33 protein-coding genes and 3 tRNA genes are annotated in these 43,611 nt (G+C 63.6%); 18 read left to right on the plus strand and 18 right to left on the minus strand.

Annotation, left to right across the window (positions count from 1 at the left end; genetic code table 11):
• Positions 1 to 45: 45 nt before the first annotated feature.
• The 3 genes from ACPZMI_RS11635 to ACPZMI_RS11645 form a co-directional block, all read right to left on the minus strand.
• On the minus strand, positions 46 to 1,401 hold the full coding sequence (locus ACPZMI_RS11635; protein WP_426352264.1) for an HlyD family type I secretion periplasmic adaptor subunit: 1,356 nt from the start codon (positions 1,399 to 1,401) through the stop codon (positions 46 to 48).
• A gap of 54 nt (positions 1,402 to 1,455) precedes the next feature.
• Entirely contained in the window at positions 1,456 to 3,591 is a 2,136-nt protein-coding gene (locus ACPZMI_RS11640) for a type I secretion system permease/ATPase (protein WP_426352270.1), read from the minus strand.
• A 76-nt stretch (positions 3,592 to 3,667) separates the two neighbouring features.
• Positions 3,668 to 5,041 carry a TolC family outer membrane protein gene (locus ACPZMI_RS11645; RefSeq protein WP_186710091.1) on the minus strand — a complete coding sequence of 458 codons (1,374 nt, stop codon included), beginning with the start codon at positions 5,039 to 5,041 and terminating at the stop codon, positions 3,668 to 3,670.
• Between the two features lie 480 nt (positions 5,042 to 5,521).
• Between ACPZMI_RS11645 and ACPZMI_RS11650 the strand changes: the two genes are divergently transcribed.
• Positions 5,522 to 12,688 (plus strand): retention module-containing protein, encoded by a 7,167-nt coding sequence (locus ACPZMI_RS11650; protein WP_426352265.1) that lies wholly within the window; start codon positions 5,522 to 5,524, stop codon positions 12,686 to 12,688.
• Between the two features lie 4 nt (positions 12,689 to 12,692).
• Here the strand turns inward: ACPZMI_RS11650 and ACPZMI_RS11655 are convergent, their stop codons facing one another.
• Both ACPZMI_RS11655 and ACPZMI_RS11660 read right to left on the minus strand, forming a co-directional pair.
• A complete protein-coding gene (locus ACPZMI_RS11655; protein WP_186666849.1) occupies positions 12,693 to 13,055 on the minus strand; it encodes a YbaN family protein in 363 nt (120 codons plus the stop codon).
• A 9-nt stretch (positions 13,056 to 13,064) separates the two neighbouring features.
• Positions 13,065 to 13,652 carry a YecA/YgfB family protein gene (locus ACPZMI_RS11660; protein ID WP_186666848.1) on the minus strand — a complete coding sequence of 196 codons (588 nt, stop codon included), beginning with the start codon at positions 13,650 to 13,652 and terminating at the stop codon, positions 13,065 to 13,067.
• Between the two features lie 243 nt (positions 13,653 to 13,895).
• Between ACPZMI_RS11660 and recQ the strand changes: the two genes are divergently transcribed.
• On the plus strand, positions 13,896 to 16,043 hold the full coding sequence (gene recQ / locus ACPZMI_RS11665; protein ID WP_426352266.1) for a DNA helicase RecQ: 2,148 nt from the start codon (positions 13,896 to 13,898) through the stop codon (positions 16,041 to 16,043).
• A gap of 180 nt (positions 16,044 to 16,223) precedes the next feature.
• Entirely contained in the window at positions 16,224 to 16,661 is a 438-nt protein-coding gene (locus tag ACPZMI_RS11670) for a MarR family transcriptional regulator (RefSeq protein ID WP_186666846.1), read from the plus strand.
• An 84-nt stretch (positions 16,662 to 16,745) separates the two neighbouring features.
• Here ACPZMI_RS11670 and ACPZMI_RS11675 read toward each other — a convergent pair whose 3' ends face one another.
• The gene (locus tag ACPZMI_RS11675) at positions 16,746 to 18,932 is read right to left on the minus strand and encodes a patatin-like phospholipase family protein (protein ID WP_186666845.1); all 2,187 of its coding nucleotides are present in this window, start codon (positions 18,930 to 18,932) and stop codon (positions 16,746 to 16,748) included.
• A gap of 68 nt (positions 18,933 to 19,000) precedes the next feature.
• Here ACPZMI_RS11675 and ACPZMI_RS11680 point away from each other — a divergent pair, with 68 nt between their 5' ends.
• Entirely contained in the window at positions 19,001 to 19,282 is a 282-nt protein-coding gene (locus tag ACPZMI_RS11680; protein ID WP_186666844.1) for an Rdx family protein, read from the plus strand.
• Here the strand turns inward: ACPZMI_RS11680 and ACPZMI_RS11685 are convergent, their stop codons facing one another.
• Entirely contained in the window at positions 19,283 to 20,173 is an 891-nt protein-coding gene (locus tag ACPZMI_RS11685; protein WP_426352267.1) for a DMT family transporter, read from the minus strand. It lies immediately after the preceding gene.
• Between the two features lie 115 nt (positions 20,174 to 20,288).
• Positions 20,289 to 21,050, minus strand: a complete 762-nt coding sequence (locus ACPZMI_RS11690; protein WP_411384051.1) for a helix-turn-helix transcriptional regulator — start codon at positions 21,048 to 21,050, stop codon at positions 20,289 to 20,291.
• 155 nt (positions 21,051 to 21,205) lie between these two features.
• Between ACPZMI_RS11690 and ACPZMI_RS11695 the strand changes: the two genes are divergently transcribed.
• Positions 21,206 to 22,018: a UDP-2,3-diacylglucosamine diphosphatase gene (locus ACPZMI_RS11695; protein ID WP_186666841.1), complete on the plus strand. Its 813-nt coding sequence runs from the start codon at positions 21,206 to 21,208 to the stop codon at positions 22,016 to 22,018.
• 21 nt (positions 22,019 to 22,039) lie between these two features.
• On the opposite strand, the gene ACPZMI_RS11700 is transcribed toward ACPZMI_RS11695, so the two are convergent.
• Positions 22,040 to 22,351 (minus strand): Mpo1-like protein, encoded by a 312-nt coding sequence (locus tag ACPZMI_RS11700; RefSeq protein ID WP_054893259.1) that lies wholly within the window; start codon positions 22,349 to 22,351, stop codon positions 22,040 to 22,042.
• 153 nt (positions 22,352 to 22,504) lie between these two features.
• Here ACPZMI_RS11700 and ACPZMI_RS11705 point away from each other — a divergent pair, with 153 nt between their 5' ends.
• A complete protein-coding gene (locus ACPZMI_RS11705; RefSeq protein WP_054893258.1) occupies positions 22,505 to 23,560 on the plus strand; it encodes an AraC family transcriptional regulator in 1,056 nt (351 codons plus the stop codon).
• Here ACPZMI_RS11705 and ACPZMI_RS11710 read toward each other — a convergent pair.
• Entirely contained in the window at positions 23,517 to 24,971 is a 1,455-nt protein-coding gene (locus ACPZMI_RS11710; RefSeq protein ID WP_186666840.1) for a TrkH family potassium uptake protein, read from the minus strand. The two genes, ACPZMI_RS11705 and ACPZMI_RS11710, sit on opposite strands and share 44 nt — an antisense overlap.
• Positions 24,972 to 25,150: 179 nt before the next feature.
• Between ACPZMI_RS11710 and ACPZMI_RS11715 the strand changes: the two genes are divergently transcribed.
• Positions 25,151 to 25,708: an NAD(P)H nitroreductase gene (locus ACPZMI_RS11715; protein WP_186666839.1), complete on the plus strand. Its 558-nt coding sequence runs from the start codon at positions 25,151 to 25,153 to the stop codon at positions 25,706 to 25,708.
• 18 nt (positions 25,709 to 25,726) lie between these two features.
• On the opposite strand, the gene ACPZMI_RS11720 is transcribed toward ACPZMI_RS11715, so the two are convergent.
• The gene (locus ACPZMI_RS11720) at positions 25,727 to 27,115 is read right to left on the minus strand and encodes a sensor histidine kinase (RefSeq protein ID WP_426352268.1); all 1,389 of its coding nucleotides are present in this window, start codon (positions 27,113 to 27,115) and stop codon (positions 25,727 to 25,729) included.
• A gap of 12 nt (positions 27,116 to 27,127) precedes the next feature.
• Complete coding sequence (locus ACPZMI_RS11725; protein WP_411384054.1) at positions 27,128 to 27,544, minus strand: Spy/CpxP family protein refolding chaperone; 417 nt, start codon at positions 27,542 to 27,544, stop codon at positions 27,128 to 27,130.
• 145 nt (positions 27,545 to 27,689) lie between these two features.
• Here ACPZMI_RS11725 and ACPZMI_RS11730 point away from each other — a divergent pair, with 145 nt between their 5' ends.
• Positions 27,690 to 28,901, plus strand: coding sequence for a winged helix-turn-helix domain-containing protein (locus ACPZMI_RS11730; protein ID WP_186666836.1), 1,212 nt, complete (start codon positions 27,690 to 27,692; stop codon positions 28,899 to 28,901).
• On the opposite strand, the gene ACPZMI_RS11735 is transcribed toward ACPZMI_RS11730, so the two are convergent.
• On the minus strand, positions 28,882 to 30,228 hold the full coding sequence (locus tag ACPZMI_RS11735; RefSeq protein ID WP_054893253.1) for a class II 3-deoxy-7-phosphoheptulonate synthase: 1,347 nt from the start codon (positions 30,226 to 30,228) through the stop codon (positions 28,882 to 28,884). The genes ACPZMI_RS11730 and ACPZMI_RS11735 overlap by 20 nt on opposite strands.
• Positions 30,229 to 30,346: 118 nt before the next feature.
• On the opposite strand from ACPZMI_RS11735, the gene ACPZMI_RS11740 reads away from it, so the two are divergent.
• Both ACPZMI_RS11740 and ACPZMI_RS11745 read left to right on the plus strand, forming a co-directional pair.
• Positions 30,347 to 31,102 (plus strand): spermidine synthase, encoded by a 756-nt coding sequence (locus tag ACPZMI_RS11740; RefSeq protein WP_186721203.1) that lies wholly within the window; start codon positions 30,347 to 30,349, stop codon positions 31,100 to 31,102.
• Positions 31,103 to 31,482: 380 nt separating this feature from the next.
• Positions 31,483 to 33,162 (plus strand): DEAD/DEAH box helicase, encoded by a 1,680-nt coding sequence (locus tag ACPZMI_RS11745; protein ID WP_186666834.1) that lies wholly within the window; start codon positions 31,483 to 31,485, stop codon positions 33,160 to 33,162.
• Between the two features lie 69 nt (positions 33,163 to 33,231).
• Here the strand turns inward: ACPZMI_RS11745 and ACPZMI_RS11750 are convergent, their stop codons facing one another.
• Positions 33,232 to 33,999, minus strand: coding sequence for a DODA-type extradiol aromatic ring-opening family dioxygenase (locus ACPZMI_RS11750; protein WP_186666833.1), 768 nt, complete (start codon positions 33,997 to 33,999; stop codon positions 33,232 to 33,234).
• 102 nt (positions 34,000 to 34,101) lie between these two features.
• Here ACPZMI_RS11750 and ACPZMI_RS11755 point away from each other — a divergent pair, with 102 nt between their 5' ends.
• Entirely contained in the window at positions 34,102 to 34,749 is a 648-nt protein-coding gene (locus ACPZMI_RS11755) for a thiopurine S-methyltransferase (RefSeq protein ID WP_288374600.1), read from the plus strand.
• Positions 34,750 to 34,820: 71 nt separating this feature from the next.
• On the opposite strand, the gene htpX is transcribed toward ACPZMI_RS11755, so the two are convergent.
• Positions 34,821 to 35,708 (minus strand): protease HtpX, encoded by an 888-nt coding sequence (htpX, locus tag ACPZMI_RS11760; protein WP_063543804.1) that lies wholly within the window; start codon positions 35,706 to 35,708, stop codon positions 34,821 to 34,823.
• 227 nt (positions 35,709 to 35,935) lie between these two features.
• Positions 35,936 to 37,147, minus strand: coding sequence for a pyridoxal phosphate-dependent aminotransferase (locus tag ACPZMI_RS11765; protein WP_186666831.1), 1,212 nt, complete (start codon positions 37,145 to 37,147; stop codon positions 35,936 to 35,938).
• A 168-nt stretch (positions 37,148 to 37,315) separates the two neighbouring features.
• Here ACPZMI_RS11765 and msrB point away from each other — a divergent pair, with 168 nt between their 5' ends.
• Entirely contained in the window at positions 37,316 to 37,711 is a 396-nt protein-coding gene (gene msrB, locus ACPZMI_RS11770) for a peptide-methionine (R)-S-oxide reductase MsrB (RefSeq protein ID WP_186666830.1), read from the plus strand.
• Positions 37,712 to 37,724: 13 nt separating this feature from the next.
• On the plus strand, positions 37,725 to 38,213 hold the full coding sequence (locus tag ACPZMI_RS11775; RefSeq protein WP_186721199.1) for a glutathione peroxidase: 489 nt from the start codon (positions 37,725 to 37,727) through the stop codon (positions 38,211 to 38,213).
• Here the strand turns inward: ACPZMI_RS11775 and ACPZMI_RS11780 are convergent.
• Positions 38,203 to 40,515 (minus strand): hybrid sensor histidine kinase/response regulator, encoded by a 2,313-nt coding sequence (locus ACPZMI_RS11780; RefSeq protein ID WP_426352269.1) that lies wholly within the window; start codon positions 40,513 to 40,515, stop codon positions 38,203 to 38,205. The two genes, ACPZMI_RS11775 and ACPZMI_RS11780, sit on opposite strands and share 11 nt — an antisense overlap.
• Before the next feature lie 225 nt (positions 40,516 to 40,740).
• On the opposite strand from ACPZMI_RS11780, the gene ACPZMI_RS11785 reads away from it, so the two are divergent.
• Together ACPZMI_RS11785 and ACPZMI_RS11790 are read left to right on the plus strand one after the other, a co-directional pair.
• Positions 40,741 to 41,631: an ATP-binding protein gene (locus ACPZMI_RS11785; protein ID WP_186666827.1), complete on the plus strand. Its 891-nt coding sequence runs from the start codon at positions 40,741 to 40,743 to the stop codon at positions 41,629 to 41,631.
• Positions 41,628 to 42,110, plus strand: coding sequence for a GAF domain-containing protein (locus tag ACPZMI_RS11790; RefSeq protein WP_186666826.1), 483 nt, complete (start codon positions 41,628 to 41,630; stop codon positions 42,108 to 42,110). Before ACPZMI_RS11785 ends, ACPZMI_RS11790 begins: the two co-directional genes overlap by 4 nt.
• A gap of 52 nt (positions 42,111 to 42,162) precedes the next feature.
• Here the strand turns inward: ACPZMI_RS11790 and ACPZMI_RS11795 are convergent, their stop codons facing one another.
• On the minus strand, positions 42,163 to 42,930 hold the full coding sequence (locus ACPZMI_RS11795; protein WP_186666825.1) for a hypothetical protein: 768 nt from the start codon (positions 42,928 to 42,930) through the stop codon (positions 42,163 to 42,165).
• Positions 42,931 to 43,267: 337 nt separating this feature from the next.
• Between ACPZMI_RS11795 and ACPZMI_RS11800 the strand changes: the two genes are divergently transcribed.
• From ACPZMI_RS11800 to ACPZMI_RS11810, 3 genes are all read left to right on the plus strand, one after another.
• Positions 43,268 to 43,343: transfer RNA gene (locus ACPZMI_RS11800), tRNA-Glu, on the plus strand.
• Between the two features lie 2 nt (positions 43,344 to 43,345).
• A tRNA-Gly gene (locus ACPZMI_RS11805) sits at positions 43,346 to 43,421 on the plus strand.
• Positions 43,422 to 43,506: 85 nt separating this feature from the next.
• Positions 43,507 to 43,582: transfer RNA gene (locus ACPZMI_RS11810), tRNA-Gly, on the plus strand.
• Positions 43,583 to 43,611 lie beyond the last annotated feature (29 nt).

The raw sequence follows: 43,611 nt of genomic DNA on the forward strand, positions 1-43,611 counted from the left end.
GGAGCGGGCTTGCCCGCGAAAAGGCCACCACCAATCCCACGGCCCTCACCGCTCGCGCATCGCCTCGGTCCTGGCCTTCATCACCGGCTTGAGCAGGTAATCCAGCACGCTCTTCTGCCCGGTGATGATGTCCACCGTCGCGGTCATCCCCGGGATGATCAGCAGCGGCTTGTTGTCCCCGCCCAAATGGTTCTTCTCGGTGCGCACCTGGATCAGGTAGAACGCATTGCCCTTGTCGTCGGTGACAGTGTCGGCGCTGATCAGCTCGAGTTTGGCCTTGAGCCCGCCATAGATGGTGTAGTCGTAGGCACTGAACTTGACCATCGCCACCTGCCCCGTATGCAGGAACGCCACGTCCTGCGGGCGCACCTTGGCCTCGATCAGCAGGTTGTCCTCGATCGGCACGATCTCCACCAGGTCGCTGCCGGGCTGGACCACGCCGCCGATGGTGTTGACCTTGAGCAGCTTGACGATGCCACGCACTGGCGACACCACGGTGGTGCGGTTGACCCGGTCGTCGATGGCGATGCTGGTGGCGGTGATCTTCGACAATTCCGTGCGCTTGTCATTGAGCTCCTTGGCCGCGTCGGAACGAAAACTCGCCTCGGACTCCTGGATCTTGCTGCGAATCTCGGCAATGGCCGCTTCAGCGCGAGGAATGGCCAGGTTGGTCGCGTTCAGTTGGCCGCGGGCTTCGACGCTGCGCTGCTTGAGACGCAGGATCTCCACCGGAGAAATGGCGCCTTTGCTCACCAGTGGCGACGACATGTCCAGCTCTTGCTGCAGCAGCCCTACCGCTGAACGGTACTGATCGACCTTGGAGCGGAATTCGGCGAGTTCCTGGGTCTTCTGCCGCAGTTGTTCGTTGAGCGTCTGCTTCTCGCTGGTGAGCCGGCGCTGACGCGACTGATAGAGGGCGATTTCGTCTTCGGCCACCTGCGGTGCCTTGGCGCGGATTTCGTCCGACAGCGCGAAGGGGCGCCCTTCGGATTCGGCCGACAGGCGCTCGACCTGTGCGGTCAGGGCGTAGCGGTCGGCTTCGCTCTCGCCCTTGTTCGACTTGAAGCGGGTGTCGTCCAGGCGCAGCAGGGTGGCGCCCTTGTCGACCATCTGTCCTTCGCGCACGAAGATCTCGGTGACGATGCCGCCTTCGAGGTTCTGGATCACCTGCACCTTGCTCGAGGGGATGGCCTTGCCTTCGCCGACCGTGACCTCGTCGAGCACGGCGAACTTGGCCCAGACCAGGGCCACCAGCAACAGCGCTGCTGCCAGCCACACCGTGATGCGCGACAGGCGCGGCGAGTCCTGCAGGGTGGCGCCGGCCAGCTCCGGCATGTAGTCGCGCTCGGCATGCTTGTCGGCGCCGGCGAGATGGCTGCGAACGCTTTGGCTGAGGGGCATGTCTACCTCCGATGAAAGCCACGGAGCCTCTGGCAGCGCCGTTCTTGACGTCGTTTACAGGGCTGCGCCGATACGGCCTTTGCGCAGGGCGTCGATCACCGCGTCCTTCGGCCCGTCGGCCACCACCTTGCCGTTGTCCAGTACCACCAGCCGATCCACCAGGCTGAGCATCGAGCTGCGGTGGGTGACCAGCAGCAGGGTCTTGCCGGGCACCCAGGCCAGCAGGCGTTGGCGCAGTTGGTCTTCGCTACTGTTGTCCATGTGGCTGGTGGGTTCGTCGAGGATCAGGATCGGCGGCTCCAGCAACAGTGCGCGGGCCAGCAGGACGGCCTGGCGCTGACCGCCGGAGAGCAGTTGGCCACGCTCGCCCAGCGGGCGGTCGAAGCCCTGCGGATGTTGGCGGGCCAGTTCGCTGACGCCGGTCAGCTCGGCGACTTCGAGCATGCGCGCATCGCTGACGTGGCGTGCGCCCAAGGTCAGGTTGTCGCGCAGGCTGCCTGCCAGCAGGGGCATGTCGTGGGCGACATAGCCCAGCTGGTTGCGCAGGTCGGCAATATCCAGTTGGCGCAGGTCGAGGTTGTCCAGCAGCACCTGGCCTTCGTCAGGGTGATGAAACCCCATCAACAACCGCCCGAGCGTGCTCTTGCCCGAACCGCTGCGGCCGATGATGCCGATGCGCTCCCCGGGTTTGATCGACAGGTTGATGTCGTTCAGGGCAGCGGCAACCTGGCCGGGGTAGCGGAAGGTCACGTGGCTGATGCCCAGGCCGCCCTGCAGCGCCGTATGCTCCAGTGCCTGCTGGCCGGGTTGGCGCTCCTGCGGCAAGCTCATCAGTGCGTCGGTGCTGCGCATGGTCAATTGCGCTTGTTGGTAGCGGGTGATCAGCCCGGCGATCTGGCCCAGCGGCGCCAGCACCCGGCTGCCGAGCATGTAGCAGGCGATCAGGGCGCCCACGCTGAGGCTGCCGGCGATGATCGAGTAGACCCCCGCGACGATGGTGGCCATGCCGCAGAACTGCTGGATGAACAGCGTGCCGTTGCTGGCCAGGGCCGACAGGTTGCGGGCATGGGCGTCGAGACGGGCGATGGCGCCGTTGGTGTGTTCCCACAGATACTGGCGTTCGCTTTCGGCGCCGCAGGCCTTGAGGGTTTCCAGGCCGCCAAGGGTTTCGATCAGCAAGGCCTGGCGCACGGCGCCGAGGCTCAGGCTTTTCTGCACCGTATCGCGCAGGCGTATCTGGATGAACAACGCCACACCCACCGCCAGCGGGAAGGCCACCAGCGGGATCAGCACCAGCCAGCCGCCGAGCAGGCCGATCACCAGCAGCATCAGCACCACGAAGGGCAGGTCGATGATGCTGGTCAGGGTGACGGCGGTGAGGAATTCGCGCAGGCCCTGGAAGTCGTGGATGCTCTGGGCGAAGCCGCCGATGCTGGCCGGACGTGCTTTCATGGCCATGCCGGTGATGCGCTCGAACAGTGTGGCGGACAGGATCAGGTCGGTCTTCTTGCCGGCCTGGTCCAGCAGGTGCGCGCGGACCATGCGCAGTACCAGCTCGAAGGCAGTACCGATGAACAGGCCGATGACCAGCACCCACAGGGTCGAGAGTGCCTGGTTGGGCACCACGCGGTCGTAGGTCTGCATCACGAACAGCGGCACCATCAGCCCGAGCAGGTTGATCAGAAGGCTGGCCAGCAGGGCATCGCTGTACAGCCAGCGTGAATGCTTGAGGGTGTCGCGAAACCAGGCTTCGACCCGTGGCAGCAGTGGCGTACGCAGGTCTTCGAGGGTATGTCGCGGGCGGGCGAACAGGGCTTGCCCGCTGTAGGCCTGCTCCAGCGCCTGGCGCTCGACCCATTGCTCGCCACCTTCGGCCTCGCACGGCAGGATCAGCGCCCGTCCATCTTCGCTCCAGCGTTGCAGCACGGCGCTGCGCCCGTCACCGAGCAGCAACAGTACCGGCAGGTTCAGCGGGCTGATCGCGCCTAGCTCGCGGCGCAGTACTCGCGCCTGCAGCCCGGCGCGGGCGGCGGCCCGGGGCAGCAGTTCGAGGCTCAGGCGCTGGTCGGCCAGCGGCAGGCCGGCACACAGGCTGGCGCGGCTGGCCGGGCACCCTTGAACCTTGCACAGGATCAGCAGGCCATCGAGCAATGGATCATCCGCAGCCAGGTTGGGCTGCGTGCTTTGCATACTGGTCACGATGGCCTACTCCTGCCGCGGTGGACGGGAAGTGGCTGCAGGGGGCTGCAGCCGCCTTTCGCAGGGCCTAGCGCATATCGGGCAACTGCGCCTCATTGCGCACTTCGGTCTTGGCGATGGCTTCCGGTGGCAGCGAGATGCGCTGCTTGCTCAGCAACTCGCCCATGGTCGCCAGCACCCGGTACATGGAAAACTCTTCGGTGTAGCGCACTTCGGTGTAGCGACGGTTGGCGTTGTACAGCTCGTTCTCGCTGTCGAGCACGTCGAGCAGGGTGCGCTGGCCCAGGCCGAACTGGTCCTGGTAGGCACCACGCACGCGTTGGGTGGTCTCGGCGTATTCACGGGCGCTGGGGGTCTGCTTGCGTGCGTTGTTCATGGCGTTCCAGGCCAGGCTCAGGTTCTCGGTGAGCTCGCGCAGGGCGTTGTTGCGGATGTCCATGGCCTGGTTGATCTTGTGCGCATCGGACTGCAGGCGCGCCTTGTCGCTGCCGCCGCGGAACAGGTTGTAGCTGAGCTCGACGCCGGCCTGCCAGTCGTTGTTGCTGTGGCCGCGCTCGCCGCCCAGGTTGTTGTTGGCACCGGTGGCCAGCACTGCGTCCAGGCGTGGATAGAACGGCGACTTGGCCACTTCGTACTGTTTCTCTGCAGCGTTGACATCGGCCTGGGCGGACTTGAGGTACGGGTTGTTCTCGCGCATGCCCTGGCGGGCTTCATCGAGGGTGCCGGGCATCTGGATCTTGATCGAGGTCGGCGTTTCCAGTTCGTCCGGCTGGCGGCCGATGACGCTGTAGAAGTTGGCCTCGGCGTCGGCCAGGTCGACCTCGGCGGTGTCCAGGTTGTTTTCCGCCAGGGCGCGACGGGCGCGGGACTGGTCGAGGTCGGCGGTGCTGCCCACGCCGCGCTCGCTGCGCAGGCCGATCTGGTCGTTGACGCGCAGGTGTGCCTGCAGGTTGTTCTTGGCCAGGGTCACCAGCTCACGGCGCTTGAGCACTTCCAGGTACACCTCGATGGCGCGCAGGGCGACATCCTGGGCGATGGCCTGGGTGTAGTACGCGCGCGAGGTGGCCACCGATTCGGTGCGCCCGACTTCGTTGGCGGTGTTGAAGCCGTCGAAGATCATCTGTCGCAGGCGCAGCTCGGACTGTGTGTAGTTGAGGGTTTCCTTGTTGTGGTTGCGCGTGCCGTCGGGGTTGATGCCGCGCGTATTGAGGTTGTCCGAGCGCTGGCGGCCATAACCGGCCACCAGGTCGACGCTGGGGTAGTAGCCTCCGCGCGCGAACTTCACATCCTCATCGGCCGACAGCTTGCTGTTGCGATTGGAACTGATCTGAGGGTGGTAGTCCACGGCGCTCTGGACAGCCTCGGTGATCGACATCGCCTGAGCGTTGGCACAGGCCATGGCCAACAGGATCGCACTGGTGATGGGGGTTAACACGCGCATGGGGTACTTCTCCCTGGTCTTTAAAAAGGTCCTGCGTTTCGCCAAAAAAATGACGAAAAATTGAGTTGAAACCGTTTCAGGTTTGTAACAACAGAGCTAAGAACATTTAACGGGCAAGCTAAGAAGATTTTTTCATAAGGTCTATGCGAAAAAAAACTTATGCGGTCTAAGCAAACCGAGACATTGTTCTATTCAAGCGCTCGGGTAAATCGGCTGCAGTACCTGATTTCCGGGCTTCGGAGAAAGTTCCAGATTTTTTGCAGCTAAGGACCCTGGAGAGGACAACGACGGCGGAATTTGGCGACAAAAAATTGGCATTCGAATAATGGCCAATTCCCACTACCGCACGCGTTGAGCTGTCTTGGTGAAGGCGATTTCTCACCCTTGTGACAGACGCGAGACCCCGCAAAGGATCGCTTCCCGCATTACCTGGCCTGTCCGCCGCTGCAGAAAGCCAATCGGCAGGGGAGGCGTGCGTTCATGGCTAAATCAATTGGCGTGGTCAGCAAGGTCATAGGCCAGGTATTCGCGGTGGGCAGCGACGGTGCCAAGCGTATGCTGGTGGAGGGCGACCGCCTGTTCGCTGGCGAGCAACTGGAAACCGGAGCCGCCGGTGCTGTGGCCGTACGTTTGCACAACGGCGCCGAGCTGACGTTGGGACGAGGCAGCAGCCTGGAAATGACCCCGGACCTGTTGGCCAACCGTGCTCCCCACGTACAAGCTCCTGATCCGCTTCCCAGCCAGGCGCAGCTCAGCGATGTCGAGCGTCTGCAGCAAGCCATTGCCGCAGGTGCCGACCCGACGCAGGAGGGCGAAGCACCCGCCGCCGGGCCTGGCGCCAACGGAGCGCCCGGGGCCTTGGGGGGCGGGCACAGTTTCGTGTTGCTGACCGAGGTGGCCGGACGGGTCGATCCGACCATCGGCTTCCCCACCGCCGGCTTCAACGGTATTCCGGAACTGGCCAACCGTTACATCGGCACCCTGGACGTCGACAATAACGCAGGGCCCTTCGGGCCGCCGCTCAATCCACCGGTCAATCCCCCTGTAAACCCGCCGATCAATCCACCTGTGAATCCTCCCGTTACACCGCCGGACAATCCTGTCACCCTGCGCGGGCTCGACCTGAGCCCCGCCGAACTGACCCTCAACGAGGCAAACCTGCCGTTGGGATCGGCCAGCAACCCGGCAGCCCTGACCCAATCCGGCAGTTTCACCGTGGTCGCGCCGGATGGTGTGTTCAACCTCAGCGTCGGCGGTATCAACGTGGTGACTGCCGGTGTGGTGACCGGTGTGGGCCAGTCCATTACCACGGGCCTTGGCAACGTCCTCACCATCACCGGTTACAACCCGTCCACGGGTGTCGTCAGCTACAGCTACACCCTCACCGGCGCCGAGCACCATCCGGACGGGGCAGGCAGCAATGAACTCGGCGAGCATTTCCCGGTGCTGGTCAGCGACACGGATGGCGACGTCGCCAGTGGCTCGCTGGACGTGATCATTCGCGACGATGTGCCCACGGCGGTCAACGATACCAACGCGGTCACTGCCACCGAGCAGCACACCCAGCTCACCGGCAATGTGCTGGACAACGACGTCCAGGGCGCCGATCGGGTGGTCGGCGGCCCCGTGGTGGCCGGTACCTACGTCGGAACCTACGGCACCCTGGTGCTTGCTGCGGACGGTTCCTACACCTACACGCTTAACGTCAACGATCCGGACTTCAAGAACCTCAACGGTGGCGGACATGGCGTCGAGACCTTCACCTACACCCTGACGGATGCGGACGGTGACTCCAGCAGTGCGACCCTGACCCTGAACATCACCAACCTCGACGATCCGGTAACCCTCGGTGGCCTGGATGTGAAGGGCGGTGAGCTGACGGTCTACGAGAAAAACTTGAGCAACGGCAGTGCGCCGGACAGCACCGCCCTGACCCAGAGTGGCAGCTTTACCGTCAGTGCACCGGACGGCCTGCAGACCCTGAGTGTCGGTGGCATCAGCGTGGTCAGCGGCGGCGTGGTGGCGGGTTTCCCGCAGTCGATCACGACCGCGCTGGGCAACACCCTGACCATCACCGGCTACAACCCGGCCACCGGCGTGGTCAGCTACAGCTACACCTTGCTCGGTAACGAAGGCCATCCTACGGGCGAGGGCACCAACAGCCTGAGCGAGCATTTCAGCGTGATCGCCCAGGACACCGATGGCAGCAGCGCCACGGCCACCCTGGATGTGAACATCGTCGACGACGTACCCCAGGCGCAGCCCGACTCGGCCAGCGTGGTGGAGGGTGGCACGGTCAGCGGCAACGTGCTGCTTAACGATCAGTTGGGCGCCGACCAGGCTGGGACCAGCAATGTGGTGGTGGGTGCGCGGGCGGGGTCCGACACCTCGACCTCGGCCATCGGCAATCTCAATACCGCGATCGGGGGCCTGTATGGCACCCTGACCATCGATGCTGCCGGCAACGCCACCTACCATGCCAACCCGAATGCCGTGGCGCCGGCCGGTGCCACCGATGTGTTCGTCTACACCATCCGCGACACCGACGGTGACGAGAGCACCACGACCATCACCATCAACGTCAAGGATTGCTCGCTGATCGCCGGGCCCAACGACGGCGTGACGGTGTACGAAAAGGCGCTGGACCTGGTGAAGGATGGCAATGACCTGGCCCCGGGTACTGTCACCGGCAGCACGCCGGGTTCCACCGGCGAAACCGCCTCCGGTAGCCTGGCGGGCTCCGTGAGCGGTGGCGTCGGTGCGCTGACCTTTACGCTGGTGGGCAATGCGGTGGGCCAGTATGGCCAGATTCAGCTCAATGCCGATGGTTCCTACACCTACACGCTGACCTCGGCGCCGAAATCGCCGGATAACGTCAATGATGGGGCGAACAGTCTGACGGAGAGCTTCACCTACGAGGTGAAGGATTCGCTGGGCAATTCGACCACCAGCACCATCGTCATCACCATCGTTGACGACGTGCCCAAGGCGCACAGCGATTTTGCCAATGTCTTCGAGGGCGGCACCGTCAGTGGCAACGTGCTGGTCAATGATGTATTCGGCGCCGATGTGGTGGCTGATGGCAAATACGTGGTCGGGGTTCGCGCAGGCGGTGATACCTCCACCTCGGCCATTGGCCAACTGGGCGTCCAGGTGGTCGGCCAGTATGGTTACCTGACCCTCGATGCCCAGGGTAACGCGACCTATCACTCCAACCCCGACAGTGTCGCGCCGCCTGGTGCTACGGATGTGTTCGTCTACACCATCCGCGATGCCGACGGTGACGAGAGCACCACCACCATCACCATTGATATCCACGACTGCTCGTTGGTCGCAACGCCTGATGGCGGCGTGACGGTTTACGAGAAGGCGCTGGATCTGGTGAAGGACGGCAATGACCTGGCGCCAGGCACTGTTACCGGCAGCGATCCACACTCCCCGGGCGAGACGGCCTCGGGCTCGCTGGCCGGGGCGGTGAGTGGTGGTATCGGGGCGATGACCTTCACCCTGGTAGGCAACGCCGCAGGTCAGTACGGGCAGATCCAGCTCAATGCCGACGGCTCCTACACCTATACACTGACCTCGGCGCCGAAAACGCCGGGCAACGTCAATGACGGCGCGAACACGCTGACGGAGTCCTTCACCTACCAGGTGAAAGATTCGCTCGGCAACTCGACCACCGGCACCATCGTCATCACCATCGTCGACGATGTGCCCAAGGCGCACTGCGATGTCGCCAGCGTGACTGAAGGCGGCGTGGTCAGCGGCAATGTGCTGGACAACGACATTGTCGGTGCCGATGTGCGCGGGGACGGCCAGTACGTGGTCGGCGTGCGTGCCGGCTCCGACACCTCGACCTCGGCGATTGGCCAGGTCGGCAGCCAGATCATGGGCCAGTACGGTTACCTGACCCTCGATGCCCAGGGCAACGCGACCTACCATGCCAACTCCAACAGCGTGTCCCAGGCCGGCGCTACCGATGTGTTCGTCTACACCATCCGTGATGCCGATGGCGACGAGAGCACCACGACCATCACCATCAATGTGCACGACAGCAAGCTGGTGGCCTGCGAAGACAGTGAAGTGAAGGTGTATGAAAAAGCACTGGACCTGAACAAGGATGGCAACGACCTGGCCGCAGGCAATGTCACCGGCAGTGACCCGCACTCGACAGCGGAAACCGCTTCCGGCAGCCTCGCGGGCTCGGTGGGTGGTGGTGTTGGCGCGCTGACCTTCAGCCTGGTGGGCAATGCCACGGGGCAATATGGCCAGCTCCAGCTCAATGCCGATGGTTCCTACACCTACACCCTGACCTCAGCGCCGAAAACGCCGGGCAACGTCAATGACGGTGCGAACAGTCTGACCGAGTCCTTCACCTATCAAGTGACGGACTCCGTAGGTAACTCGACTACCAGCACCATCGTCATCACCATCGTCGACGATGTACCCAAGGCCCATTGCGATGTGGCCAGTGTGACTGAAGGCGGCGTGGTCAGCGGCAATGTGCTGGACAACGACATTGTCGGTGCCGATGTGCGGGCAGACGGTCAGTATGTGGTCGGCGTGCGCGCCGGCAGCGACACCTCGACCTCGGCGATTGGCCAGCTTGGCAGTCAGGTCATGGGCCAGTACGGCTACCTGACCCTCGATGCCCAGGGCAATGCGACTTATCACGCCAACCCTGACAGTGTGTCCAAGGTCGGCGCTAGCGACGTGTTCGTCTACACCATTCGCGATGCCGATGGTGACGAGAGCACCACGACCATCACCATCAATGTGCAGGACAGCAAGCTGGTGGCTTGTGAGGATCGTGACGTCACCGTGTACGAGAAGGCGCTGGACCTGGTCAAGGACGGCAACGACCTGGCGGTGGGCACGGTCACTGGCAGTGACCCGCATTCAACGGCGGAAACCGCCTCCGGCAGTCTGGTGGGTTCGGTCGGCGGCGGTGTCGGGGCATTGACCTATAGCCTGGTAGGCAATGCTGTCGGCCAGTTCGGGCAAATCCAGATCAACGCCGATGGTTCCTACACCTACACCCTGATCTCGGCACCGAAAACCCCGGGCGGTGCGGACGATGGCGCCAATCGGGTTGTCGAGTACTTCACCTACAAGGCCACCGATTCGCTGGGCAACAGTGTCACCAGCACCATTGCCATTTCCATCGTCGATGATGTGCCCAAGGCCGTGTGCGCCGAACGCAGCATCACGCCCGGCCAGGTGGACTCCAATATCCTGCTGGTGATCGATGTCTCCGGCAGCATGAACTTTGCCTCTGGTGTGCAGGGGCTGAGCCGTCTGGCCCTGGCAAAGCAGGCGATCAACGCCTTGCTCGACAAGTACGACGACATGGGCGATATCAAGGTGCAAATCGTCACCTTCGCCACCGGGGCCTGGGTCAAGACGCCGGTCTGGGTATCGATCGCCGAGGCCAAGAGCATCGTCGCCGGGTTGAGCGCCGACGGCTCGACCTACTACGACTCCGCCGCGACCAAGGCGCAGGAAGCCTTTGTCACCAGCGGCAAGATCGCGGGGGCGCAGAACATCAGCTACTTCTTCTCCGATGGCGTGCCCACTGACAATCATTCGATGACAGCGGTGCGCGAAGCGGCCTGGGAAAGCTTCCTCGATAACAACGGGATCAAGTCCTACGCCATTGGCTTGGGCACTGGCGTCAACCAGGCCAACCTCGACCCCTTGGCCTACGACGGCAGCAGCCATGTGGATACGGGCTCCGTGGTGGTTACCGACCTCAGCCAGCTCAGCGCCGTGCTGTCGGGCACTGTGCAGGGGGCACCGATCACCGGCAGCCTGATGAGTGGCGGGCACTTTGGTGCCGATGGCGGCTTCATCAAGGCGCTGCTGGTCGATGGCACCACCTACACCTTCGATCCCAAGGCCAATGCTGGGCAGGGAGCCTACAGCGTTGCCGGAGGGCCGGACAAGGCCAGCTTCGATACCAGCGGCAACACGCTGTCGATCAAGACTGCGCTCGGTGGCACGCTGCTGGTGGACATGGACACTGGTGAATTTACCTACACGCCGCCGAAGGATACCGGCAGCAGCCAGGTCGAGAAGTTCGGCTTCACTGTCAGCGACAACGACGGCGACACCAGCAGCGCCAGCCTGATGGTGAAGATCAATAGCAACAGCGCGCCAGTGGCGGGTGCCGACCACATCATCACCAATATCACCGGTGCCAGTGTCACCGTCCCGGCCCAGGCGCTGCTGGCCAATGACAGCGATGCGGATCACGACCACCTGAGCGCTGCGCCCATCACCTTCAACACGGGCTTTGCCGAAAAGGGCGCGGGCTTCACGGCAGGCAGCCAGGCACAGACGCTCAAGTTCGATGGCACCGCCAACAAGCTCGAGAACCAGCTCAAGGACCTGGCGCGCAGTGACTTCACGGCGATCTCGGGCTCCATGACGGCGGCCTTGGTGATTGCTGGGTACCTGGGTTCGATCAGCACCGGCAATGCCAACGATGAGGACACCCTGACCGTGACCCTGCGCAAGGGTGAGAGCCTCAGCCTCGACCATGACCGCCCGGCAGGCAACCTGATGCTGGAGTGGAAGGATGCCAACGGCAGCTATCAGCCGATCGCCGACGGTGGCAGCTTCACCGCCAGCCACGACGGTGTGTACAGCATTCACGTGATCAACAGCGAGAATGCCCTGGGCAACAGCAAGGCGGCGGAGAACTACAAGCTGAGCCTGGTGATCGACTACAGCCATGCCGAGAACGAGGTCTACCAGGGCAGCTACACGCTCAGCGACAACCATGGCGGCAGCGCCTCCGGGGCGGTGGACATCACCTATCAGGTTGGTAGCACCTTGCAGGGCACGGCAGGCGATGATGTACTGCTGGCGGGCAATGGCGACGACACCTTGAACGGTGGTGCCGGCCACGATGTGCTGGTGGGAGGGGCTGGGAACGATGCCCTGTACGGCGGGGAGGGAGATGATCTGCTGATCGGTGGCCCCGGCAACGACCTGCTGGACGGCGGGCCCGGCAATGACACCGCCAGCTACGCGTCGGCGACGGCCGGGGTCACGGTCGATCTCGGCCATGTCGGTGCGCAGAACACCGGCGGGGCGGGCCTCGACACCCTGGTCAGCATCGAGAACCTGATCGGCTCGGACTACAACGACACGCTGATCGGCAACGAGGGGGACAATGTGCTCAGTGGTGGCCTGGGGGACGACATTCTCATCGGCGGTGGCGGTAACGACATCCTCATTGGTGGGCCAGGCAACGACACCCTCACCGGCGGCAGCGGCAACGATACCTTCGTCTGGCAGAAAGGCGATACCGGGCACGACCGGGTGACCGACTTCACGCCGGGCAGCGACCGGCTCGACCTGTCGCAATTGCTGCAAGGCGAGAATGCTACGGCAGCCTCGCTGGATGACTACCTGCACTTCAAGGTCAGTGGCAGTGGGGTCAATGTGGTCTCGACCATTGAGGTCAGTAGTGTGGCGGGTGCTGCGGCGACCCAGACCATCGATCTTGCCGGCGTCGACCTGGCCCAGCATTACGGGGTGACGGCGGGAGCGGGGGGCATGATCGCGGCAGGGCACGATACCGCGACCGTCATCAGCGGCATGCTCAACGATCATTCGTTGAAGGTGGATACGGTGTAACCGGTTACGGATGGCGCAGGGTCTTCTGCTTGAGGATGTAGAGGGTGACCAGCACGGCGCTGGTGAGCATGAAGGCCCTGGCCCAGAACAGCGGCACCAGGTAGCTCGACAGCCCGATGCTCGCCCACATCAGGCCGATGGCGTAGACCTTGCCCTTGAGCGGGATACCTTCGCCGTTGAGGTAGTCGCGAATCCACGGTCCGAGCCTGGGGTGGTTCACCAGCCAGTCGTGGAAGCGCGGCGAGCTGCGGGCGAAACAGGCCGCCGCCAGCAGCAGGAAAGGGGTGGTGGGCAACACCGGCAGGAAGATCCCCAGCACCCCTAGCGCGACACTGAGCCAGCCGACGGCCAGCAGCAGGTAGCGCACCACTGCGAATCAGTGGTGGCGCGGCTTGAGCAGGGCCGGCTTTTCTTCCGGCGCGTGCAGCAGCAGGAACAGCGCGCTCAGTGCCTCGGGAATCTGCACGACCATGTCGTCCTGCAGGTTGGCGTTGCTGGCGATGTCGGCGAACTCAGGCTGTTCGTCGAACAGGCCCGAGCCAACCATGATCGGCAGCAGCATTTCGCTGACTTCCTCTTCGGCGTTCTCGAACCAGGCCTCTTCACGCAGGAACACGCCCTCCATGAAGCCGATGCACCAGCCGCGCAGGTCGGAATCGTCCGGCTCGTCGGTCAGGTCCAGCTCGCAAGGCAGGTCGAATTCCTCGTCGCTGGCCAGTTGGCGAGCGATGTGGCCCTTGAGGGCCACCAGCGTCGCTTCGATCTCGGTGCGCTGGGCTTCGCTGGCGTAGTGAGGTTCTTCGGCGAAAAGCGCGTCGATCCATTCGCGCTCGGGAACGTCCTCGGCACAGATCGACAGCGCGGTCAGGTAGCCGTGTGCGGCGACGTAGTCCAGCGCTTCTTCGTGCAGCTCATCGGCGTCGAGGAAGGCTTGCAGGCGGGTCAGTTGCTCGGCGAAGGACATTACAGGGCTACCTTGGGGAATAAACGATAGTGAATTCTAGCACCTTGCAGCCTCGGCGGGGCAAAGGGAACGTCTGTCACCGGAGCCTGCCGCAGAGCAGGGCACTCGGGTATACTCCGCAGTTTTTCAAGCCAGCTGGCGTTTCTGCGCCGCCCGGCAAAAACCGCTTACGCATTCGACGTGTGCGCGGCGGATTTATCGTCCAGCCTGTGTCCAGGATGGTACGGCGATTTGGAGTGGCAAATGCTCGAACAGGCTCAGCGCGTCCTCAAGGACATCTTCGGCTACGACAGTTTCCGAGGTCGCCAGGCGGCGATCATCGAATGCGTGGCCAACGGGGGCGATGCACTGGTCCTGATGCCCACCGGGGGTGGCAAGTCGCTGTGCTTCCAGGTGCCAGGCCTGCTGCGCCCTGGCCTTACCGTCGTGGTCTCGCCGCTGATCGCGTTGATGGACGACCAGGTCGCCACCCTCGATGAGCTGGGGGTGGCTGCGGCCGCGCTGAACTCGACGCTCAGCCCCGAGCAGCAGCGCGACCTGGCTGGGCGCCTGCGCCGCGGCGAGGTAAAGATGCTCTACCTGGCGCCTGAGCGCCTGGTGCAGCCACGCATGCTGGAGTTCCTGCGCGACCTGGATATTTCGCTGTTCGCCATCGACGAAGCGCATTGCGTGTCGCAATGGGGGCATGACTTCCGCCCCGAATACCTGCAACTGGGTCAGCTTGCCGAGCTGTTCCCGCATGTGCCGCGTATCGCCCTGACCGCCACTGCCGACATGCGCACCCGTGAGGAGATCGTCCAGCGCCTGCACCTGCAGGGCGCGGAGCGTTTCCTGTCGAGCTTCGACCGGCCCAACATTTTCTATCGCATCGTGCCCAAGGAATCGCCGCGCAAGCAGTTGATGGCGTTTCTCGGCGAGCGGCGCGGCAACGCCGGCATCGTCTACTGCCTGTCGCGCAAGAAGGTCGACGAAACCGCCGCCTACCTCTGCGAGCAGGGATTCCCGGCATTGCCCTATCACGCCGGCCTGGCTGCCGAGACCCGCGCGGCCAACCAGCACCGCTTCCTCAACGAGGAAGGGCTGATCATGGTCGCCACCATCGCGTTCGGCATGGGCATCGACAAGCCCAACGTGCGGTTCGTCGCCCACCTCGACCTGCCCAAGTCGCTTGAGGCCTATTACCAGGAAACAGGTCGGGCCGGGCGTGACGGCCTGCCGTCCGATGCCTGGATGGCCTACGGCCTGCAGGACATGGTGATGCTCAAGCAGATGCTGCAGAACTCCGAAGGCGACGAGCGTCACAAGCGTATCGAACAGCACAAGCTCGACGCGATGCTGGCGCTGTGCGAAGAGACGCGCTGCCGGCGCCAGTCTTTGCTGGCCTACTTCGACGAGGTGCTCGAGCAGCCCTGCGGCCATTGCGACAACTGCGTCGACAAGGTACAGACCTGGGATGCCACCGAGCCTGCCCGCCAGGCGCTGTCGGCCGTGTTTCGCACTGGCCAGCGCTATGGGGTTGGCCATCTGGTCGATGTGCTGATGGGCAAGGATAACGAGAAGGTACGCAATTTCGGTCACGAGAAGCTGTCGGTGTTCGGGGTCGGCAAGGCGCTGGGCGAGCACGAATGGCGGTCGTTGTTCCGTCAGCTGGTTGCCCGTGGCCTGGTGGACATCGACCTCGAGGGTTATGGCGGTCTGCGTCTTTCCGACACCTGCCGGCCACTGCTGCGAGGCGAGGTGAACCTGCAACTGCGCCGCGATCTCAAGCCGCAGACCGTGGCCAAGTCCTCGGGCAGTGGCAGCGGCAGCCCGGCCAGCCAATTGGTGCGTGCCGAAGAGCGCGAGCTGTGGGAGGCGCTGCGTACACTGCGGCGCAAGCTGGCGGAGGAGCACAGCGTGCCGCCTTATGTCATCTTCCCCGATTCGACGTTGCTCGAGATGCTGCGCAGCCAGCCCACCAGTCTCAGCGACATGGCCCAGGTCAGTGGCGTGGGTGCGCGCAAGCTGGAGCGTTATGGCCAGGCGTTCCTGGAGGTGCTCAACGGCGCCGGCGGCACCGAGGAGGCACCGAAGGTGGTGCTCGACCTGCGGCACGAACTGGTCAGCCTGGCCCGCGCCGGCATGACCCCGGCGCAGATCGCCGGGCAGTTGAACTGCAGCGAGAAGAACGTCTACAGCCTGTTGGCCGAGGCCATCGGGCGCCAGGAACTGAGCCTGGAGCAGGCGCTGGACCTGCCAGAAGAGTTGATGATGGAGGTACAGGACGCATTCCTCGACGGGGAGGGTGAACTGCCGCCGGTTTCGGCCATTGCCCCGCAGTTTGGCCAGCGCGTGCCGGAAGGTGTGCTGTATTGCGTGCGTGCGGCGCTGGCGGCGGAGTTCGAGCTCTGAGGCAATAGTGCCTGCTGCCGTGAGCGTAGAGTGCCGCCGGTAACGCCGGGTTTCCCGGTCATTCCTGACCTTTGTCATTCTTTTTGTTGATTATCGGACGTTTCCCACTCGCCGAGCCTTGCCTGATACTCCGGGGCATGATTAGCTGACTAATAATTAGTTCTATCGATCGAGTTGCTTATGCCCCTGACCGACAACCAACACCGCTTCGGCATGCAGCTGGCCCAGATGTCCCGGGGCTGGCGCGCCGAACTCGACCGCCGCCTGGCCGGGCTGAACCTGTCCCAGGCCCGCTGGCTGGTGCTGTTGCACCTGGCCCGTTTCGACGAAGCGCCGACCCAGCGCGAGCTGGCGCAGAGTGTCGGTGTCGAGGGCCCGACGCTGGCGCGCCTGCTCGACAGCCTGGAAAGTCAGGGGCTGGTGCGTCGTCAAGCGGTCATGGAAGATCGGCGCGCCAAGAAAATCCTGCTGTGCCCGCCTGCAAAACCGCTCATCGATCAGATCGAAACCATTGCCAATGCCCTGCGGGCCGAACTCTTCACTGGCGTCGATGAGGCGGATCTGGAGGTGTGCATGCGCGTGCACGCGAAGATTCTTGGCAACCTCGAGAAGTCCTGACCACAGCACTACGCTTCAGCGGCACGAGAAAACGGATAGAGGCTCACGCCCTATCCGTTTTTTTATGTCGCGCCTTCGCGCGTACTAGAAGGTGTGGCCCAGGTTCAGGTACACCGCCTTCTGGTGCTCGGTGTTGGCGCCATAACTGATGTTCAGCGGCCCAAGCGGTGTGTCCAGCCCGAGGAAGATGCTCGCTGCGTTGATATAGCCACTGTCGAACTCGTTGTCGTTGTTCCAGGCGCGGCCACGCTCCAGCGACCCGCCCAGGTACAGCGGGAAGTCCAGCGGCAGGTAGGCGCGTGGTGTCAGGCGCCGGTAGTAGACCATGCGCATCAGGCTGATGTTCTGCCCCGACACCGAATCCTGGCGAAAGCCCGATAGCTGACGAGCGCCGCCAAGCACGAAGCTGGAGGTCACCACGTCGGTATCGTCCAGGGTACGGCCGTAGCGGCCGCCGAATACCCAGGTGTTCGGCCCGTAGCTCAACGCCTTGTCGATGTTGAACTGCCACTGGCGGTAGTCGGTGTCTGAATCCAGCGAGCGGTCGTACTTGCGCAGGGTCAGGCCGATGTCCTCGCCGCTGTGGGGGAAGTACACGTTGTCGAGGGTGTCGAAGGAGTATTTCAATTCGTAGAAGCCTTCATTGAAGCTGACCTTGGGCAGGTCCTGGTCGCCGATGCGCACTTCGGCCTCACCCCAGGCCTTGCCCACGCCCAGGCGCACTTCCCCGTAGGTGCCGATCTGTCGACCCAGGTTCAGTCCGAAGCCGTAGCGTTCCAGGCGGTACTCGGCAACCGGATCGTTGTCCAGGGTCGCTTCGATGTTCTGCGAGCCAAGGGACAGGTACGGCGCGACAAAGTAGCGCGAACCCACGTCCAGCGGCTGGTAGAACTCGCTGTACAGTTCCTGCTGATCGCCGATCTGTGCCCGGGTCAACCATTCGGCGCCCAGGCGGTTGATGCCATTCACCCGATAACTGGCACCCAGATTGAAGGCACTGTCGCCGCGCATGTCGTCGGACAGGTTCAGGCCCAGGCGCAGGTAGTCGGTGCCGCCGCGCTTGCCTCGGGCGTTGATCACCAGTGTGTTGTCGTCGCCCTTGTGCACCACGCGGTACTGCACCCGGTCGAAGTAGTCCAGGCCGTAGAGGGTACCCATGTCGGTCTCCAGGCGCTCCAGCTCCAGCGGCTCGCCGATGGGTTGGCGGATGTAGTAGCGGATCACGTCATCGCTGACCTTTGAATCGTTCTCCACCTTGATCGCCGTGATGATGGGCGTGCGCTGTTGCGCAGAGCGGGCCGCGGCCAACTGGCTGTCGCCGCCTGCCTGGCGCAGCACCGCCAGGCGTGCGTCGAGGGCGCGGGTGGCGCGGTAGCCGGCGTCGATCATGTCCTGGGCACGACCGAAGTCGGTGACGCCAAAGGCTGCCAGTGCTGGTTGTACCAGGATGTCGTCGCGGTGCAGGCTGGCCAGTTGCTCCTCGGAGTTGCGCCGGGTCATCAGGGTGATCGACTGGTTGAGCACGTCCACGACCGTGGCCAGTTGCTTGCGGCTGCGCAGCGGGGTGCCGATATCGACGACGATGGCCATGTCCACGCCCATTTCGCGCACCACATCCAGCGGGATGTTGTCGACCATGCCACCGTCCACGAGCAGGCGCCCGTCGAGCTCGACCGGGGCGAACACTGCCGGAATCGACATGCTGGCGCGCACCACCTGAGGCAGGTGGCCACGGCGGAATACCACTTTCTCGCCGCTGGCGATGTCGGTGGCGACGGCGCGGAACGGGATCGGCAGTTTGTCGAAATCGCGGATGTCAGCAGTGTGGGCCAGCTTGCTTTCCAGCAGCAATGACAGGTTCTGGCCCTGGATCACACCCAGCGGCAGGCCAAGGCTGCCGTCATCGCGAAAGCTCAGCTTCTGCTTGACCAGGAAATCACGGTCATCCTGCTTGCGGCGAAACGGCACGTCCTTGCGCGGCGGGGCGTCGGAGAGTGCCTGCTGCCAGTCGAGGGTGCGCGCCAGGTGCTCGAGCTCCTCGATGCTGTAGCCGGAGGCATACAGGCCGCCGACCACCGCACCCATGCTGGTTCCGGCGATGGCGTCGATGCGCACGCCCTGTTCTTCCAGGGCCTTGAGCACGCCGATATGCGCCAGGCCGCGGGCGGCGCCGCCGGAAAGTACCAGGCCGACCTTGGGCCGGGGTGGCTCCACGGCCAGGGCGGTGAACGAGGTGAGCGCCAGCAACAGGCATAGCAGCAGATGATGCATCGTGAGTCTCAAAGCGGTGGGCAAAGACCGCTAGTATAAGCGGCTCACCCACCAGGAAATGTCCTCATATGGCCGATACCAAACCCGAAATCGTCATCACGTATTGCACGCAGTGCCAATGGTTGCTGCGCGCTGCCTGGCTGGCGCAGGAACTGCTCAGCACTTTTTCCGACGATCTCGCGCGAGTCGCCCTGGAACCGGGCACTGGTGGAGTGTTCCGCATCACTTGCGACGGCGCGCAGATCTGGGAGCGCAAGCTCGATGGTGGCTTCCCCGAGGCCAAGGTGCTCAAGCAGCGGGTGCGCGACCAGATCGACCCGCAGCGTGACCTGGGCCACAACGACCGTTGATCATGCGCCTTCGGCCAGGCGTTCACGCTGTGGTGGTGGCTCGGCAGACAGGCGGCTGGACAGCACGATGGCGAAGATGATCAGCACCCCGCCAGCGAGCATGCGCAGGGTGGGGGTCTCGGCGAACACCATCCAGGCCACGGCAATACCGTAGACCGGCTCCATGCCGAATACCACCGAGGCGGTACGGGCCTTGATCACTGCCAGGCTGGCGACGAACAGGCTGTGCGCCACCCCGGTGCAGAAGATGCCAAGCAGGGCGATCCACAGCCAGTCCATCGGTTTCACGGCACTCAGGCCCGGCAACGCGAAGGGCAGGAGGCACAGGCCGACCACCAGGTTCTGGCACAGCGCAGCCTGCACCGCAGGCACACGACCGGAGCCGGCACGATTGGTCAGCGACAGCAGCGAGAACAACAGGCCCGACAGCAAGGCCCAAAGCAGGCCGCCCGTGGCCTCGCTGGCCAGGTTGAACGCCGGGGTGACCAGTACCAGGCCGATGCTTACCAGCAATACCAGCAGGGCTTCGTTGCGCCGGATGCGCTCGCGGAACAGCACGCCTTCGAGGATCACGGTGAACGCTGGAAAGCTGGCAAAACCGAGGGTGGCGATGGCAACGCCACCGACCCGCACGGCGATGAAGAAGCTCACCCAGTGCCCGGCCAGCAATATGCCGCCAAGCAGCAAACGCCCCAGGTCCTGAGCCCTGAGTCGCTGCCATCCCTTGCGGGCGAGACCGGCGAACAAGGCCAGGGCCAGCACCGCGAAGAGTGCGCGGCCAAAGACGATGATCGAGGGCGTGGCACTGGCGGCCAGTTTGCCGAAGACGCCGGTAAGGCCGAAGAACAGCGCGCCGATGTGCAGGGCGCCGAGGGCAGTACGGTGGTTCATGCTGAGTCCTTGCTCGAGATCGTTGCTGGCACTTGCGCGGGTAAACCCGCAGCCACAGGCCGATACAGGCACAGTGTAGAGCTCGGGGAGAACAGATTCTGTCGCGATCCTGGCGTCAGTTGTCGCCAGACTCTCGCCGCAGCGCCAGCGGCGTAAGGCCGAATGCCCGCAGTATCGCCGCCGAAAATGCACTCTGCGAGCTGTAACCCACCTGTGCGGCGATTTCGCCCATCGGCAGCGAAGTGCGAACGATCAGTTGCCGTGCCTTGAGCAAACGCCGCTGGCGGATGTAGTCCATCGGCGTCATGCCGCATTCCTCGACGAAGCGTGCGTGCAGGCGGGCACCTGACAAACCGGCCAGTCGTGCCAGGTCGGCGACCTGCAGCGGGTGTGCAGCATGACGCTCGATATGTGCATCGAAGGCGGCGTAGGGCAGGCGTTTGCTGGCGGTGGTGGGGGCGGCAGCGGTGTTCAGGCTGGCCAGCAGCAGGAGTGCGCCTTGGCGGCTGATCAGCGGGTCATCCACCGGGCTCGCCGCGAGCCAGTCCACCAGTTGCTGCTGGCGGCCGTCGAGCAGTAGCGCCGCCGGGCGCTCGAGCAGGCGGTGGCTGGCCTCGGCGTGGCCGCCCATCTGTTCGCGCAGCCAGTGTTCGCCTGGAATATCCAGCACCAGGCAGTGGCTGCCCGCGTCGCTGGCACAGGTGTGGTGAAAGCCGGCGGGGACCACGATGAGCCCCTGGCGGTCGATGCGCGCGCCCCGGCCCTGTACTTCGAAATCCAGTTGCCCACGCAGGCCGAACACCAGTTGCGGGTGTTCGTGGCTGTGGGCGAGCAACTCGTCGCGGTAGTGGCGCAGGGAAAGGATCGGACCGACCATGGGAGCATCCTTGGAACAGAGGTGCAGTGTATCACCGTGGGAATTGCCCGCGAAAAGGCCGGCGCTCCGTGCGGGACGATCACTCGTCACATCACTGCCACCAATCTGTCATCCGCACCTGCCAGTCTCCTGCAAACAGCGCCGGAGGCCGCCCCATGACACATGCCGAACTTGTCCGTCCGTCACGCAAGCAGCGGGTGCGCACCCTGTGGATCTCCGATGTGCACCTGGGCACCCGGGATTGCCAGGCCGAACACCTGTCGCAGTTCCTCAAGGGCTACCAGGCCGACCGCGTCTACCTGGTCGGCGACATCATCGACGGCTGGAAGCTGCGTAGCGGCATCTATTGGCCGCAAGCCCATACCAACGTGATCCGTCGCTTGTTGACCATGAGCAAGCGCGGTACCGAGGTGATCTACGTCACCGGAAACCACGACGAGTTCCTGCGCCGTTATTCGAAGCTGGTCCTGGGCAATATCCAGCTGGTCGACGAGGCCGAGCACCTCACCGCCGATGGTCGTCGCTTGCTGGTGGTGCATGGCGACCAGTTCGACGTGATCACCCGCTACCACCGCTGGTTGGCGTTTCTGGGCGACCGGGCTTATGAGTTCACCCTGGTGCTCAATCGCTGGCTCAATCATTGGCGTGCCCGCTACGGGTATGGCTACTGGTCGCTGTCGGCTTACCTCAAGCACAAGGTCAAGGGGGCGGTGAACTTCATCAGCGACTTCGAGGATGCGATCGCCCATGAATGCACGCGCCGGGGGTTCCAGGGCGTGGTGTGTGGGCATATTCACCACGCCGAGATCCGCAAGGTGGGCGAGGTTGAGTACCTCAACTGCGGTGACTGGGTCGAATCGTGCACGGCGTTGATCGAGCACTGGGATGGCCACATCGAGCTGTACCGTCTGGCCGATGCCCAGGCACGGGAAACCGAGCGCGTTGCGGCGTTGCGCGAGCCAGCATAGTTCGGCACGGCCGCAGGCCTCTCAAAGGCTGATCTTGCCTCGCAGGATGTCGCGGAACATCGCGAAATCACCAATCAGGCTATACAGCGGATACGTGAAAGTTGCCGGTCGGTTCTTCTCGAAAAAGAAGTGCCCGACCCAGGCGAAGCCGTACCCGGCGAACGGTATGGCCAGCAATAGCAGCCAGTTGCCGCTGCCAATGGTGTAGGCCAGCAGGGCGATGACCAGGCTGGTGCCGACGAAGTGCAGGCGTCGGCAAGTAGGGTTGGCGTGTTCGCCAAGGTAGTAGGGGTAGAACTCGGCAAAACTGCGAAACTGCGCTGTGCTGTTCATGGGCTGTGTTCCCGCAGGTGCGTTTTTTTCAGGATACACGGCGTGGAGCCTGTTTCGAGTCTAGAGTCACTGGGAGGGGCTACCAGTGACAATTGGCGCCAATTGAGTATCCTTTCGATTCACCGCTGGAGCGGTCAGCACAAGAAGCCTGTCATGAGTGAAAGAACCACGTCAGCCAGCTGGGCATCAGGGATCGTCAAGGCGCTCGAGCTGGAAGGGCTCGACTGTCGTGCCATGTTCAAGCAACTCGGGCTGGACTTCGCCGCCTTAGACGATCCGGATGCGCGCTTCCCCCAGGACGCCATGACCCGCCTCTGGCAGCTGGCGGTGGAATTGTCGGGCAACGAGGCCATTGGCCTGAATATGGCACGCGTGGTGCGGCCTGCGTCCTTCCATGTGGTTGGCTATGCGCTGATGTCCAGCCGTACGCTGGCCGAAGGTTTCGAACGCCTGGTGCGTTACCAGCGGATCATCGCCGAAAGCTCCGACCTGAGCTTCCGTCTCGGGCCTGAGGGCTATTCGCTGATTCTCACCGTTCATGGTGATCACCTGCCTCCGACCCGGCACAGCTCGGAAGCCTCGCTGGCCTGTGCGCTGTCGCTGTGCAGCTGGCTCAGCGGACGCCCGGTGCAGCCGCGCCGGGTGCTGATCCAGGGGCCGCAACCGAGGAATGTCGAGCCCTATCGGGTCGCTTTCCGGGCACCGCTGGTGTTTGGGGCTCCGCACGATGCGCTGGTGCTCGAACGGGCCGACATGGAGGCGCCGCTGCCCACTGCCAACGAAGCGATGGCCATTCTTCATGACCGTTTCGCGGGCGAATACCTGGCGCGTTTCTCGGAAAGTCGGGTCACCCATCGAGTGCGCCAGACCCTGTGCCGCATCCTGCCCCAGGGCGAACCCAAGCGCGAAACCGTGGCCCAGGCCTTGCACCTGTCCCAGCGCACGCTGCAGCGGCGTCTGCAGGAGGAAGGCACCAGCTTCCAGACCCTGCTCGACGACACGCGGCGCGAACTGGCCGAGCAATACCTGGCACAGCCGGGCATGACCCTGCTGGAAACCGCCTATCTGCTGGGTTTTGCCGATCCGAGCAATTTCTACCGGGCCTTCCGCCGCTGGTTCGACGTCACTCCCAGCGAGTACCGCGCGCGCCTGGAGGCGTCAGTGGTCAGTGACGCCAGAACGCAGGCATGCACAACACCAGCACCGTGATGATCTCCAGGCGGCCGAGCAGCATGCCGCCGGCGAGAATCCACTTGGCGGCATCCGGCAGGCTGGCGAAGTTGCCAGCCGGGCCGATCACCTCGCCCAGGCCTGGTCCCACGCCGGAAACGGTACTGGCTGCGCCGGTCAGGGCTGTCATCCAGTCCACGCCCAGTAGCGACAGCAACAGGGCGATGACGCAGATGGTCACGGCGAAGAAGAACGAGAAGGTCAGGATCGAGCGCACGATTTCTTCGTCGAGGCGGTGACCATTGTATTTCTGCTTGATCACTGCGCGCGGGTGGATCAGCTGGTTGAGGCTGGCCTTGAGCAGGATGTAGGCGACCTGGAAGCGGAAAATCTTGATGCCACCGGCGGTCGAGCCGGAGCAGCCGCCGATGAAGCCCAGGTAGAAGAACAGCATCAGCGAGAAGTTGCCCCACAGGCTGTAGTCGCCCAGGGCGAAACCGGTGGTTGTGACCACCGAGGTGACGTTCAGTGCCACGTGGCGGAAGGCGTCGAGCCAGTGCAAATCGGTGGTGGCCCAGTACCATGTGCCGAGCACGATCCAGGTGGCCACCAGCAACCCGAGCAGCCCCTGCACCTGCTGGTCGCGGATCAGCGCCCGGCGATTGCCGCGCAGGGTGGCCACATAAAGGGTGAAGGGCACGCTGCCCAGGATCATCACCACCACGGCGACCCAGTGCACCGCAGGAATGTCCCATTTGGCCAGCGACAAGTCGGAGGTGGAGAAACCGCCGGTGGAAATCGCCGACATGGCGTGGTTGATCGCATCGAAGGGGCTCATCCCCGCCCACCAGAAGGCCAGGCTGCCGAGTACGGTGATGCCTACGTACACCGCGACGATGTACTTGGCAACCATGTGCGAGCGCGGCATGACCTTTTCCGAGCGGTCCGAGGACTCGGTCTGGAACAGGCGCATGCCGCCGATGCGCAGCAATGGCAGGATCGCCACCGCCATGCCGATGAAGCCGATGCCGCCGAGCCAGTGCAGCATCGAGCGCCACATGAGGATGCCGGGCGACATGTTGTCCAGCCCGCTGAGCACCGTCGAGCCGGTGGCGGTGATACCGGACATGCTTTCGAAGAAGGCGTCGGTGTAGCTGATGTGCTGGGTCAGCAGGAAGGGCAGGGCGGCGAACACACAGACCACGAGCCAACTGCTGACGGTCAGCAGGTACATGTCGCGTGGGCGCAGGTGCACGTGCTCGGGGCGGCCTTGCAGGACCATGGCCAGGCCTGCAATGAAGGTGATCAGGCTCGACCAGAGGAATGACGGCATGTCGCCGGTGCGTTCGAAGATCAGCAGGGTCGCCATGGGCACGACCATGCTCACCGCCAGGGTGATCAGGAAGATGCCGATGATGAAACCAATGATCCTTAAGGTCGGCAACGCCATGTGATCTGCTCTGACTCGAAACGGAAAGGGCGCCATTCTACCTGTGGGTTGCGGGATGTAAACGTGTGCCCGGCGGTGCGGGGTGCGGACTTTTGATCGCGATCGCGGACAAGTCGGCTCCACATGTGCGCGAGGTCCTTTAGAATGGCGCCACATTTCTTCTGTCAGGAGGGTAGCCGATGGAGGCTCTCGACGCATTGCTCAACCGTGTTTCCGTACCACGCCTGACCGATCCGGCGCCCAATGCCGCGCAGCGCGAGGGTTTGTTCCAGGCCGCGCTGCGTGCACCGGACCACGGTCAGCTGCGCCCCTGGCGTTTTCTGACCATCGAAGGGCAGGGGCGCGAAAAGCTTGGCGAGCTGTTCGCCGAAGCTGTACAGGCCAAGGGTGACGCCAGCCAGGCGGCACTGGACAAGGCCCGGGCCATGCCGCTGCGCGCGCCCTTGCTGATCGTGGTCATTGCCCGTCTGCAGGATCACTTCAAGGTGCCGAAGTCGGAGCAGCGTCTGGCTGCCGGTTGTGCGGCCCATGGCATCCTCATCGCCGCCCATGCTCAGGGGATCGGCGCGGTGTGGCGCACTGGCGACATGGCCTTCGATGCCCATGTGAACAAGGGGCTGGGGCTGGCGGAGAACGAAGAGCTGATCGGATACCTGTACCTGGGCACGCCGGTCAATGAACCACGCACCCCGCCGGTGCTGGAGACCGCCGAGTTCGTCAGCGCCTGGGGCGAGTGACCAGGTGGGCTTGCACGCTCAGGCAGTTGCCTGGGCCACCGGCAGTTCCAGCCGCGCGACAAAGCCCCCCTGCGGATGATTCTCCAGCACCAGCGTCCCGCCATGTCGCTCGGCCGCGCGCCTGGCGATCGCCAGGCCAAGTCCGTGGCCTGGCGTTTCCTGTCCCGGCGCGCGGAAGAACGGCTCGCCCAACTGTGCAAGGTGTTCTGGCGCCACCCCCGGCCCATGGTCGCGCACGCTCAGAAGCAGGTGTTCCTGCTCGCGGCTGGCGCGGATCTCGATCGGCTGCCCCGCTGGGCTGAAGCGCAGCGCATTGCGCACCAGGTTGTCTACCGCACGCTCCAGCAGGGTCGGCCAGCCCTGCAGGGTCAGCCCGGGCTCGGCCTCCAGGCGTACTTCCTGTTCCGGCACGCTGAGCTGGGCATCCTTGCGCACACTGCCGAGCAGTGCGTTGAGGTCGACAGGCTCGGCATGTGCCTGCTCGGCATCGACCCGGGCCAACACCAGGATTTCGCTTATCAGGTCTTCCAGCCGGTCGCACTCGCGGGTCAGGCGTGGCCAGAGGGCCTGGCGCTGTTCGGGCTCGGCGCGTTCGGCCAGGGCCAGGGCGATGCGCAGGCGTGCCAGCGGCGAGCGCAGCTCGTGGGACACATCGCGCAGTAGCTGGCGCTGGCTGCCGATCAGGCTTTGCAGACGGGCGCCCATCTTGTTGAAATCGTTGGCCAGTACGCCGAACTCGTCGCGGCGCACCGCCAGCCGCGCCAGGCTGTTCTGCTGGTAGCTGGTCTGGCCCAGGTCGTGCACCGCACCGCGCAGGCGGCTGAGAGGGCGGGTGATCGAGAGGGTCACCAGCAAGCTGAACAGGGTCAGCACCACCAAGGCGATTCCCAGGGCGCTGAGCGGCCAGATCAGGCTTTCACGGTGCCAGGCCATCAGCTCCGGGTGCGGGATACGGTAGATCAGCAGGTAGGTTTCGCCCGTGGTCGGGCTGGTGTATTCCTCGGTGAGGCGGCGCCAGGGCAGGCGCCGCTCGTCGTTGTGCTGGCGTCGCTCGAAGTCTTCGGCGCGACGCGGGAAGGTGCCGGGCACCACGGCATCGCCGCTGTCGTCGAGCACCTGGACGTCGATCTTGTAGCGCTGCTTGCGGCGTTCCAGAAAGCGCTGCGATGCCTCCAGCCCTTCCTGTTCGTAGTGCTTTACCCAGCGGCTGGCCAAGGTGTTCAGGCCTGGGTGGCGGCTGAGAATCCAGGCGTCCTGGTTGAGCATGTGGCCGAGCAGGATCGACAGGCCCGCAACCAGGGCGATGGCCAGCCAGAAACTGGCCAGGATGCGCCAGAACAATGAACGCAAGACGAGTACCTCCCACACACGAGAAAGGCCCGGCCCGCATAAATGCGAGCCGGGCATCGGTCGGACAGCTTACTGGGCCTTGGCGGCTTTTTCAGCTTTCCAGGCCTGGAACTGCTGCCATTCAGCCTTGTCTGCGGCGCGTTTGCTCTGCAGTTCGTCGAACTGCTTCTGTTGCTCTGGTTTGAGCAGGGTACGGATCTGGCTCTGGGTCTTGTCGTGACCGGCCTTGATCTCGTCCTGCATGGCTTTCTGGTCCGCTGCCGGCAGCTTGGCCAGATAGCGTTCGGTGATGTCGCGGCGCTGCTTCATCTGCTCGCCCATCAACTTGCCGATCTGCTGGCGCTGGTCACGGGTCAGGTCAAGCTGCGCGAAAGGCGCATCACCGCGGTGATGCGGGCCGTCACCGCGTGGGCCGCCGTCTGGCATGGCCATGGCTACGGTCGGCAGGGCTGCGGCGAACATCAGGGCGATAAGGGTCTTGCGCATGGTGTTTCTCCTTTCTGAGGCCGGTGGTTACCGGATGAGCCCAGTCTAGGGAGATCAAGGTCAAGGGCGGTCAGTGCAGGGTAAAGGCTGGGTAAAGACTGCCTTGGCGCTACACTGTGACCCGACTTGCCGTGGAGCCCGTACCGTGACCTTCAGCCTTTCCCTCAAGCAGGCCCGACGCCTGGCCCTGTCCGCGCAGGGCTTCGGCAAGCCCCAGGCACCGACGCCGGCTGCTCTCAAGCGCATGCTGCAGCGCTTGGGCGTGGTGCAGATCGACTCGGTCAATGCGTTGGTGCGCTCGCACTACCTGCCGCTGTTCTCGCGCCTGGGCGACTACCCGGCCGAGCTGCTCGACCAGTTGGCCTGGGGCCGTGGGCGTCAGCGCCAGTTGTTCGAATATTGGGGGCATGAGGCGTCCTTGCTGCCCTTGTCGCTCTATCCGCTGATGCGTTGGCGCATGGCGCGAGCGCAGCAGGGCGAGGGTATCTACCGGCAGCTGGCGCAGTTCGGGCGTGAGCGTCAGGATGTCATTGCCCGCGTGCTGGCTGCGGTGCGCGACCAGGGCGCCCTGGGCGCCGGAAGCCTGTCGACCCGACAAGAGCGCGCCGGCCCATGGTGGGACTGGAGCGAGGAGAAGCACGCCCTGGAGTGGCTGTTTGCGGCCGGACAGGTCACCGTCGCCGGGCGCCGCGGGTTCGAGCGCCTGTACGACCTGCCGGAGCGCGTGCTGCCAGCGGCGATCCTCGATCAGCCCGAACTCCGTGACAGCGAGGCCCAGCAGGGGTTGCTGCTGCAAGCCGCCACGGCGTTGGGCGTGGCAACCGAGCAAGACCTGCGCGACTATTTCAGGCTCAGTCCCGCGCAGGCGCGGGCCGCCCTGGGCGAGTTGCTCGCTGACGGTCGCTTGCAGCAGTGCACGGTGCAGGGCTGGAAGCAGCCGGCCTACTGCGCCGGCACGCCGCGTATTCCCCGGCGTGTGGAGGCCAGCGCCTTGCTTTCGCCGTTCGACTCGCTGGTCTGGGAGCGCGCCCGTACCGAGCGGCTGTTCGACTTTCGCTACCGCCTGGAGATCTACACCCCGGCGCACAAGCGGGTGTATGGCTACTACGTGCTGCCGTTCCTGCACGACGGTCGTATCGCCGCGCGCCTGGACCTGCGTGCGGAACGGGCACGCGGCGAGCTGGCGGTGCATGCCGTGCATGAGGAAGTTCAGGGGCTGGATGAAGAGGGCTTCCAGGCCCTGGCCCGCAGCCTGGAGCGGCTGGCGGGCTGGCTGGGCCTGGAACGGGTGCGTCTGGATTGCGCGCGCGAGTCGGCAGGGCCGTTGCGTCAGGCCCTCAGCGACGCACCTGCTTGAGGGTTTCGGCGATCAGGAATGCCAGCTCCAGTGATTGATCGGCGTTCATCCGTGGGTCGCAATGGGTGTGATAGCGGTCCGACAGGCCATCTTCGGTGATCGGCCGGGCGCCGCCGATGCATTCGGTGACATTCTGCCCGGTCATCTCGATGTGGATACCCCCGGCGTGGCTGCCTTCGGCCTGGTGTACCTGGAAGAACTGCCGTACTTCGTCGAGGATCTGCGCGAAATCGCGGGTCTTGTAGCCGCTGCTGGCCTTGATGGTGTTGCCGTGCATCGGGTCGGAACTCCACAACACCTGGCGCCCCTCGCGCTCGACGGCGCGGATCAGCCCCGGCAGGTGATCGCCGACCTTGTTCGCTCCCATGCGCACGATCAGGTTCAGGCGGCCGGGGTCGTTGTCCGGGTTGAGCACGTCGATCAGGCGGATCAGATCCTCAGTGTTCATGCTCGGGCCGACCTTGACCCCGATCGGGTTGTGCACGCCCCGCAGGAACTCCACGTGGGCACCATCAAGCTGACGGGTGCGGTCGCCGATCCACAGCATGTGCGCCGAACAGTCGTAGTAGTCCCCTGTCAGGCTGTCGCGGCGTACGAAGGCTTCCTCATAGTTGAGCAACAGCGCCTCGTGGGCCGTGAAGAAGCTGGTTTCACGCAGTTGCGGGGCGCTGTCCAGGCCGCAGGCGCGCATGAAGGCGAGGGTTTCGTCGATGCGATCGGCAAGCTGATGGTACTTGTCGGCCAGTGCCGAGTTGGCGATGAAGTCCAGGTTCCATTTGTGCACCTGGTGCAGGTCGGCGAAGCCGCCTTGGGCGAACGCACGCAGCAGGTTGAGGCTGGCGGTGGCCTGGTGATATGCCTGCAGCAGGCGCTCCGGGTCGGGGACGCGGCTGGCGGCGTCGAAGCCGATACCATTGACGATGTCGCCACGGTAGGCGGGCAGGGTGACCTGGCCGATGGTTTCGTCGTTGGCCGAGCGCGGCTTGGCGAACTGCCCGGCCATGCGCCCGACCTTCACCACCGGGCAGCCAGCGGCGAAGGTCATGACGATGGCCATCTGCAGCAGCACCTTGAAGGTGTCGCGGATTTTCGCGGCGGAGAATTCGGCGAAGCTTTCGGCACAGTCGCCGCCCTGGAGCAGGAAGGCGCGGCCCTGGGTGACCTCGGCGAACTGGCGGCGCAACTCGCGGGCTTCCCCGGCAAATACCAGCGGCGGGTAGCTGGCCAGGGTCTGCTCGACCTTGAGCAGGTGAGCGGCGTCGGGGTAGGTCGGTTGTTGCTGGATCGGCAGGGCGCGCCAGCTGTCAGGGGTCCAGGGTCGGTTCATCACGGGCTCGATGTGGTCGGTTCAGGCGTACCTGTCATGGTATCAGTTGGCGGCGTGCTTGTTGCACCGCAGGCATTGGCGGACAATGCCGGTTTTTTGTGTGGGCAGGTGGCAAGCGATGGCGACGGAGCGGGAAGAGCGGCTGCTGGCCCGGGTGGAAGATGCCTACGGGGTCATCAGTGTGTACGAGGTCGAGGATTATCGCTTCCTTGAGTTCGGCGACGCCATCGAGCAGAGCTGTACCTTCACCGCCGACCCCAGTTGGCTGGAATACGACTACACCCGCGCGATGCTGGTCGGTGCGCTGTGCCATCCGCAGCCAGAGAGCGCGCTGTTCCTGGGGCTTGGGGCCGGTACCCTGACCCAGGCCTGCTTGAAGTTCCTGCCGCTGGAGGATGTCGAGGCCATCGAGCTGCGCCCGGACGTACCGCGCCTGGCCATGCAATACATGGGGCTGGATGATGATCCGCGCTTGTACGTGCGCATTGGCGACGCTCTCGAACTGCTGCCCACGGCTGAGCAGGCCGACCTGATCTTCGTCGACCTCTATACCGATCATGGCCCGGGTGTCGGGCACCTGGCCTGGGGCTTTCTGGAGCGGTGCCAGCAGCAGCTCAATCCGGGGGGGTGGCTGGTGATCAACCAGTGGGCCGGCGACGATGGCCGGCCGCTGGGCGCGGCATTGTTGCGTGGGTTGTATCACCGGCATTACTGGGAGCTGCCGGTGAAAGAGGGCAACGTGATCCTGCTGGTGCCGGCGGATCTGGAGCAGGCACTGGATCTGGACGGGCTGCGCGCCCGCGCCGCTGCGCTGGCGGCGCAGTTGGGGTATTCACTGGAGTATCTGATCAAGGAAGTTCGACCGGCGAGCTGATCCGGCGTTGGTGATGCCTTCATTCGCGGGCAAGCCCGCTCCCACAAAAGTGTGCCGCGGAGCAAAAAAAGGAAACGATTCAGCAAGCTGCTCGATGATGGCCTGATACCATGCAGCACCCCAGAAAAAAATCTCACGGTACAGGGCGAATTCGTATATAGTACGCGCCGGTCTTTTAGCGGACCTCAAAATCAGGTGGTGCAAACCCTCCGAGTCCAGCTTCGGCTGCACGTCCGCTAGGCGGACCTTTCCCACGTAATTCTTTTTCAATCGTTTTCGCAAATCCCCGCCGCCAAAGCTGCCTGGGTGACTTTCGGGTCTTTCAAGGCATGTGCAGCTTTGGAGCATGGGTCTTTGCGGATGCACATAGAGGCAGACCCATGACCCAGGAAACCGGCGGATTCGCCGCTCTCGATCTTCATCCGAACATCGTTGCCGCCGTTCTGGCCACCGGCTATGAAGAGCCGTCGGCCATCCAGCAACAGTCGATCCCGATCATCCTCGCCGGTCATGACATGATCGGCCAGGCGCAGACTGGCACCGGCAAGACCGCTGCCTTCGCCCTGCCGATCCTCAACAAGATCGACGTGAGCAAGCGCGAACCGCAAGCCCTGATCCTGGCGCCAACCCGTGAGTTGGCGCTGCAAGTAGCCACCGCTTTCGAAACCTATGCCAAGCAGATGCCGGGCGTTAACGTGGTGGCTGTGTACGGTGGTGCCCCGATGGGCCCACAACTGCGTGCCATCCGTAACGGTGCGCAGATCGTCGTCGCCACCCCGGGCCGTCTGTGCGACCACCTGCGCCGTGACGAGAAAGTGCTCTCCACCGTTCAGTACCTGGTGCTCGACGAAGCCGACGAAATGCTCAAGCTGGGCTTCATGGACGACCTCGAAGTGATCTTCGACGCCATCCCTGCCACCCGCCAGACCGTGCTGTTCTCCGCAACCCTGCCGTCGTCGATCCGTTCGATCGCCGAGCGCCACCTGCGCGAGCCCAAGCACGTCAAGATCCAGAGCAAGACCCAGACTGTCACCGCGATCGAGCAGGCTCACCTGATGGTCCACGCCGACCAGAAGATCCCGGCCGTGCTGCGTCTGCTGGAGGTCGAGGAGTTCGACGCGCTGATCGCCTTCGTGCGCACCAAGCAAGCCACCCTGGACCTGGCCGCCGCGCTGGAAGCCAAGGGCTACAAGGCTGCCGCGCTGAACGGCGATATTGCCCAGAACCAGCGTGAGCGTGTCATCGACTCGCTCAAGGATGGTCGCCTGGACATCGTCGTCGCTACCGACGTCGCCGCCCGTGGCCTGGACGTACCGCGCATCACCCACGTGTTCAACGTGGACATGCCATACGATCCGGAATCCTACGTGCACCGTATCGGCCGTACCGGTCGTGCCGGTCGCGATGGTCGCGCACTGCTGCTGGTGACGCCGCGTGAGCGCCGCATGCTGCAGGTAATCGAGCGCGTCACCGGGCAGAAGGTTGCCGAAGCTCGTCTGCCTGGCCCACAGGCCGTGCTGGATGCGCGCATCAAGAAGCTGACCGCAAGCCTCGCGCCGCTGGTTGCCGAAGCTGAGGCCACCCATGGCGAGTTGTTCGACCGCCTGACCGCCGACCTGGGCTGCTCGGCCCGTGCGCTGTCTGCTGCGTTGCTGCGCAAGGCCACCAATGGCCAGTCGCTTGACCTGGCTGCTGTCGAGCGCGAGCAACCGCTGGTGCCGACCTACACGCCGCGTGAGCGTACCGGCGAGCGCAGTGACCGTGGTGAGCGCAGCGAGCGCGGTGATCGCGAGCGTCGTGCGCCGATGCCGCTGGCCGAAGGCCGCGTGCGTTGCCGTACTGCCCTGGGTGCCCGTGATGGTATCGCCGCCAAGAACCTGTTGGGTGCGATCCTCAATGAAGGCGGCCTGGCCCGTGATGCTATCGGTCGCATCCAGGTGCGCGACAGCTTCAGCCTGGTCGAGCTGCCGGAAGAAGGCCTGGAGCGTCTGCTGTCCAAGCTCAAGGATACCCGCGTGGCCGGCAAGCAACTGAAGCTGCGCCGCTATCGCGAGGACTAAGTCCTGCTGCAATGAAAAATCCCCGGCCTTGCCGGGGATTTTTTTGCCTGTCGATTGAGGTCTGTGGAGTCAGTCGAACCTGTAGATATCCATTCCCAGTGCTCCCATCGTGAAGCCCTGGTGGACGATCCCGAACCTGTCGCCTGCACCCATGGCAAAGAACAATGGCAGGAGATGCTCATCACTCGGGTGGTTGCGCACCGCGTAGGGAGCCTGCTGTCGATAGTCTTCCAGGGCGGCCGTATCCTCTGCCTTCAATTGCTCGACCACCCAGTCGCGGAACGCCCGTGCCCAGGGCTCGATGGCGTCTGGGCCGGCGTGCCAGTCCAGTTCGCCCAGGTTGTGGGTGATGCTGCCGGAACCGACCAGCAGTATCCCCTGGGCGCGCAACCCGGCCAGTGCCTTGCCAACCTGCAGCTGCAGGGCTGGGCCCTGGCGGCTGGGCAGCGACACCTGGATTACCGGGATGCCAGCATCCGGGTACATGAGCGACAGCGGCACCCAGGTGCCGTGGTCGAAGGGGCGTTGTGCATCGAGCTGGGCGGACAGGCCGGCGTCACTGAGCAAGCCTGCTACCTCGCGCGCCAGTTCGGGGGCGCCAGGTGCTGGGTACTGCACGGCATACAGCGCAGCGGGGAAGCCGCCGAAGTCGTGCCAGGTCTGTGGCTGCGCGCCACTCATCACCTGCAGTTCCTGGCTTTCCCAGTGCGCGGACACCACCACGATCGCCTTCGGCCGTGGCAGGCCTGCCGCCAGGCTGGCCAGTGCGGGGCCGCTGGCGCCGGGTTGCAGGGCAAGCATGGGGGAACCATGGGAAATGAACAGGCTAGGCAGCATGGCAGGGTCCTGAGCGGTTAAGATGCCGCCATCTTCGATCAGTTACAGATCGATATCCAATATAAGTTTTGCAAGTTATCTATCGAAATATTCGGAGGAATCATGGAGCCAGCGTTCTGGCACAAGCGGTGGGCGGACAATCAGATCGGCTTTCACCAGTCGCAGGTGAACCCGTACCTGCAGGCGCACTGGCCAAAGCTGGAATCCGGCAGCCAGGTGCTGGTGCCTTTGTGCGGCAAGAGCCTGGATGTCATCTGGTTGGCGGGGCAGGGGTATCGCGTGCTGGGGGTGGAATTGTCGCAACGTGCGGTGGCGGATTTCTTCCTGGAGCACAAACTCGAGCCCGAGGTGTCACAGCATGGGGCCTTCGAGGTCTGGCGCAGCGGCCTGGTGGAGTTGTGGTGTGGTGACTTCTTCGCCTTGCAGGCGGAGGATCTGGCACAGTGCGCGGGGCTCTATGATCGCGCTGCGGTGATTGCATTGCCGCAGGTGCTGCGTACCCGTTACTTTGCGTTGCTGTCTGACTACCTGCCGACGGCTTGCCAGGGGCTGATGGTCACCTTGGATTACGATCAGTCGCGTCTGGACGGGCCGCCGTTCTCGGTGCCGGATGACGAAGTCCGGCGCGGGCTTGCTGGATGGCAAGAAGTGGCCGAGTTGCAGGCGCCGGACATTATCGAGGACAGCCCTAAATTCCAGAAAGCGGGAGTCGGCAGCCTGGTGGAACGGGTGTATCGGTTGCAGCGTTGATCGGCCTTCTGACCAGAAGACGTGCAAAGAAAAGGGCGACCTGAGTCGCCCTTTCCATTTACCGCGTTGAATCAGCCGCGACGACGCAGTGCATCGATACGGTCTTCCAGCGGCGGGTGGCTCATCAAAAGGCCGGCGAGGCCCTGCTTGAGGCCGCCGTTGATGCCGAAGGCCTTCATCGTATCGGGCATGTGCACTGGCATACCTTGTTCCGAACGCAGGCGCTGCAGTGCGGCAATCATCGCGCCAGTACCTGCCAGGCGGGCACCGGCTTCGTCGGCGCGGTATTCGCGGCGACGCGAGAACCACATGACGATGATGCTCGCCAGGATGCCCAGGATCAGTTCGGCGACGATGGTCGCGACGTAATAAGCGATGCCCTGGCCTTCTTCGTTCTTGAAGATCACCTTGTCGACGAAGTTGCCGATGATACGCGCGAAGAACATCACGAAGGTGTTCACCACGCCCTGGACCAGTGCCAGGGTGACCATGTCGCCATTGGCGACGTGGCCGATCTCGTGGGCCAGTACCGCGCGTACCTCGTCCCGCGAGAAGCGTTCGAGCAGGCCCTGCGAAACGGCGACCAGTGCGTCGTTGCGGTTCCAGCCAGTGGCGAAGGCGTTCGCCTCGTAGGCGGGGAACACGCCCACTTCCGGCATCTTGATACCCGCCTCGCGGGACAGCTCCTCGACCGTCTGCAGCAGCCACTGTTCGTGGTGGGTGCGCGGCTGGGTGATGATCTGGGTGCCGGTGGTCATCTTCGCCATCCACTTGGAGATGAACAGCGAAACCAGCGAGCCAGCAAACCCGAACACGGCGCAGAAGACCAGCAGGCGGCTCAGGTCCAGGTCGACGCCGTTGGCGGCCATGAACCCGTTGAAACCGAACAGGCTGAGGGTAATGCTTGCAACCAGCACCACCGCAAGGTTGGTGGCCACAAACAACAGAATGCGCATCATGGTTGTTACGTTCTCCTGACGGATGAAAATGTCGCTCTACTGCGGGGTATATAAGGTGGCGGCCGAGGCGATTCAACTGGCCGACTATTTCAAACTGTGTATCGCGAAGTATGACAGAGACGCGGCGGATCGCCGGGAGATAGACCGTTGCAGGATGTAAGAATTCATCCGTGGGGCGGAGGGCGTCGTGCCAACATGGCCGGTTGGCACGACAAGGCCTTGATCGCTTACTGCGAGTAGGTGCGCAGGAAGTTGCCGATACGGCCGATGGCTTGCTCCAGGTCATCCACCCGCGGCAGGGTGACCACGCGGAAGTGATCCGGCCACGGCCAGTTGAACGCCGTGCCCTGGACGATCAGCAGTTTCTCCGACAGCAGCAGGTCGAGGACGAACTTCTCGTCGTTGTGGATCGGGCAGACCTTCGGGTCGATTTTCGGGAACGCGTACAGGGCACCCATTGGCTTGACACAGCTCACGCCGGGGATGGCGTTGAGCAACTCGTAGGTGCGGTTGCGCTGTTCGAGCAGGCGGCCCGGCGGCAATACCAGGTCGTTGATGCTCTGGTAGCCGCCCAGCGCGGTCTGGATGGCGTGCTGTGCGGGCACGTTGGCACACAGGCGCATGTTGGCCAGCATGTCGATGCCTTCGATGTAGCTCTGCGCGTGGTGCTTGGGCCCGGAAATGATCAGCCAGCCGGAGCGGAAACCTGCGACCCGGTAGGACTTGGACAGGCCGTTGAAGGTCAGGCACAGCACATCCGGAGCGAGCGAGGCGGTGCTGATGTGTACGGCTTCGTCGTAGAGGATCTTGTCGTAGATCTCGTCGGAGAACACCACCAGGTTGTGCTGGCGGGCCAGCTCCAGCATGCCGAGCAGCAGCTCCCTGGAGTACACCGCGCCGGTCGGGTTGTTCGGGTTGATGATCACCAGGGCCTTGGTGTTCGGAGTGATCTTGGCCTTGATGTCGTCAAGATCCGGGAACCAGTCGGCCTGCTCGTCGCACAGGTAGTGCACGGGCTTGCCGCCAGCCAGGCTCACTGCTGCGGTCCACAATGGGTAGTCGGGGGCAGGGATCAGCACCTCGTCACCGTTGTTGAGCAGCGCCTGCATCGACATCACGATCAGTTCGGAGACGCCGTTGCCCAGGTAGATGTCCTCGATGCCAACGCCTTCGATCTGCTTCTGCTGGCAGTACTGCATCACCGCCTTGCGCGCGCTGAACAGCCCTTTGGAGTCGCTGTAGCCCTGGGCGGTCGGCAGATTGCGGATCACGTCCTGGAGGATTTCGTCCGGCGCTTCGAAACCAAAGGGCGCCGGGTTGCCGATGTTCAGCTTGAGGATGCGCTGGCCTTCCTCTTCCAGACGCTTGGCGTGCTTGAGCACCGGACCGCGAATGTCGTAGCAGACATTGGCGAGCTTGTTCGATTTGCTGAACTGCATGATGTGATCCCGAATGGATAAGTCGCGGGGCGCTGTCGTCAAAAGGTTTGAAAAGGACGGGGCGCGGGTGCCAGACTGATCGTCTGCGCACAAGCCAACTAATATACGTGCCACCCGCGCCAGGGAAAAGACGGCGCAGGGTGAAATTCAGCCTGCCGAGGTCCATCCATGCAAAAGATCGACAAAACACTTGAAGAATGGCGTGAGATGCTCGATCCCGCCCAATACCAGGTATGCCGCCTGAAGGGGACCGAGCGACCGTTCACGGGCAAATACAACAGTGAAAAGCGTGCCGGTGTCTATCACTGCATCTGTTGTGATCTGCCGCTGTTCGATTCGCAGACCAAGTTCGACTCCGGTTGCGGCTGGCCGAGCTTCTACGCGCCGATCGAGGAGAGTGCGATGATCGAGATCCGCGACACGTCCCACGGCATGATCCGCACCGAAGTCACCTGCGCCCAGTGCGACGCGCACCTGGGTCACGTGTTCCCGGACGGCCCGCCACCGACGGGGCTGCGCTACTGCATCAATTCGGTTTGCCTGGATTTCAAACCGCACGACTGAACGGAGATTCGACATGGCCGATGCGTTGCTGGACATTCCCTGCGTCACCCTCAAGGGCGAGCAGAAAACCCTGGGCGACTTCGCCGGCAAGGCGCTGCTGGTGGTCAACACCGCCAGCCAGTGCGGTTTCACGCCGCAGTACAAGGGGCTTGAGAAGCTGTGGCAGGACCATGCCGCCCAGGGCCTTGTCGTACTGGGCTTTCCGTGTAACCAGTTCGGCAAGCAGGAGCCGGGCGATGCGTCGGAAATCGCGCAGTTCTGTGAGCTCAACTTTGGCGTGAGCTTCCCGCTGTTTCGCAAGATCGAGGTGAACGGCCCTGGCGCCCACCCGCTGTTCGCCGAGCTGAAGAAGCGTGCGCCTGGCCTGCTGGGGACGCAGACGATCAAGTGGAACTTCACCAAGTTCCTGGTCGATCCGTCCAGCGGTCAGGTCACGCGCTATGCACCGACCACCAAGCCGCAGGCGCTGGAAGCGGATATCGAGCGACTGCTCAGCCGCTGACCGGCACCCAGTGGTCGATCAGGGCGAGTAGTTCTTCGCGGCGGAACGGCTTGGCCAGGTAGTCGTCCATGCCCGCAGCGCGACAGCGTTCGCGCTCTTCGGGCATGGCGTTGGCGGTCAGGGCGACGATTGGCAGGTCGGGCCAGCGCCCGCTCTGGCGGATGCGCCGGCTGGCCTCGTAGCCATCCATCACCGGCATGTTGCAGTCCATCAGCACCATGTCGAAGCCTTCGCGCTCGAGTATCTCCAGCGCTTCGGCACCATGGGCGGCAACCTGTACCTGGCAGCCGAGCTTGCCGAGCATGCCCTTGGCTACCAACTGGTTTACCGGGTTGTCTTCCACCAGAAGGATCTGCGCGCGCCGCTCCAGCAGGCGGCCGGCCTCGGTGGGTGCGGGGGTGGCATTCTCGCCGTGCAGGGTGCGACGCAGCATCTGGTACAGGGCATTGCGCGCCAGAGGGCGTGCCTGCTGGTGCAAAGGGGCCAATTGCGCGGTTTGCTCGCCGGGCAGGAAGTTGCCATAGGCCGTGACCAGCAGGATCGGTGCGCTGAGGCCGGGGCGCAGTTCGAACAGGTGCTCGGCATCGTCGGTGATGAGCAGATCGATGGCCATGCCTTCGAGCCCTCTGGGATCGTCGCGTCGCTGATAATCCAACCCCCAGCTTGGCAAAAGGCCGTGCAGTAGTTCAGCCAGGCCGCTTGAGGCATTGCTCAGTGCCACCACCTGACCCTTCAGCGGCGCAGGCGAGACCGCTTCGGTGTGGGTGGGCAGGGGCAGGTCGGCGCTGAAGCGGCTGCCGAAGCCGGTTTGCGAGTGGATATGCAGGTGCCCGTGCATGGCCTTGCACAGGTTGTGGGTGAGCGCCAGGCCCAAGCCGGTGCCGCCGTACTGGCGGGTGATGCCTGCGCCAGCCTGGGTGAAGGGCTGGAAGATGCGCACCTGGGCTTCCTCCGGGATTCCGATACCGGTGTCGCACACTTCAAGGCGTACGCCGCCGACGATGCTCGAAAGGCGAACGTCGACGCGCCCGAAACGGGTGAACTTGAGCGCATTGGACAGCAGGTTGCTGACGATCTGGCGCACCCGTGTGGGGTCGCCGAGCACGGTGCTGGGAAAGTCCGGAGCGATCAGGCAGGTCAGCTCGACACTGGGCGCGGCGTTCTGCGACAGCAGATTGGCGGTGTCCTCGACCATTGCCCCCATGTCGAAAGGAATGCGTTCGAGCTCCAGTTGCCCGGCATCGAACTTGGACAGATCGAGGATATCGTTGAGCAGCTCGACCAGCACCTTGCCCGAGTCGTGGGCGATCGACAGCTGCTGGCGTTGCTCGGCGGTCAGCCCGCTGTCCAGGGCCAGGGCGATCATGCCGAGCATCCCGTTGAGCGGTGTGCGGATCTCGTGGCTCATGTTGGCCAGGAAGGCGGCGCGCGCCTGGGCCATGTCCAGGGCGCGGCGGCGGGCCTCTTCCAGTTCCTGGTTGGACTGGCTCAGCCGGTTGTTGCTGGCCTTGAGTTCTTCGGTACGGGCCGAGACGATGTCTTCCAGCTCGTTGAGGTATTGGGTGAGGCGGTTTTCGGCGTTGCGCCGCTGCTGGATTTCGGTGGCCATGCTGACGAACTGCTGGTTGGCGACTTTCACCAGTACCCCGATCTCATCGTGCTCATGACCGGTGGGGTAGTCCAGGCGCGTCTGTCCGGGTTGGCGTGGATCGCTGCCGCTCAGGGCGCCGATGACAGTGACCAGCGGTTTGGTCAGCATGATGTAGAACAGCCCCAGGAGAATACCGGTCAGCACCAGGCTGCGGGCGAAGCCGTTGAGCAGGGTGATGCCGGCGCGGTCGAGAAAGCGGCTGCCGAAGGCGTAGGTGTCGACATCCAGGTACAGGGTGCCGAGGTAATCGTCGGGCATGTGGGCGAGGAACAGGCGGTCCTTGAACTGGCGTTGCTCGCCGAACAGGAAGTCGCTGAGCGGCCGGTAGCTGTCTTCCTGGCGCGGGCGATGGACGTCGGCCAGCACCGTATCGTTGTTGTCGATCAGGCGCGCACGGATGATCGCTGGCGATTGCAGCAGCCCGCCGGTGAGCTCCTGAGCCAGCTCGGCGTCGATGTTGTAGGCGATGCGCGAGGCTGGGTCGTGGCTTATTTGCAGCAATGCCTGCACTTCGCGGTTGATGGACGCGTCTTCGCTGGCATAATCGATGCCGATCTGGATGAGACTGAGCAATGTTCCCAGGATGAAGCCGACCAGGACTGTCAACCGGGCTTGCTTGTATGACAGGCGATTGGTGAACTTGATATCCATGGTTCCCGAGCCGGTTCAACGCCCCTTGCGCTGCGCAAGCATAGCCGATCAGCCTCGGCTGCTGGCGGGTCTGTCTGTTGTTTCGAGCGATCCAATCAATGGGCCGGTGTGCGGCCATCGCGGGACGAGCCTGCTCCCACAACCTCTGTTGGCTCTGTAGGGGCAGTCTTGTCGCGCGATGGCGGCGCTCCGGCTCCTGAACCGGTCTTGATTAAGGAAACCTTCATGGACACCCGCCTCATTGCATTCCTGGAACACGCCGAATCCATACTGACCCGCCTCGAACCGCTGCTGCCGGCGCCCCGACCGCAGATCGACTGGTCGTCGACCCTCGCTGCGCGCTGGCAGCGTGATGGTCGCAGTGGCTACCTCATGCCGTTGGAAGTCAGCCTGGACATCCGACTCTCGGACCTGATCGGCGTCGATCAGCAACGTGAGCAACTGGGCCGCAACACCCATCAGTTCATCAATGGCATGCCCGCCAACCACGCCCTGCTGTGGGGCTCGCGGGGCACCGGCAAGTCGTCGCTGGTGCGTGCGCTGCTGGCCGAACATGCCAGCCAGGGCCTGCGCCTGATCGAGATCGAGCGCGATCACCTGGCCGACTTGCCGCGGGTGGTCGAGCAACTGCAAAAGCTCGAGCAACGCTTCATCCTGTTCTGCGACGACCTCTCGTTCGAGGCGGGAGAGGGCGACTACCGCGTGCTCAAGAGTGTGCTCGATGGTTCGCTCGAGCAGGCGCCGGACAACGTCCTGCTCTATGCCACCTCGAACCGCCGTCACCTGGTGCCCGAGAAGCAGAGCGACAACGAAAACTGGAAGATGATCGACGGCGAGCTGCACCCCAACGAAGCGGTGGAAGACAAGATCGCCTTGTCTGACCGTTTTGGCTTGTGGTTGTCGTTCTATCCGTTCACCCAGGAGCATTTCCTCAACGTGGTCGAGCACTGGATCGGCCAACTGGCGCGACCGGCCGGGCTGGCCTGGCAGCGCACCGAAGAACTCGACATCCTCGCTGCGCGCTGGGCCACCGGCCGCGGCAACCGTAATGGCCGTTGTGCCTACCAGTTCGCCCGCTACTGGGTCGGACTGCAATTGCTGGAGCAGAACCAATGATCGACCTCAACGCCAGCGGCAAAGGCCTCGATGGCTATGACCTGCTGGCTGCGCAAGTACAGGCGTTGTTCGCCGACGAACGTGACTTCATCGCCAACGCCGCACAGTTCTCGGCATTTCTCTACCACCAGGTGGAAGACCTGAACTGGGCGGGTTTCTACCTCAACCGCAACGAAGAACTGGTGCTCGGGCCATTTCAGGGGCAGGTGGCGTGCGTGCGCATCGCATTCGGCAAGGGTGTGTGCGGCGCGGCCGCAGCCACGCGGCAGACCCAGCGGGTGGAAGATGTGCATGCATTCCCAGGTCACATCGCCTGTGACAGCGCGTCCAACAGCGAGCTGGTGATCCCGCTGGTAAAAGAGGGCAGGCTGATTGGCGTGCTCGACCTGGACAGTCCGAGCCTTGCGCGTTTCAGTGAGGCCGATCAGTGCGGGCTTGAACGCCTGGCGTCGATCTTCCTGGCGTTGAGCGACTGCTGAAAAACAAGAAGGGCCGCTTTTTGCGGCCCTTCTTGTATTCAACGGTTGTGGATCAGTCGTAGATCACCCGCTTTTTCCACGTCTCGTCTTCATCGGTTTTCAGGCCCTGGGTCAGCGCGTTCTGGTCATTTTCGGCCGGCTCCATCTGGTCCAGTACTTGCGCGTTGGCGCGAGCGAGCAGTTTTTCCAGGTAGGTCAGTTGCTCTTCATATTGTTTCGGTTCCGGTTGTTTGCGCAGGTACTGCACGCCGCGTTCGAACGCCAGCCGCGCATGGCCTGGTTGATTCTGCTGCAACGCCTGCTGGCCGAGGTTATTGAAGAACTCGATGTGCAGTAGTACCAGGATGTGGCGAATTTCCCTGACCCAGTACTTGCCTTCGTTGGACTGCAGGAAGTTTTCCTGGGTAGCGCGCACGATCTGGTTGTGCAGCGACTCAAGCAGGAAGCGCACGTCCTTGGCTTTGACCTCGGTCTGAATCGGGCTCGGCGGGTTGTTGACCGGCAACTTGTCGCCCTTGGCAATCAATCCTTCGAGTTCGGTGATGCGCGCCTTGAAGTCGCCGTTGTGCTTGTCCAGCGCCAGCAGGCGCTGATTGAGGTTGAGCTCCAGGCGGGTCAGCAGCAGCTTGAGTGCCGGGGTCATCAGTTGGCCGGGGAAGGTTTCGGTGATCTCACCGCAGCGACGCAAGCGTTCGGTCAGCTCGACTTTAAGGCGCGCGCGCTCGAGCTTGGCGTTTTCCACGACATTGTTGAGGTAGCCGATCACGATCAGCAACGCGATACCCGCCACGATGAGCAGGGTGATCAGAAGTGGTGTCACCGTTAACGCCTCATGAAGAAGTTTTGCATCATTGAGTGTAGTGAGTTCGCCAGGGGGCGAACAGTGCAGCCTGGCGGACAGGTCATACCCATGGGTGTCGGCGCAAGGTCGAAAATCTACAGTGCTGGCACTTTGATGCGAGCTTGCCGGGCTGGCGTCAGAAAAGCAACGCCAATCCCCGGGCGCATCATGCGCGACCTATGTACAGGGGCGGAAGTCGTTGATTTAAATAAATTTCCACAAAGGGGTTGACGGCTTGTCGAGGCATCCATAGAATGCGCGCCACTTGCAGCGTAAAGCACACAGCGAAACGCGGCAGGCAGTGAAGTTGTAGCGTGTCCCCTTCGTCTAGTGGCCTAGGACACCGCCCTTTCACGGCGGTAACAGGGGTTCGAGTCCCCTAGGGGACGCCAATGCGGGAATAGCTCAGTTGGTAGAGCACGACCTTGCCAAGGTCGGGGTCGCGAGTTCGAGTCTCGTTTCCCGCTCCAGTTTTAAAACTGTGGCGTCCATTGACGGTGCAGCGGTAGTGAAAGGCTCAGGCCATTCACGCCACATGCGGTTTTGCTTCAAATTGCGGGAATAGCTCAGTTGGTAGAGCACGACCTTGCCAAGGTCGGGGTCGCGAGTTCGAGTCTCGTTTCCCGCTCCATTCGAAAACGCCACTTCGTTGAAGTGGCG

Origin of the sequence: Pseudomonas wayambapalatensis (assembly GCF_049942315.1) — a bacterium.
GTDB classification, from domain to species: Bacteria; Pseudomonadota; Gammaproteobacteria; order Pseudomonadales; family Pseudomonadaceae; genus Aquipseudomonas; species Aquipseudomonas wayambapalatensis.

What these genes read in the sequence shown, in the direction of transcription:
- ACPZMI_RS11635 (WP_426352264.1), bottom strand. Translation starts at nt 1,401, where the DNA reads ATGCCCCTCAGCCAAAGCGTTCGCAGCCATCTCGCCGGCGCCGACAAG.
- ACPZMI_RS11640 (WP_426352270.1), bottom strand. Translation starts at nt 3,591, where the DNA reads ATGCAAAGCACGCAGCCCAACCTGGCTGCGGATGATCCATTGCTCGAT.
- ACPZMI_RS11645 (WP_186710091.1), bottom strand. Translation starts at nt 5,041, where the DNA reads ATGCGCGTGTTAACCCCCATCACCAGTGCGATCCTGTTGGCCATGGCC.
- ACPZMI_RS11650 (WP_426352265.1), top strand. Translation starts at nt 5,522, where the DNA reads ATGGCTAAATCAATTGGCGTGGTCAGCAAGGTCATAGGCCAGGTATTC.
- ACPZMI_RS11660 (WP_186666848.1), bottom strand. Translation starts at nt 13,652, where the DNA reads ATGTCCTTCGCCGAGCAACTGACCCGCCTGCAAGCCTTCCTCGACGCC.
- recQ (WP_426352266.1), top strand. Translation starts at nt 13,896, where the DNA reads ATGCTCGAACAGGCTCAGCGCGTCCTCAAGGACATCTTCGGCTACGAC.
- ACPZMI_RS11670 (WP_186666846.1), top strand. Translation starts at nt 16,224, where the DNA reads ATGCCCCTGACCGACAACCAACACCGCTTCGGCATGCAGCTGGCCCAG.
- ACPZMI_RS11675 (WP_186666845.1), bottom strand. Translation starts at nt 18,932, where the DNA reads ATGCATCATCTGCTGCTATGCCTGTTGCTGGCGCTCACCTCGTTCACC.
- ACPZMI_RS11680 (WP_186666844.1), top strand. Translation starts at nt 19,001, where the DNA reads ATGGCCGATACCAAACCCGAAATCGTCATCACGTATTGCACGCAGTGC.
- ACPZMI_RS11685 (WP_426352267.1), bottom strand. Translation starts at nt 20,173, where the DNA reads ATGAACCACCGTACTGCCCTCGGCGCCCTGCACATCGGCGCGCTGTTC.
- ACPZMI_RS11690 (WP_411384051.1), bottom strand. Translation starts at nt 21,050, where the DNA reads ATGGTCGGTCCGATCCTTTCCCTGCGCCACTACCGCGACGAGTTGCTC.
- ACPZMI_RS11695 (WP_186666841.1), top strand. Translation starts at nt 21,206, where the DNA reads ATGACACATGCCGAACTTGTCCGTCCGTCACGCAAGCAGCGGGTGCGC.
- ACPZMI_RS11700 (WP_054893259.1), bottom strand. Translation starts at nt 22,351, where the DNA reads ATGAACAGCACAGCGCAGTTTCGCAGTTTTGCCGAGTTCTACCCCTAC.
- ACPZMI_RS11705 (WP_054893258.1), top strand. Translation starts at nt 22,505, where the DNA reads ATGAGTGAAAGAACCACGTCAGCCAGCTGGGCATCAGGGATCGTCAAG.
- ACPZMI_RS11710 (WP_186666840.1), bottom strand. Translation starts at nt 24,971, where the DNA reads ATGGCGTTGCCGACCTTAAGGATCATTGGTTTCATCATCGGCATCTTC.
- ACPZMI_RS11715 (WP_186666839.1), top strand. Translation starts at nt 25,151, where the DNA reads ATGGAGGCTCTCGACGCATTGCTCAACCGTGTTTCCGTACCACGCCTG.
- ACPZMI_RS11720 (WP_426352268.1), bottom strand. Translation starts at nt 27,115, where the DNA reads ATGCCCGGCTCGCATTTATGCGGGCCGGGCCTTTCTCGTGTGTGGGAG.
- ACPZMI_RS11725 (WP_411384054.1), bottom strand. Translation starts at nt 27,544, where the DNA reads ATGCGCAAGACCCTTATCGCCCTGATGTTCGCCGCAGCCCTGCCGACC.
- ACPZMI_RS11735 (WP_054893253.1), bottom strand. Translation starts at nt 30,228, where the DNA reads ATGAACCGACCCTGGACCCCTGACAGCTGGCGCGCCCTGCCGATCCAG.
- ACPZMI_RS11740 (WP_186721203.1), top strand. Translation starts at nt 30,347, where the DNA reads ATGGCGACGGAGCGGGAAGAGCGGCTGCTGGCCCGGGTGGAAGATGCC.
- ACPZMI_RS11745 (WP_186666834.1), top strand. Translation starts at nt 31,483, where the DNA reads ATGACCCAGGAAACCGGCGGATTCGCCGCTCTCGATCTTCATCCGAAC.
- ACPZMI_RS11750 (WP_186666833.1), bottom strand. Translation starts at nt 33,999, where the DNA reads ATGCTGCCTAGCCTGTTCATTTCCCATGGTTCCCCCATGCTTGCCCTG.
- ACPZMI_RS11755 (WP_288374600.1), top strand. Translation starts at nt 34,102, where the DNA reads ATGGAGCCAGCGTTCTGGCACAAGCGGTGGGCGGACAATCAGATCGGC.
- htpX (WP_063543804.1), bottom strand. Translation starts at nt 35,708, where the DNA reads ATGATGCGCATTCTGTTGTTTGTGGCCACCAACCTTGCGGTGGTGCTG.
- ACPZMI_RS11765 (WP_186666831.1), bottom strand. Translation starts at nt 37,147, where the DNA reads ATGCAGTTCAGCAAATCGAACAAGCTCGCCAATGTCTGCTACGACATT.
- msrB (WP_186666830.1), top strand. Translation starts at nt 37,316, where the DNA reads ATGCAAAAGATCGACAAAACACTTGAAGAATGGCGTGAGATGCTCGAT.
- ACPZMI_RS11775 (WP_186721199.1), top strand. Translation starts at nt 37,725, where the DNA reads ATGGCCGATGCGTTGCTGGACATTCCCTGCGTCACCCTCAAGGGCGAG.
- ACPZMI_RS11780 (WP_426352269.1), bottom strand. Translation starts at nt 40,515, where the DNA reads ATGGATATCAAGTTCACCAATCGCCTGTCATACAAGCAAGCCCGGTTG.
- ACPZMI_RS11785 (WP_186666827.1), top strand. Translation starts at nt 40,741, where the DNA reads ATGGACACCCGCCTCATTGCATTCCTGGAACACGCCGAATCCATACTG.
- ACPZMI_RS11790 (WP_186666826.1), top strand. Translation starts at nt 41,628, where the DNA reads ATGATCGACCTCAACGCCAGCGGCAAAGGCCTCGATGGCTATGACCTG.